Source organism: Deinococcus sonorensis KR-87, assembly GCF_040256395.1.
GTDB classification, from domain to species: Bacteria; Deinococcota; Deinococci; order Deinococcales; family Deinococcaceae; genus Deinococcus; species Deinococcus sonorensis.
The window spans coordinates 230,187-287,857 of the sequence record NZ_CP158297.1 but is presented as its reverse complement, the minus strand read 5'-3'; the positions used below and the strand labels follow the sequence as shown (position 1 = coordinate 287,857).

The following is a 57,671-nucleotide window of genomic DNA, read 5'->3' as shown; positions in this document are numbered from 1 at the left end:
GGTGCTCATTGAACACACTCCCCCGGCAGACGCGGCCGTGGAGGTCGAGCGCCTCCGCCGCGTGCTGGACCTGTCCAGGATCCTGACGCAGGCCAGGACGGCACTGGATGTCCAGGCCGTCATCCTGCAGCAGGTCGTGCCCAGCACGGCCGCCTCCGCAGGCCACCTGATGCTGCTGGCGGAAGACGGGACGCCGGACAGCGTGGGGTCCGTCGGGGAAGACCAGCGCCTCGAGGGGCTCTGGGCGCGAGCTGCTGCTGATGCCGGCACCCCGCTGGGCTCACCCTTCCGGGCGAACCGGGCCGTCTTCGCCACCCGCGGGGACCTGGAACGGGAGGACAGCGCGGCGCTGCCGCTGCTGCACGCCCGCACGCGCGCCTTTGCCGCGCTGCCGCTGGTCGCGGACGGGTGCGTGCTGGGCAGCCTGACCCTCGCCTTTGACGATGAGGGGGACGTCCGGCCAGACCGGCAGCCGCACCTGCTGGAGCTGGCGGAACTCAGTGCCCAGGCGCTGCAGCGCGCCCGGCAGCACGACGCCCTGCAGGCCGCCCACGCGCGGGCCAGCCTGCTGGCGGAGGCCGGCACGGCCCTGGCCGGGTCCCTGGACGTTCAGGCGACGCTGAACAGCATCACGACCCTGGCCATCCAGCACGTCGCCGACTGGGCGGCCGTGTACCTGCCGGACGACAGCGGCCGGATGGTGGCGGTGGCGGCCGCCCACCCGGACCCGGAGCAGGTGGCGCTGCTGCACCGGTTTCTCGGTCAGGCACCGCACGACCCGCGCGCCGTCGCTTCGCCCGCCTGGGTGCTGCAGACCGGACAGCCGGTGCTGGTGCCGGTGGTGCCGCCCGGCGTCGTCGATGACCTGCCCGAGCGGGACCTGCGAGAGGCGTTCTATGCCATGGGACTCCACTCGGTGATCAATGTGCCGCTGACCGTGCGCGGCCGGCACATCGGCGTGCTGGGCCTGGCCACCACCCAGCCGTCGCGGACGTACGGCGAGGCGGACCTCGAGCTGGCCCGCGCGCTCGCGGACCGGGCTGCCCTGGCCCTCGACAACGCCCAGCTGTACGAGGCGGCCCACCACAGCGAGCAGCGCTACCGCTCGCTGGTCGACGCGACGCGGCAGGTGGTGTGGACCAACAGCCCCAGCGGGGAAATGCTCGGCGACCAGCCGGGGTGGGCCGCGCTGACCGGCCAGGCCAGCGAGCGCTACCAGGGGTACGGCTGGTCCGACGCCCTGCACCCGGAGGACCGCGCCTCCACGCTGGCCGCGTGGCACCGCGCAGTGGCGACCCGCTCCGCTCTGGACGTCCTCCAGCGGGTCCGGGTGGCCGACGGCACCGTCCGTCACTTCCATGCGCGTGCCGTGCCCGTACTGAACGTGGACGGCCGCATCCGCGAGTGGGTGGGGGTGCACACTGACGTCACCCCGCAGGTCGAGGCCCAGCAAAGCCTGCAGGACCTCAACGCCCTGCTGGAGCAGCGGGTGCAGGAGCGCACCCGGGCGCTGGGGGAGAGTGAGCGGCGCTTCCGCAGCGTCTTCGACAGCCAGTTCCAGCTGATCGGCGTGCTGCATCCGGACGGCACCGTGATCGAAGCGAACCGCACCGCCCTGGAGTTCGCGGGGGTCACGCTCCAGGACGTCGCGGGGACGCCGCTGTGGGACACGCCCTGGTGGCGGGGCGAGGCAGACCGTCAGGAGGTGCGCGCCGCCGTACACCGCGCGGCCGCAGGGGAGACGGTGCGCTACGACGTGGACATTCTGGGCGCGGACGGCCAGACCGCCACCATCGACTTTTCCCTCAAACCGGTGCGTGATGAAGAGGGGCGGATCACGCTGCTGATTCCGGAGGGCCGCATCATCAGCGAGGAGCGACGACTGGCGGCGGTGCTGCAGGCGGTGGTGTCCAGCGCGCCGCTGATCCTGTTCGCACTGGACCGGCAGGGCCGCTACCTGCTGTCGGCTGGTGCCGCGCTCGCCGCGCTGGGCCAGACGCCCAACGCGCTGGTCGGCCAGCGTGCCGAGGCGCTCTACGGCGACGCGCCGGAGGTGCTGGAGCCGATGAAGCGCGCACTGGCGGGCGAGACCGTGCACCAGACCGGGACGTTCCAGGGCCTCTCGATGGAAGGCTGGTACCAGCCGCTCAAGGACCAGCGGGGTCAGGTGAACGGCATGGTGGGCGTGGCCATTGACGTGAGCGACCGGGCCCGCGCCGAACACGAACGCGAGGAGGCGCGCGGCCGGGCGGAAGTGCTGGCTGCGCTGGGCGACGCCCTGCAGGTCGTGTCGTCCCCGGACGACGTGGTGGCGCGGGCGCTGGAGACCGTGGGGCCCGCCCTGGACGTGACGTGCGTGATGGTGGTCCCGGTCGACCAGGCGCACCAACCTCCCGTGCACATCTGGGGGGAGGTGCCGCACGCGGTCCGCGCCACCCTGGCGCGCGAGCCGCTCACGCTGGCCGACACGCCGGTGCTCCGCCGGGTCGTGGCGTCCGGCCAGGCGGCGTACCTGGACAGCGACGCGCAGGCTCCGGACCACGTGCCCGGGCTGGACGCGGTGGCCTGTGCGGTTGAGCCGGTGGTGACCGCGGAGCATCAGGTGGTGAGCGCGTTGGTCGCCTGGCGGGCTGGTCCGGGCGCGTGGTCCGCGGGTCAACAGGACCTGCTGCGCCGCACCGCCGCAACGCTGGCCCTGGCGCTGGAGCGGGCGCAGGCCGCCACGAACCTGGAGGCGCAGCGGGACGCGCTGGCCACCGCCAACCGGGAACTTCAGCGCAGCAACGCCGAACTGGAGCGGTTCGCGTTCGTGGCCAGCCACGACCTGCAGGAGCCGCTGCGCACCATCGCCAGTTTCAGCGACCTGCTTACCCTGCGGTACGGCGAGGCCCTCGATGACCGCGGGCGACAGTACCTCTCGCGCGTGACCGCTGGCGCGACGCGCCTCAAGCGGCTGATCGACGACCTGCTGGTGTTCTCCCGCCTGAACGCCGAACGCGCCCCGCTGCGCGCCGTCCCCACCGAACAGCCCTTGCGTGAGGCCCTGAGCCGCCTGGAGGCCGCCATCGGGTCTACCGGCGCCGAGGTCAAGGTCGGCGCATGCCCGGCCGTGCTGGGCGACGGACGCGAACTCACGCAGCTGTTCCAGAACCTGATCGGGAACGCCGTGAAGTTCCGTCGGCCTGGCGTCACGCCCGAAGTTCAGGTCGATGCCCAGCGGGACGGCGCAATGTGGCATTTCCGGGTCCGGGACAACGGGATCGGCATTCCGGCGGAGTACCAGCAGCGCGTGTTCGGCATGTTCGAGCGGCTGCACACCCGAGAGCAGTACGACGGAACCGGGCTGGGCCTGGCCATCGTCCTGAAGATCGTGGAACGGCACGGCGGGACGGTGTGGCTGGAGTCCACGCCGGACGTCGGCACGACCGTGCATTTCACGCTCCGCTCCACCGACAGACCCCAAGCCTGAGGCGCTGCGGGACGCAAATGCGGGGCGGTCAGCACACGAATCAGAGGTGCGCGCGTCCTTCGGGAACGGGAGACGGTGGTCCGCTGGCCAGGCCCGATCAGGGTGATTCATCAGCTCTTTTTATTCAGGAATCCGGTTTCCTTCATTCGTTGAACTGTAATTCTTTATGTTTGGTAGCAGGTTTGCTTTCGAAAGACTTTTTCACCAAAGTTTGGCAGTAAAAAAATTCTGATCCTGAACACTCAGCTGTGACTCAGCAGTGCGAGCGGCAACCGCTCTGAGGTCGGCTGACCCGTCCTGCGCCTCACTTCTCAAGGAGCTTCCACATGACTGTATTGACCCCCTTGTCCGAGCTTGTTCGCGACCATAACTATGACCTGGGCCAGGCCCAGACCAGCCTGATCGGCCTGCCCGCGTACGGCGCCGGCGGTGAACAGGTCGGCTCCGTGCGGGATGCCATGACCGAAAATGGCGGCACCATCCGCTACCTGCTCGTCGAAGCCGGCAGCTGGTTCACCCGCAAAGAGGTGCTGGTGCCGGTCGGCCTCGCCCGCATCGAGGACGACGCGGTGTACTTCGACACCCTCACCAAGGACCAGGTCCGTGACCTCCAGGCCTACAGCGCTGGCGAGATGCACAGCGACGAGGCGCAGGTGTCGGACCTCCGCGTGCTGAAGGGCACGGACTATCAGGCACCGGCCACGACTGGCGTGGCGGCCCGCGCGGCCGACCACTACCAGGACCAGAGTCTGTTCCGGACCCCGGATCGTCTGCAGCTGCTGGAAGAGCGCTTACAGGTGAACAAGGACCGCTACCGGGCCGGTTCGGTTGAGGTGGGCAAGCACGTGGAGACCCGCACCGAGAATGTCAACGTGAACCTCTCGCACGACGAGGTGGTGATCGAGCGTCACCCGGTGAGCGACCCGCGTCCGGTGGACGGCAACGTGACGCTGGGCAGCGACAGCGAAACGATCCGGGTGGACCTGGAGGCCGAGCGCGCCAACGTGCAGAAGCAGGCCTACGTCACCGAGGAGGTGGAGGTCGGCAAGCGCACCGAAAGTGAGCAGCGCACCTTCACGGAGACTGTCGGCAAGGAAGTGCTCGACGTCAACAAGACCGGTGACGTCGACACCGACGACACTTCAGGCCGCCACTAACCACAGACTGAAGGCAGAGGGGACGACCAGCTGGTCGTCCCCTCTGCCTTCAGTCAGGGCCACGCGCAGCACGTCGCTGAAGATGACAGGTTGGTTCACACAAGCTGCGCTGCTGATGCCGGGCAGCGGGACCCTGCCCACCGAGCACCCCAGGACCATCCCTGCAGATGGGTTGACCGCCTGCTCCGCGTTGACCCTCGAAGTCACTTGCGGACGAGACCCAACGGACCTGGCACTAAGCCCGCCTGGCTTTCGCCTGTTCTGGCGATTCTGTTCCTGATCGTGTTGGCGCAGATCCTGGGTTCCTGCGATGAGACTCCTCTACATCTGCTCTGAGGTAGGGGAAGTGAGAACAGGGGAAGGTGTCGTCAGGGTTCATGGTCGAACGGAGCGATCGCAGGGCGCAGCCGTCTGCACCCGTCTGCCTGCGGGCAGAACACCTGGCATGGTGCGCGCTTCCAGGCCACGGTGGAAGGGAGCCCGCGTCCAGCAGCACCGGACGTTCCCTGGAGGCGATCCGCTGGTCGGGTCAGCGTGCTGCTCCGCCCCACCGCAGGCGCTACCGTAGAGGCATGCCTCTCCTGGATACGGTCCGTGCCCTGAGCTCCTACCTTCCATCGTGGTTGGACTACCAGCGGGACCTGGCGCGGGTCCCTGGCGTTCAGGTCGCGGTGCGGGTCGGAGATCAGCTGGCCGCATCGTTTGCGCTGGGCGTGGCGAACGAGGCCACCGGGCAGCCGCTCACCCCGCAGCACCTGTTTCGAATTGCCTCCCACTCCAAGAGTTTCACGGCGACGGCGATCTTTCAGCTCGCGGAGCGTGGCGTGCTGCGCCTGGACGACCCGGCTGGTCGCTGGCTGCCGGAGCTGGCCGGCTCGCCCGCTGCGGCGCTGACGCTGCGGGCCCTGCTGGGACACCAGTCCGGGATCAACCGCGACGGGGCGGACAGTGATTACTGGCAGCAGCTCCACGCCTTTCCCGACCGTGAGGCCCTGATTGCCCTGTGCCGCGCCGAGCTGGTATATCCGCCGGACCAGTACTTCAAGTACTCGAACATGGGGTATTCGCTGCTGGGGCTAGTGCTTGAGGCGGCCAGCGGCCAGTCGTACGCGGAGTACATGGCCTCGCACGTGATCGGGCCACTTGGGCTCACCCACCTGGGGCCGGAGTTGCCTGTGGAACGCGAGGCCGAGCTGGCCGCCGGGCACAGCGGTCGGTTGGCCGGCAATGATCCCCGTCGGGTGCTGCCGTCCTCGGATACCCGGGCGATGGCGGCAGCCACCGGCTTTTACGGCACGGCGGAAGACGTCACGGCCTTCTTCGCTGTGCATGTCCTCGGACGCGCCGAGCTGCTCACGGACGCCTCGCGGCGCCTGATGCAGCGCCGGGAATCCGAGATCACTCGCCCAGTGAAGCGCTGGTATGGGCTGGGCCTGATCGTGGAGGAGATCGGGGGCCGCACGGTGGTGGGCCACTCGGGCGGCTTCCCGGGGCACATCACGCAGACGTGGGTCGACCCGAACTCCGGCCTGACCGTGTCGGTCCTCACGAATTGCCTGGGCGGCCCCGCCACGGAATGGGCAACGAACATCATCAAGCTGATCGACCTGGCGATGAACCCGCCGATGAAGGAGGGTACTGACGCGCCTGGTGTTGACCTGGACCGGTTCACCGGGCGCTTTGCCACCGACTGGGGCGTGTTTGATGTAGTGAACCTGGAAGGCCGCCTGGTCTCCCTCACGCCCCAGGGCGACCCGACCCTGAGCGTCACGGAATGGACCGTGGTGGACACCGAAACGCTGATGCCGGTACCGGAAGCCGGGTTCGGTGCGGTCGGCGAGCCCCTTCAGTTCCAGCGCTCGGCATCCGGGGACATCGAGTGGGTGCGCCAGGGGGGTGGACGAGCGTGGCCCGTCGCCGCCTACCGGCAGCGGGTAGGCCTGGACTGAGCGTGGAGGAGAACCCACACCAACCAGCATGTTCCAACCACAGCCGTCGGCAGCAGGCCCGTCTTCCCAACCCTGTGACGCTTCGTCCTACACATGAAGGTAAGGGCAAGGCAAGGTGATCAGGAACACAAGCATCTGCGCGGCATCCGTTCGGGGGAAAGGTTAAGGTTGGCTTGGCCTGTTGCCCTCATCCGACGCCGCGCTGTCGGGCCAGGAGGAATTCATGAAGAAGCCTGCCCTGCTGGCCCTCTCCCTGCTGCTCGCTGCCTGCGGTCAGCAGGCCACCTCGCCCACCGACCCGTACGCCGCCGAGTACGCCGCCCACCCCTCCCAGCCGTGGACGTCCAGCGCCCTCTCGGCCCTCAGCCTGACGCCCGGCACCAATACCCTGGGCTACGAAAAGCCCACGTACGCCAGCAGCGGCTGGGGACCGATTGAAGTCAACCGCAGCAATGGCGGTCGGCAGCAGCTGGACGGGAATCCCCTGACCATTGGCGGGCAGGTCTATGCCAAAGGCTACGGCGTGCACTCCACCTCGGAACTCCGCTACAGCCTGGCCAGCGCAGGGGCGACCTGCACCAGCTTCACCGCGACGGTGGGCATTGACGACGAGGTTGGCACCAAGGGCTCGGTGGTGTTCGAGGTCTGGGCGGACGGGAAGAAGTTGACCGATAGTGGAGTGGTGCGCGGCAGCGACGGGCCGAAGACCCTCACGGCTGACCTGACCGGGAAGTCAAGCCTCAGCTTGCGTGTCACGGATGCCGGAGACGGGAACTTCTACGATCACGCCGACTGGGTGAACCCCACCATCTCCTGCCAGGCCACCACCCAACCGCACCTCACCCTCGACAGGGCCAGTCTGGAGCTGTATCACCTGCATGGAACAGCCCTGAAGGCCCATCTGACCGGTTTCCCTGCCGGCCCAGTGAATCTCCGGCTGGTGTACCACGCCTCCCCCACGTACCCGAATTTCACCGTGTCGCCGCTGGACCTGCAGACGCCTCTGGTGGCTGGCAACGGCGACGCCCAACTCCAGTTGTTCGCGAGTCGGCTCACGGCAGACGACCCATATCCCAATGAGCTGCTGCTGGAGCAGGATTACACCGTGGTGGCCAGTCAGAACGGGCGCGACCTTGCCAGCGCGCCGCTGCATGTCACCGAGAAACCGCTGAAGCTCACGGCGACGTTGCTTGGCGTGCCCGAGGTAGTGCCCAACGGCACCTGGGTGGATGCCGTGCTGTCCATGACCGTTGATCCACCCGTGCAGGCCCCGATCGCAGACCTGGGTCTGGCGGATGATGACCTGCATAATACGGTCGCCCAGAATCTGGGCGAAGCCTACGGGGATGGCCACGTCACGAAACGCCATGTGCGCTTCTACGCGCAGGCGCCGGGACCGGAGATGCCCGTCGCACAGGCTGCCTTCCGTATTCAGGGCTTCCTCCCTGGCGGCACAGATATCTATTACCGGTTTGGCACGTACTTCTCCAGAATTGGGGTCTCGATCAACGTGACCTTTTGAAGCCCCTCTGGGAGAACATGGGGTTCGTCCCCGGAATGTCGGTAGACAGCGGTGGATCAGAAGCGAGGTTTGCACCTGGGTGCTGAGGGCCGCACCCTGCGGCTGACCGTCCCGGTGGGTTTATGCCACGAATGGGGCTTCCGTATGCGGCTGCCTCGGTTGGAACCTGCTGGCCATCAGCACCGTGCGTTCGACTCAGACGGGCATGCCTGATGAACCGGGAGCCGCAGCGCACTGAGTGGCCTGTGATGACCAGGGCGCAGGTGTACGTGGACGAGTCATCCTGCTCCCGCAGGCTCAACGGAAGGATGGGGGCGGTGTGGAAGGCGCCTCCGGCTGCACATCAGCCGGTGAGGGCCGCTGGGCGCAGCGGCCCCGTCTCACGACGGGGCGACGGCAGCTTGCCCTAGACAGGTTGGATCACCTGCAGCGGCGCCTTCATTCGAGAGGGTGGTCACCCCTGTTCGGCGCTCCATTGCGACAGGCCACGGCGGCTTGCTAGAGCGTCGCGTCGATCGGGTGGACACCGGCCTCGTGAACCGCCGCAACAGGAATGAACTCGCACGGCCACTCGCCAGCATCCTGTCGCCCCGGCGCGAACTCGAGTGCTTCCGATGCGAACACCACATCCACGAAGTGTGGCGCCGGCCGACCCCAGGCGGGCCGTTGCTCATCGAGGTGCTGCGCGTGAATGAACCCGATGATGCTCAGCGGACGAGCATGCCAGCCACTCTCTTCCGCCACCTCACGAATCAGCGCCTCGTGCAACGTTTCTCCCGCTTCCGGCCGACCCCCCAGCGTCAGGATCGGCACCTCGGCATGGACCAGCAACACATCATCACCGCGCAGCACGAGGGTGCGGACCGACGCGATGAAGTCGCGAGGAGGCAACGCGTGCGTCAGGCCAACCCGAAAGGCCAGCGGAACGCTGTTCCACGATTCCTGCCAGCCGTCGAAGGTGCCATGACGCCTCAAGAACTGCAGGAGCGCACTCTCCCTGGCCGTCATGTCGACAGCATACGCAGCCTGCGGGACCTGGCCCTTGGAACGCATCGCCGCTGCCTGGCCAGCCGGGGACTCTGCGCTGTGTTCTGTCATCGCTCACCTAGAGATCAATGGGATCGTGCCCGCACCGATCTGCCTGCCGCCTGCGGTGCCCTCCTGTCCATCTGCCTTCGATGACCTCCACCTGGAGTTAACGCGCCCCGGATGACCCCGCGGTCTCCGTCCAGCTCAATGGCGTCACTCCAGAGCACCGGAAGTCAGCTCGGACGGTCACCGTCACGGGGGCGGTCGTCTGCAGACCCGTACAGTAGCCAATTGCCAAGTTGACGTCGGCCCCATCCATGACCGGACCGTTCGGGCGACGCCTGTCCATCCTGCCCACCGCGTCCGCTTCCGGGCAAACCGCCGTCTTCCGGTATGGTGGAGCGGTGTTTCCTGTCCGCGCTGACCAGCTCGTGGTGGTCTCGCCTCACGCGGCGAGGCGGCTGCTTGATCCCGTGGTCCGCGCGAGTCTCGCGCCATTCCTGGGCGCCAGCCGAACCGCGCAGGACGCCGCCCATGAGGTGGGGGTGCCGCTGACCACCATGACGTCACGCATCCGCCAGTTCGTTCACTTCGGTCTGCTTGTCCGGGTGGGCGAGCAGCCCAGGCGGGGCCGTCCGATGCCGCTGTACCGGGCGCCTGGGTCGCTGTTCATTCCCTTTGACGTCACGCCGCTCGAGTCTGATCAGCAGCTCGGGGACGTGCTGTTCCAGGGCGCGCAGCGGCGCCTGTCGCGCAGCATCGGCGCGGCCTGGGTGGAGGCGGCCGGGCGACGGGGTCGGCCGCTGGGCCTTCATGTGTACCGCGAGCCGGGCGGGCACGTGTCGGAGAACGTCGAGCCCCGTCCGGCGCCCGGGGAGCAGGAGAACGCGTTCTTCATGGACCTGCTGTCGGACGAGCAGCCGGCGGTGTGGGATTCCTGGGGCGTGCTGTACCTCGACCAGGCGCAGGCCAAGGCATTGCAGCGTGAGCTGTTCGCGCTGCGGCAGCGTTACGGCGGCGCACTGGCGAATGGTCGCCCGTACCTGCTGCGCCTCGCTGTCGCACCGCTGCAGGAGGAAGGGTAGGACGCTCAGCCTGGCAGGCGCTCCGTTGGCGCTCGGGGGACGTCGGCAGGCGGGACTTCGAGGACGCGCCGCCGCAGCGCGACGACCACGCCTGATGCGAGCAGCGTCACGGCGTGCACCGAGATGACCGGCAGGATCGCGTCCGGGGTTCGTGCGACGTTGGCGAGGCCGGTCCCGGCCAGGACGCTCAGCGCCGACACCTGCGCGGAAAGCCCAAAGGCCTGACCCCGCCGTTCGTCCGTGGTGATGCGCTGCATCAGGGTGGTCCAGCCCACACCGGCGGCGCTCGCGGGCAGTCCGGCGAGAACCATCAGCAGCAGCGCGGGCCACACGCCGGTCAGCACCAGCGGGGACGTGAAGATCAGGGCGTCGATCACGCCAAGGCCCACCGCGCCTGTGGCGGCGAGCGTTACGGGTGACCAGCGTCCGGCCAGCGGCGTCATCACCGCCGCACCGATCAGCCCGCCCACCGCCTGGGCACTGAGGATCAGTCCGTACGCGCCCTCGCCTCCATGCAGGACGCTGGTGACAAACGGGGCGAGCAGCACCGCGAACAGGCCCTCCCCAAGTCCACCGAGGGCCGTGGTGAACAGCAGCAGCCGCAATGCCGGCACCTGCCGGGCCAGACGCAGCCCCTCACCGGAGACGGTCACGAGCGCCCGCCCGGCCTGCCGGACCGCTGTGAAGTCGATCCGGACGGCCGGGCGGGAGGCGGGAGGCCGCATGAGCGGCCACAGCAGGGCGGCCGCGGCGAGGTAGGACGCGACGTCGAGCAGCACGACCGTAGGCAGCCCCACGCGGGCGAGCACCAGCCCCCCGAGTGCGGGCCCGAGCAGCCGCGCGACGTTGTTGTTCAGGGCGTTGAGGGCGTTGGCGCGGGGCAGGTGCGTGGACGGCACCAGCGTGGGCAGCAGGGCGTTCTCAGCCGGGCCGAGCGGCAGCGTCACGAGGGTCTCCAGCACACACACCAGCACCACCGGCCACATCAGGCCGGGCGCGGCCAGCAGGAGCGGCAGGACGCTCACGGCGGCGAGCAGATTGAGCCCGGTCATCAGCCTGACCCGGTCCACGCGGTCCGCAACGGCGCCCGCGAGTGAGCCGAGCAGCACGTGCGGCGCCACGGACGCGAAGAACAGCAGGCTGGAGGCGAGCACCGAGCCGGTGGCGAGGTACACGTACGCGGGAAGGGCGGCGGCGAGCATCCAGTTGCCGGTCATGCTGATCAGCCCGGCCCACCACACCCGCGCGAACGGTCCGTGAAGCAACGAGATGGACATGCCCGAGTGTGACGTGCCCCCTACAACGAGAACGACGTGCCCTTCGTCGTAGCACGTTCGACAAAGGCAAGGCGGAAGGGCCCTGCCCCCAGCGGAACGGGCTGGAACCTCCCCAGGGTGGAAGCAAGGCCCTGAACCTGACCGGTGGGCTGTGCTTACCCTCGCAGGTCCCGGGAGTTGAACTGGCGTGCGGCGATCCAGACCAGCGCACCGCCCAGCAGCAGGCAGACCAGCAGCGGGGTGGGACTCACCGCGTGTTCCAGCGGGAGATCGCTCAGGGCGTATTTCCAGGGATTGAGCCAGGCCAGATCCCGGAGCACTTGCACCTGCGAGGCCACGCCCTGCAGCACCACCAGCCCGATGCCCAGACCCGCGCCGATGCCGACGGCCAGCCCCGGGCGGCCCGTCGCCGCGCCGATCGCGAGCGCCAGGGCCCCGAACAGCCACGCGCCGAGGATGTGCAGCGCCACCGTCACCAGCAGCTGTCCAGCAGGCAGTGGCGCCTGGAACAGCTGCCCGGCCAGCAGGATGCTGAGGAACAGCACGGCGCCGAGGGCCAGCATCATGGTCAGCAGCCCCACGGTGCGGCCCAGCAGCAGGGCCGTGCGCGGCAGCGGCTGGGCCAGGGGGAACTCCAGCCACCCGCGCTCCTCCTGCCCCGCGATCAGCGCCGAGCCCTGCAGCACGGCAAACAGCGTCAGCAGCATCGGCATGGTGCTCAGCAGCTTGCCGCCCACATACCCGGCGGGCGTGCCGAGGTTGTCGCCGGCCAGGGCCCGCACCGATTCGGGCAGGCTCTTCATCAGGGCGTCGATGGCCGTGTTCCCCTTCAGGAGCGGGAAGAACGCCAGCAGCATCACCGTGTACAGGGCGAGGCCCACCGCCCACCACAGCAGGCTGCGGCGGCCATCCTGCATGGCCTGCCTCCAGACTTCACGCCACATGCTCCACCGTCCCCTGCACCGGCTTATTGCGGTACTCGTCCAGAAAGGCGGCCTCCAGGGTGGACGGCGTGAGGCTCAGCGAGGTCAGCGATTCACTCGCCAGCGCCTGGATCAGCCGGTCGGGACTGCCGCGCCACCAGCCCCGGAACGCCAGCCCCTCCGTCACGCCGGCACTCATGCCCTGCAGAGCCGCGAGATTGACCACGGGCGTCCGGGCGAACTGAAGCGTCACCTGTTGAGGGAGGCTGGCTTTCAGCGCCTGGACACCCTCCACCCGGATCAGTTCGCCGCGCCGGATGATGCCCACCCGCCCCGCGACCTGCTCGATCTCGCTCAGGACGTGGCTGGACAGGAACACGGCGCGGCCCTCGCTCCCCGCCTCGCGCAGCAGCTCCAGCACCGTCTCCTGGACCAGCGGGTCCAGACCGTCGGTCGGTTCGTCCAGCACCAGCAGTTCCGGGCGGTGCATCAGGGCGAGGGTCAGCCCTACCTTCTGCCGGTTGCCTTTACTGAGGGTCCTCAACCGGGCGTCCAGCCGGAGGTCCAGGCGCCGCGCCACCTCAAGACCGTACGCGATGCTGGCCCCGCCGCGCAGCGTGCAGCTGCGCTGCATCAGTTCACGGGCGGTGTGCTGATCCGGGAGGTGCACCTCGCCGGGGAGGTACCCCACTCGCGCGTGAACCTTGACCCGCTCCTGCCACACATCGTGTCCCAGGACGCGCCCGCTTCCCCCGCTGGGCCGCAGAAACCCCATCAGGGTGCGGATGGCGGTCGTCTTGCCCGCCCCATTTGGGCCGATAAAGCCGAAGATCTCACCCGCCGCCACCTGCAGGTTCAGCCGGTCGAGGCCCACGCCGGGGGCATACAGCTTGCTCAGGTCGCTCGTTTCGATGGCATTCATGACTGCTCCTCAGGGGGTGGAGGATGGGCGCCGCTGGACGCGGTGCCACTCGTCAAGCATCTTTGGAAACACCTGCAGGACATAGGCGTAGAACTGTTCCATCTCGCGCAGGGGCGTGGGGTCGCCTCCGGTCGGCAGCGCCCGCAGGCCCTCCTGCGCCAGCTCGTGCAGCGGCTGGATGCGCCGGTTGCCCTGCTCGGTCAGGATCGCCCACGCGTTGGGGCGCATCCGGAAGCGGTCGGCGCGCTCACCAGGATTCGGCGCCCGTTCGATCAGGCCCACCAGCGTCAGGTATTTGATCGCCCCACTCATGCTGGCGCGGCTGGACTGGAGCAAGGCGGCAAGCTCAGCGGGTGTCCGTCCGTGTGGCGGGGCCACCAGCAGCGCCCCCAGCACACGCCCTGCGGCGCGCGGCATGCCCACCATCTCGAACAGCAGGCCCGCCCGCTCCATGAACTGCTCGCTTTCTGACGTGGTCGTGGCGGGCGCTGGGGACTCATCCGACATGACAGAAGTGTACGACTTTTCAGTAAACTGTGAAATCTCCAGTGGAGTGGTGCGGGAAGGACGTTCAGTGAGCATGCCGCTCAGCCCAGACGGTCAGCGCTGGTGTGCAGTGGTCGGGTGCTGGTGCTACGGCACTCCACGACGCTGGGGCAGACCAGCGCAGGCCCCATGCCGGCAGGATGACCAGATTTCCTGGCATGGCATTCAACACGTTCCGGGTCATCCCCCTGCCGATGGGCGCAGGAGACGCGCGGCTCAGCGAGTGGACCGTCCGGCTCTTGTGTGCTGTGAGCCTGGGTGTCGCTGGCAGTGGACGCTTCCTCCAGCGGCTGGCGTTGCCTCTGGAACTGTGGGACGGTCGTCCCACAGAAGTTGACGGTGCAGGCAACCGGGGATGACGGCATCAGCGGAAGAAACCGCTCTTGGTGATTGCCTGGGCTGTCGAAGCCGATACTTCGGACGTGGCCATTTCCCTGGTATTTAAGACGCATTCCTGGAGCGAAGAGAACGACCGTGGGGTGGCGTCCGGGTGGCATCACAGCCGCCTCTCCGCCCGTGGACGCACGCTTGCCCACGAACTCGGCGAACGCCGGCGACATGATGACCTGGCCGTGGTGTTTGTCTCGGACCTCCGGCGGGCTGTGGAAACCGCCGACATTGCCATGAGCGGCAGCGGCCTGACGGTGGTGCACGACTGGCGGTTGCGGGAGTGCAACTACGGCGAGCTGAATGGACAGCCGGCGCAGACCGTCCTCCAGAACCGGCGACGGTACCAGGACGTGCCCTATCCGAACGGAGAAAGCTGGCGGCAGGCCGTGAACCGTGTGGGGCGGTTCCTTAAGGACCTCCGGGTGGGGTGGAGTGATCAGCGGGTTCTGGTGATCGGCCACGTCGCGACCCGCTGGGCGTTCGACCATCTGATTGACGGGGTGCCGCTCGAGGACCTGATCGCGCAGGACTTCCGTTGGCGAGAAGGGTGGGTGTATCACCTGTCTGGGGGTGAGCAGGCAACAACGGAGGCGTCCCGGTGCGGGCAGACGGGCCGAACGCGCTGAGCCTCGCCCGGGGGGGCGGCCCGAACATCGGGCACCGCCGTGCGTTCGCCGTCCAGACCGCGCCGGGACAATTCCCGATCTGCACCAGCGGTGTCGTTGGAATTCACGAACAGTGCTGGTCACCGATGATCGGGCCGCTGATGGCCGTCATGAACAGAAGTGAACGACAAGCGTCCCGCGGCCGTTCAGGAGGACACGGCTGGTGCTGCGCGGCCAGGGCAATGCTGGGCGGAACGCTTCACCCGTTCAGCATTGCCCTGGCCCCGTCGATGCGGGGTCTCAGGGGAAGTACCGGGTGATGGACGCGGTGCCCACGACCATCAGTTTGCCGTCCTTCTGCTGCAGCACCGACGTGTACTTCCCTGGATCGCCCTCATTCGTGGCGTCGCCCTCCACCACGCCACTTCCATCGGCCCCAAAGGTCTTGTCAAAATTCAGGCTGGGCGTGAAGCGCATCAGCAGCGGTTTGAAGTCAGGGAGCCCAGGGGCGGGGGCTTGGTAGTTGGCCGTCATCACCAGCCGGCCATCCGGCTGGGCCAGCACGTGGGTGAAGGCATCCTGGCAGTAGGCACGGCACGATGAACTGTAACTGTAGAGCAGCTGCCGGTCCTGACTGCCGTCCGGGTTGAGCCGAGCCAGAAGTGCGGTGGTCGTGAATCGGCCGGTCGCGCCCACAGCGACGATATGTCCGTCCGGCTGCACGGCCACATCGGAGAACTCGGAATAAGCGGCCCGGATGATGCCCTGATGGTTCTGATCCTTGAGGAACGCCGTGTCGAGACTGCCGGTGCTGGTAAACCGCACCACCGTGCTGTCCACCTCACTGTCGTGATATCTCACCCCACCGATCACGACCTTTCCGTCCGGCTGGAGCGCCACCGCCCTGGCGTGTTCGGTGAACCGCGTGGCCGGGTCCTGCGGAAGGCTGAAGCCAGAATTGACCACCCCGCCCGTCCCGAAGCTCGGGTCGAGTTGACCACTGCTGGTGTAGCGGGCCAGCGCATAATTCCCCCCGTCGACCCAGGTGATCGACGGTTGACTGGGCGAGGGGTAGTACAGGCCGGGTGCGGAACCCACCGCGATCAGCCGGCCATCCGGCTGCAGCACCAGCGCATTGATGCCCGCGTCGTACGTATACCCGTCCTGCGTGATGGCGAGGTTCGTGATGACGCTGCCGCCCTTCCCGTACGTGGCATCGACCGTCAGGTCCGGGTTGTAGCGGGTGATGGCGAACGTATGGTTCAGCTGTCCACCCACCAGGATCTTGTGGTCCGGTTGCACCACCACTGCGCGCGCTGCCAGCTGGAGCTGCACCTGAGACTGCTGCCCGTTTTCCTGCACCCGCACCAGGGTGTTGGACGTGCCGTTCTGTTGCAGCAGCAGCACCGTATTGTCCGGGTCGAGCGCGGCTGCCACGCCTCCGACGCTGGTGGCGCCTCCCCCCTGGTACGAGCGGTCCACGGTGCCCGCCTGACCATACTGCGGTGGACAGGAGATGGTGGGGTTGATCCAGTCGGCGTGGTCATAGCTGGAGCCGTCTCCCGCGTTCGTCACCACGAAACGCAAGTCGTGCTTCCCGCCAATCGGCACGTACACCTGCTGGCCCGCGCTGGTCCCGGTCATCACCCCGGAGTCGTACAGCCGCTGCCCGTCAGCATAGACCTGGAAGACCACCGACCCGTTGCTGTTGACCTCGTCGTCGACCCCCACCCGGGCCTGGAAGACACTGCATGCCGGCAGGGTGAAGCCGCTGCCGGTGATGTGGATCTCGCTCCCCGCATGCACCCCCAGCCCCCGGGTGTAGATGTTCTCATTCAGCGTCAACGTGTTGCCGTCGCCGGCGTTGCGCCCACCATTGCTGGTGTTGAATTCGATCGGACCGTAGCCGTTGGTTGCCGTCAAGGTCAGCGAGAGGTCCTGGGTCCGAATGCCGGGAAAGAACACGGGCATCAGGCGCGCGACATCCTCGGGGCCGGCTGTCCAGGTGAACGCCTCGCTGTCCTCAGCCGTGGGGTCAGCAGGTGGAGTGGGCTGCCCGCACGCGAGCAATACCAGGGGCAACGTCAGGGCCAGCAACGAACGAGAAGAACGTGAACGCTTCACCATGCATCTCCTTGATCAAGGTCGCCGAGCTGTCTCTGAACTTCAAAAAGGAATGGGCAATGGCAGCATCACATCTTTTGAGCTCCCGAACCCGTCTATTTGGTCTACGACCGACAAAGCCATCCCCAACGACCCTTCATTGCCTTCTTAACTCAATCAGTGCGGCTGCTTCGGACGTTGGGCTTCTCCACAGGAGCAGGTCGAGGTGTCAAGAAGGGTTTCGGCCAGCGCGGCTGGGGTGTCTGCCGACGCGGCGACATCGTGCAGCACGGCTGCACGCGGCCTTCAGCCCGGTCGCCATCTGGTCACGAAGCGAGCCAGCGGGTCGGCTGGGACCGCGCGCATGGACAGCCCTTGACGTCGCCGGTGTCCGGAGCCGCGCCTGATCCGCGGAACCTTTGGACCACCGTTCAGGCTGCAGCGGTCGCTTGAGGCGGTGGAACGTGTGGCCCTCCGGGCTCTCACCTCCCTGGGGTCCTGCCCGGTGCCGTCGGATAACGCGTGCGGCGCGCCGGTGTTTCCGGGGCTGCAGGAGGCCCCACGTCCAGCACCACCGGCACCGCCGCTTTCCCCTTCCGGACCGGGGTCGATCAGCCAGCCGGCCTGCCGGATCACGATCGGGTGAGCCTCATTCGGGACCACCATGTTCCCGGCGTCCACGAAGCAGCCGATGAGCTCCACACGGTGAGGGCATGCCTTCCATGGCACCTCAGTCCGCGAGCACCACGCCCGGGCCACTGCAGTTTGGGCCTCTGCCCCACGTTGATCCTGAACAGCGAGGCGTTCGCACCGTTCGTCTTGTCCCACGCTGTGCGAAGCTGGTCGGCAGGGCGAGGCTGATGGTCCTGGAGGACGACGCGCCTGGTGCTGCCTGTGCTGGAGCGGACGGGGAGGGTCCTTCCAGGCATCCCGGGGTGCTGGTGCCGATGAAGGGTGTCACGCTCCGGTCATCCTCAATGCGCCATCGTCAGGTCATGAACCGCCTGTGCCCGCGGCCGGCCTCCCCTGCGCCGGCGGGACCTTCCCCTGAACCTGCCGGTGCCTCACGCCCTGCGCCACGGATGCAGCCGACATGGACTCCGTTGCGGAAAGCGTCCCAGACGCCTGGGACCAGGACCCCAGCCGCTCAGGCCGTTCGCGTACGCCGCTCAGCCGTTTCCCTTCACCCCTCACCCTGATCAGGAGCCTCTGATGAACACCCAGGACCGCGTACGGATAGAGAATGTGGAAGTGCTCTCAGACGACTGGTACGTGCTCCGGAAGGTCACCTTCGACTTCCTGCGGCACAATGGCGCGTGGCAGCGACAGAGTCGCGAGGCGTACGACCGGGGCAATGGGGCCACCATCCTGCTGTACCACCCGGAACGCCGGACCGTGATCCTGACCCGCCAGTTCCGCCTGCCCGCCTATCTCAACGGGCATGATGGACTGCTGATCGAAACGCCCGCCGGGCTGCTTGACCTGGCCAGCCCGGAAGAGCGCATCCGGGCGGAAACGGAAGAGGAGACCGGGTACCGGGTGCAGCACGTCCGCAAGGTGTTCGAGGCTTTCATGAGTCCGGGTTCCGTGACGGAAAAGCTGTACTTCTTCGTGGCGGAATACGACTCCGCCTCAAGAGCGGGCGCTGGTGGGGGGGTGGCTGAAGAGGGCGAGGACATCGAGGTGCTGGAACTGACCCTTGACCAGGCCCTGCAGATGATCCGCACCGGCGAGATCATGGACGGAAAGACCATCATGCTGCTCCAGTACGCCGGGTTGCACCTTTTTACCTGACCGGGGGGTGCAGATGCCCGGCGCCTGGGTTGGCGGCCCGCACCGCTCGGGCGTGCATGGTCATGTTGGATGACCACAGCACGGACGCCTGCTCCCGACCAGCACGGATCACGGCCTGCCGTCACGGTGCCGGGCGCTGCCCCGCAGCGTCGCGGGCGAGCTGCAGCAGTGCGCTGGCCTGCACCTCGTCGCCGGCGTCCTGATGTGCCTGCGCCGCCGCGCGGTACAGGTCCGCCGCTTCCTGAACACGGAGGGTGGCCCGCGCGGCCTGCGCGGCCCGCGCGAACCACTCCGCGGCGTGGGCAGGTTCCCCGGCCGCATGCCAATGACTGGCAATCACCGCCGGTGGGGCCGCGTGGAGGGCCAGCAGGCGCGCCGCGCTGCGGTGCAGGATCTGCCGGACCGGTGCGGGCGTGGTCATCAGGACGTTCTCCTGGACCAGGTCGTGGCTGAAGCGTTCGCCGGTGAGCACCTGCGCCACCTCAAGTTCCTCCCAGGCGGCGGCGGTGGTGAGCAGGGAGGCGTTCAGCAGTTCAGCCACCCGCTCAATGGAGATGTCGGTGCGCAGGACGGCCGCGGCACGAGCCACCTGAACGGCCGTGGGGGAGAGCCGCTGGAGCCGCTGGTGAATGATGGTGGCCATGCTGGCCGGCAGGTCACGGGGGCCATCCAGCGTGAAGCTGCCCGTCTCATACAGGTGCTTGACGGCCTCGAGGACGTACTGCACGTTGCCCCCGGTGCTGTGCGTGATCAACCCGGACACCTGAGGGGCGTCCGGGACGGCGAGGCTGCTGAGGAGGTCGGTGACCGCCGCTTCAGGGAGCGGCTCCACGTCGATGCGGACCGCGCTGCCGGAGTTGACGTGCCGCTCGACGGTGCGCTGCGATTCCGGTGGGAATTCATCGCGGCGATAGACAATCAGATGCCGGGGCACGTCTCCATGGCCCCCGAGCGTGGCGCCCTGCGACAGAAAAAACACACCCAGGTCCATGGTCGCCTGGTCGTAGTACTGAATGTCGTCGGTGATGGTGGCCACGTACCCGCCGCTGGTCAGGCGCACCATTTCCAGGTGCGCCTGAAAGAACTGCAGCCGTTCCTGCTCGTCGAGCAGCGGCTCGGGCGTCTCGCCCTGCCGAAATTCAGGCAGGACGCGGGCAAGTTCATCCCTGACCCATTCGGGCAGCTGCACGTGAGGTGCGGCGGCCAGCCGGGCCCGGGCGTTGCGCACCGCGCCGGAGAACGGCACGTCCTGCTCGCCCGGTCGGCCTTGCAGATACAGCGCGGGTCCCTTGCTGCGGGCAAAGTCCTGAGCGAGCCGCGTTTTGCCGACGCCCGGCGCGCCCGCGAGGTAGATGGTCTTTCCAGCGGCCCACGCCTCTTCCATCCGCGCCCAGGCATCTTCACGGCCGATCAGATGCGGCGGTCGCAGCACCGCCATGGGAATGCGCGGCTGCTCCGGAGCGCGCGGCAGGCGGCCGGCATCGATGTCCCGGGCGAGCTGCACGATGTCCGGGTGAGGCTCGGCGCCGAGCTCCCGGGCCAGCCGCGTCTTGTATCGGCGGTAGACCCTCAGCGCCGAAGGCCGGTCGCCGTCCAGGGTGTGCAGACGCATCAGCACCCGGTGTCCGAGTTCCGAGAGCGGATCGAGGTCCAGCAGGTGGCGCGCCAGGACCAGCGCGCCCGCCACGTCACCGCGCGCGACCGCTTCGTCCACCGCGCGCTGCGCGTCGCGTTCGCGCACCTGACCCAGCCGCGCTCGCGTGGCCATCAGCCATTCGGTGAAGTCGGGCGCGTCATCGAGTTCCAGGCCCTCGAGGCCCCCGGTGCCGCTCACAGCCGTGACGGTGCCGTCTAACAGTTCCTTGAGGTCAACGGCGACGTCAGGAGCCAGGGCGAGGAGCGGCGCGCGGGTGATCAGGACCGAGCGGGTGTGCTTCTCCAGCCGCCGGAGCGCCTGAATCAGATTGTTGCGGGCCATGGTGTCGGGAATCCCCGGCCAGAGCATCCGCGCGATGGCGTGACGATGCGTGGGACCTTCCACCGCCAGGTACGTCATCAGACCGGCCGTGCGGCGATCACACGCGAGCAGCGTTCCGTCCGGCCGGATCAGGGCCGGCGGACCCAGCACGTGCAGGCGCCATGGAGTGGGCACGCTGAGAGCATAGCAAGCAGTGGGCGGCGCATCCGGACCCTGGGCCGCTCGGCAGGTTTGCTACCTTACGGTGAATGGAACCGCCGCGGACCGGATGGCAGCTGAACCTGCTGGGCCCCGGGCGCCTCGTGGCCGCGTCGGGACAGGCGCTGCAGGTCGGACCGAAACTGATGGTGGCCATGGCCTACCTGGCGCTGGAAGGCCCCACGCTCCGCATGCGCCTGGCGGACCTGCTCTGGCCGGACGTTCCCGAGATGACCGCCCGCAACAACCTCGTGCAGCTGCTGCGGCGCGCGCGGCAGCAGCTGGGGGTCGAGCTGATCTCCGGCACGGACCCCGTGGTGCTGGACCCGGACCTGCAGGTCGACACACGGGCACTGGCGCGGCATTCCCTGCACGGGGGCATCGACGACCGGCTGGTGCATGACGAGGGGCTGCTGAGCAGCCTGGAGGTCGAGCCCGGGTCAGACCTCGCCGACTGGCTGTCCGCGCAGCGCGAACGCCTCGACGAGCAGCGGCTGGTGATGCTTCGGCGTGAAGCGGAACGCCTGGAGGACGCAGGGGCGTACGCCCAGGCGGCGCTGCGGGTCGAGCAGCGCCTGCGCCTGGACCCGCTCTCGGAGGAGGCCCACCGGCGCCTGATGCGCCTGCGGCACCTGATGGGCGACCGCGAGGGCGCGCTGCAGGCGTTCGCGGCCTGCCGGGCGATCCTCGCGAAGAACCTGCGAACCGAGCCGCTCCCGGAGACGCTGGCCCTGGCCACAGAGATCGCGCGGGGCGGACAGCTCCCGGAGGTCCGCGCGCGGGCGCCAGGGGGGCCGCGCCTCGCACGCGTCCCGGGTGTGGTCGGGCGCACGGAGGCGTGGGCGCAGCTGGAGGCCGGCTGGCAGGCCGGCCAGCTGCTGCTCATCACCGGCCCCCCCGGCATCGGGAAAACGCGCCTGGCCCTGGAGTTCGCGGCGAGCAAGGGGCGCGTACTGCGCGTGGATGCCCGCCCGGGTGACGCCGGCACGCCGTTCGCGACGAACACGCGCCTGGCTCGCGCGCACCTCGCGCTGATGCCGGACGTGCCGTTGCCGGTGTGGGTGCGTGACACGCTCTCGCGGTACCTGCCGGAATTGCGCGGCCCGGCGCCACCGGCACCGGTGCGCAGCCCCGAAGCATTCCAGCGGGCCTTCGACGCCCAGTTTGAGCTGGTGCAGGCCACCAGCGCGGGCCTCGCGGCGATTGTGGTGGACGACCTGCAGTATTTCGACAGCGCCAGCCTGGCGGTGGGGAACGCGCTGATCTCCAGGGCCGTTCCCTTTCACGCCGGCCCCATCCCGCCGCACATCGCGGTGTACCGGGCGGGTGAGCTGACCCCCGAGCAGGCCGCCGTGCTCGACCGGCTGGTTCAGGAGGGCGTGGCGGCGCGGGTGGACGTCGGCCCACTGGACACCCGCGCGGTCGAAGACCTGCTGCGCGGCATGGGCCTGCCGGACACCGCGCGCCTGGCGCCGCGCCTGCAGCGGTTCACCGGCGGCAACCCTCAGCTCATTTACGAAACCCTGCAGCATCTGCTGGACCTCGGGGCGCTGCACGATCCTCCGGAGCACCTGCCGCTCCCGCCAGCCGTTCACGACGTGCTGAACCGGCGCCTCGACCGCCTGTCGAACAGCGCCCTGCAGGTGGTGCGGGCCGCCGCGGTGTTGCAGAGTGACTTCACCCCGGAGTTGGTGGCCGACATGCTGGGCGCGCCGCTGTTTGACACGATTCACGCGTGGGAGGAACTGGAACGTGCGGAGGTGCTCCTCGGCACGCAGTTCGCGCATGACCTGATGCTGGAAGCGGTGCGCGCCAGCATTCCGGAAGGCGTGTCCCGGCTGCTGTGCCGCAGCGCCGCGCGGCTGCTGGAGCGCCACGACGGGCAGGCCTCCAGCATCGCACGCTTCTGGATGGACGGCGGCGACCCCCGCGAGGCAACGACGTGGTTCATGCGTGCCGGCGAAGCGGCGGCCGCGCAGTTCCTGCTGCGTGAAGCGGCCGCGTTCTACGCGCTGGCGGCCGACGCGTGCGACGCGGCAGGCGGTGCAGACCGCGTCGCGGCCTCCAGGGCTCCGACCTGACCCGCGGTGGCCAGCTCAGGGCTGCGCACCGTGGCGGCAGGGTGGCTGGAGGGGTCTGGCCCCTCTCCGGGGCACGGCCTGGGAGTTGGGCCGCGTGTCCCACCGAAAGCCGAAGAACGCGCGACCCTGAGGCCCCCGGACGTGCCGGCTCGTGTGCTGCGGTCAGGACGCCTGGTGGGTGGGCCGGCGGACGGGAAGCCGGCCTGCCCCTGGACGGCCGCCCGGCAGGGTTCATCGCTGGGATAAGCGGTTGCCGTGGGGCCGGTGAGCCCCATCCGGGCACAGGCGAAGGGCAGAGACCCCATGCACGACACAGACGACGGGCGGCGGCCTGTCCAGGCCGCCGCCGGGGTGGAAGCACCCTTAGGCGCTCAGGGCGGAGCGTGTGTTCTGGAGCTTCTCAGCGGATGCGGCGCTCAGCAGCGTGATGCCGAGCAGGCTCCAGGCCAGGACGGTGTGCGCGTCGAACAGGTAGGGGAGGTCCAGCCCCAGTGCGCCCTGAACCACCATGATGGGAATGAACGCGCCCATGAACAGGGGCACCAACCGTGTCCAGCCGGGAAGCTGACGGGCAAAGACGGCGGCGATGCCGACGATGAGCGTCAGGAGCATGCTCAGCGGCCAGGCGAGGTCGGTGACCATGTAGATGGGATGCCCGGTCGGCACCTTCAGCAGGTCCATGATCGATTGCAGGACGGCCAGGGTCACGGTGATGGCGAGGACATTGAGGAGCCAGCGGGCGGCCTTGCCGGTGCCCGTGGCCCGCAGGTACCGCAACCCGAGCACCCCGCACAGCCAGCCGACCGAGAACAGGCCATAGAGCAGTGCGCCGACCGGGTCGGTGTTCTCATTGGCGACCTTGTGGAACCCGTGCCGGGCCGCTTCAAGGGTCATGGCGGGTGACGTGAGCAGCGTGATGAAACCGAGCGTCTTGAGGGTGGAAGCATTCATAGGAGTCCTCCTGGGCGGGCTTGTTGCTCGCCGCTTTGAGCTGCACCCACCGTAGGTGGCGTCAAGTGATCGGGCGATGACAGCTCGCGCGAACGCTCGTTTCGTTTGCCAACGTGGACCTGGAGCAGCTCTTCCACCAGGTCATGGCACGCTCCCGGCACCGTCGAAGGACCGAAAAGGGGCCAACGTGAGTCGGACCGCGACCGAAGCGGCGTCCCTGTGACTCGTCCTGCGGGCAGTGCACGCCCAGAGGTTCTGAGGCGCATGGGTCTGCTCTGGGGAACCTCTGTGTGTCGCGGTCCGACGTTCAGGTGCTTGAGCTCTGGACTCCGTGTTGGACCTCAGGTGCCCCAGGCGAACACCTCCGACATCCAGAAATCACGTTCGGAGTCCGAATGCAGCCCAGGGAAGGTTTACATGACCTGATCCCTGGCAGCCGTATCAGCTGGGCACCGGGCCGGTCACCTGCGTGGACGAATTCTGCTGGCCCCGCGCATCTGATTCAAGAAAATCTGCTGCATCACGGCTTTGGTCAGCGCTCGGTCGTCCGGTGGGATGGGAGAATTTCGTGTCGTTGCGGGGTCGTATCATCGTTAGGCGCACCCACGATTCAGCCAGGAAGCTCAGCTACTGGACGCGACCGGACTGCCCCCATCGCGTGTTGAGCCCCGGGCACCGGGACGGGTCAGGCGTTGGGCTGGACGCTGCCTCGCAGGCCACGGCGTTCCGGCGGCCTATTCGAAGTCCGCCCAGCGAAGTCAACCGGACCGGTGGTGTCAGGAGGCCAGGTCGGCGCCTGGCTCGGTCCTCTTGATCTTCAATGCGCTGTATGGCGCCGGTACGCACGTGCGGCGGAGGAGTGAGGTGACGGCTGCACATGTGTGGTGAGCGGCTGTGGTCGGAAGCGGTGTTCCGGGAGGTGGCGCCGTCCTGCCGCCCCTTGTTCACGGCGCCCTTCAGAAGCTGTGGCGCTGATCGGGATCGACAGGGAGCGGTGGGCGGGTGGAGATCAAGGCGAGGTGCTGGCGGACGGCGGGTGGGCAGCGCCGTATCGCAGCCCGTCCATCAGCAGGTCGAGCAGCCGTTCGGCCTGACCGCGCCATTCGCGTTCCGCGCTGACCAGCCACACGCCGCTCATGGCCTGCATCACGTCCGGGGCGTTGGCGTCTGGACGGATCAGCCCTGCCTGGATGGCGTGGTGCAGCAGCTGCGCCAGGGCAGCGTGGATCTGCGTCCGCAGGTCCGTGAAGTACTGGTCGTCTGGGGACAGGACCGTGCGGAGGATGGGCGCCATGCCGCGTTTGGCGGCGACGTACCCGACAAAGCGGCCCATCCATTCCCGGAGCGCCTGGTCGGGAGGCAGGGCGGCGTGCAGTTCCGCTGCTTTTTCGCACAGCTGCTCGACTTCGTGCTGGTAGGCGGCGATGGCCAGTGTTTCGCGGGTGGGGAAGTGGCGGTACAGGGTGCCGATCCCGACGCCGGCCTGCCGGGCGATCGCTTCGAGGGAGGCGTCCAGGCCGGTCTGGGAAAAGGCGTCGACAGCGGCGGCCAGGATGGTGTCGCGGTTTCGCTGGGCGTCCTGTCGTTTGGTGCGGGGTGGGCGCGTCTCGGTCATGGCAGGCTGGTCCCCTTGAATAACGGAGGTGCCTCCGTTATTCTAATATCAGAGCGGAGATGCCTCCGCTTAGCAGAGTGTAGCAAAGGAGCCGTCCATGAAACGCATCCGTTCCCCCTACGGCGTTCACAGCACCACCGACGACGTGCTGCAGGGCGTTGACCTCAGCGCGAGGCGTGCCATCGTCACCGGCGCCGCCTCCGGCATCGGCATTGAAACGGCGCGTGCCCTGGCCAGCGTCGGCGCCGACGTGACCCTCGCCGTCCGCAACACGGCTGCCGGTCAGGCCGTCGCCGATCGCATCATCGCCACCACCAGCAATCCCCACGTGCACGTGGCCCCGCTCGACCTGGCCAGCCCGGCGTCCATCCACGCCTTCACAGCGGCCTGGACCGGCCCGCTGCACATCCTGGTGAATAACGCCGGCATCATGGCCCTCCCCGAACTCGAGCGGAGTCCTGAAGGCTGGGAACTGCAGTTCGCCACCAACTACCTCGGGCACTTCGCCCTGACCCTGGGCCTGCATGACCGGCTCGCCGCCGCAGACGGCGCGCGCATCGTCTCTGTGGCCTCCAGTGGGCACCTGTTCTCACCGGTGGTGTTCGACGATCTGCACTACCACTTCCGCCCCTACGATCCCTGGACCGCGTACGGACAGTCCAAGACGGCCGACATCCTGCTCGCGGTCGAAGCGACCCGACGCTGGGCGGATGACGGCATCACCGCCAACGCGCTGAATCCCGGCGCAATCGCCACCAACCTGCAGCGGCACACCGGGGGGCTCAGGACGCCCATAGAACGGCAGAAGACGGTGGAGCAGGGCGCGGCCACCACGGTCCTGCTGGCCGCCTCACCGCTGCTGGACGGCGTGGGCGGACGATACTTCGAGGACCTCAACGAAGCCGAGGTGGTGAAGGCGCGTCCAGCCGACTACACCGGCGTCGCCCCGTACGCGCTGGACGCCGAGAACGCCCGCCGCCTCTGGGACGTCGCCACCCACCTCCTCCGCCCCTCGCGCTGAGCCCACGCGTGGTGATGTCCTCCCTGTCCAGCAGGTGGGGCACCGGACGGCCCCGGTGCCCCACGTCAGAACTGAGCGTCGTTTCGCCTGCGAGCCAACCCGTCCGGTGTGGCAGGGGCCCTCGCAGCCCCTCCGGATCTGCCAAGCCCCTGTGAAGGAACGCGTATCGCTGGGATGATCGCGGACCCAAGGGCCGGCAGCCCCGGCTGGATCAACGTGGCGCACGCCAGCGCCGATCCAGCCGGGCGGTATGTCTGGCCGCGGTTCACGGTGCCCCCAGCTCCATGCGGTGAACACGGGGATGGGTGACCGTACCTCCGGGGCCAACCATCACCCACCACACCGACGAACACGGGCGGACCGCCGAGGCTGGCCCTGGCAGCAACCGGCGCACGATGGACCCAGCGTGCTCACCGGCGCGGCAGTTCTTTATTCTGCGGAGGGCAGGACATCGATGTTCGACCAGAACTCCTCGGCACAGGTGAGGAACCCTCCATCAAAGGCGATCACGTTGGTGCGCCGGTACGGGCTGTCGTTGTCGTTCTGCACGACCGCAGGTCGGTCGATGCCGTCCGCTCCGGCGATCGTCACCCTCACCGAGTACTTCCCGAGGGGGATGTCGCGGATCAGAAAGCTGGAAGTTCCGTATTGACCGATGTTCACCAGGCCCTTGAACGTCAGCGGCTGACCGGTGCTTCCATCCATCAGGGGACCTTGCGGCTCCAGCACGAACGTGGCCGTGTATTGACCTGGCGCGTACCCCCTGGCCGTGATGTCCAGCTTCCCGCCGTACGGGCTGCCGTCATCACGGACATTCGGTCCCTGGATGGCCAGCGCGAGGTTCCGGATGGCACCCTCCTCGGCCGAGAATCCTTTAAAGTTGTCCGGCTTCAGGGACAGGCAGTAGGTTCTGCCGTCGTACTGGACATCGTGATACCCGTACACGATCCACGAGCCGGGCGGAACCTTCATGGCGTAGTGACCGGTGTCATCGGTTCGGACCTTGTAGGTAGAACCGTACGCGTAACTGCGCACCTCCACCGTCGCTCCCTGAACGGGGCTGCCGAGAGCGTCCAGCGCCTGGCCCGTCACGGAGTACGGTTGCGGCTTCCCGCCGGGTCCGCCACCGACCGTTCCGCCGCCGGGCGTCCCTCCTGAGGCCGACGTCCCACAGGCGCTCAACACCGACGAAATCAGCAGGAAGCTTGCACATGCTTTTGTGGTTCTCATGATGAATCCTTTCCAGGAGCTTTCTGGCTGCTGGGATGCTTCGCCCCACTGGCTGATGCATCCGCCGCTGACGACACGCTAGAGAGCAGATGGTGACCGGCCCATGACGCCCGGTGGGTCTGCCGGGACGAACGCTGTACCAAGCGGAACGAAGAATCGATCCCCCTGCCCGACGTTCGCCCAACTGCCGAGGGCCAGCTCACCACCGGAGCCATTGAACGAGCGCCACCGGCTGGACGCTGGACCAGCTCAACACCTCCACCGCCCAGGACGCGGCACGCGGCCCCCGCACGGGATGGGGATGCCCGGGCGGCGTGGGTTGTCGTGGGCCATATCCGATCGTGATCACCGGATGACCGCAGCACGTGGGTCCAGCTCCCTGGCCGCCGTGGTGCGGCGCGACAACGCGCGCACCATGACGGACGCTCTGCTCAATGGATCAACCGTGAGCAGGAAGCCGTCCAGGCGCGAGCGTTCCATGATCCACCGGACGCTGGCTGAACCCACCTGATGTGGTGACAGAGGCCCGCGCATCAGGGGTCACCAGACCAGGTGAAACAGGAGCCGCGCGATGATCAGCTGCAGGGCCGCACGTGACCGCCTGGGAGCGGTCGACAGTCCGCCTCTTTCGAGAGCCCCTGGTGCCCGGTCCGCCGGACCCGGCAGAAAGGACGAGGACACAGCGAGGCGCCGCACCGGACACGCTGGCGGCTGCCCGTGGCTCGCCTGCGACTGCCTGTTCTTCTGAGCTGAAGACGCACAGCATGCACCAGGGGAGGTGCTCGCCTGCGGCCGGCACCTTCGCCATGTGCACCGCCGTACTGCCCTGGCTCCAGTGACCCGAGCACGAAGCGCTGCGATTCGCGAGCCGGAGCAGCTTTCCTCGCCAGCGGCTCGGGTGAGGGCGTGCAAGGCACTCAGCTGGGCAGGCTTGGGCCCTGGTCCCGGGCTCTGCCCGCCACCCTGTGCGCCCAGTGCGTCGCGGACGCCCCACTGCAGGTCATGGTGCGTCTACCGTCCTGGAAGCTCAATGGAAAGGACCCGCTGCTGGATCACTCCCAATCGCCCGGTTGCGACAGGTCCACTGGGCTGGATTCAGACGGTTCGCTCGCGCCCTTGGGGTCGGCGAAACGAATGATGACCAGCGAAACCCCAACAATGAACGCGGTTGTGGCGAGAGCGATCCACACGTACATCATCCGTCAAGGGTAACACCGGGCCACGCGCTTCAAGACGGGAACCCGCGCGGCCGGCAGGTACCGCAGCGCACCCGGAAGTCCCGGCAGTCCGCGGCCGTGGCCGATCAGCTCCAGGGCCCCACGCCTGGGCGTCCTTCGGGCCAGGACCGCCCGCACGGCCGTGGCTCCACCACGCTTGGTCCACCCGGGACCAGGGACCGGATGTGGGTTCGTGCAGTTTGACGGCCTGTTGCCCGCTTCGTGCTGTCCACGTGCAGGCTGGGCAGGGGTGTGGTACCCCTCGCATCCGTCCTGACCAGAGTGCCCCGGTCGCTGCCGGAGCTTGAAACAGCACGAATCATCGGGCGGCCGCCGTCCAGACGTGCCAGAGCAAAGCGCGGAGCGAGCGGTTCGCACGTGCGTGTGTCGCCGTTGGCGACAGCTTTGGAGGCACCGTCGGACGCTGGGCCGCTCGCGGCCAAGGCCCGTCCAGATTCCCGCTGACCTGCGTCGCCGTGTGGGTGTCATCCCCAGGTCACCCGGTCATCCGTACCTTCGGGGCACTTCGCCTTTCGGAGGGAAGCATGCATAAACAACCCTGGACCGCCCTCGGCCTCCTCATCCTCACGGCCTCCCTGGCCAGCTGCTCCATCGGGTCCATTGACCCGCCCGGCGGCGACCCCGACTTCACGCTCACGGCTCAACCCGACGCGCTGAGCATCGCGCCGGGCCAGAGCGGCACCACCAGCGTCCGCATTGCCCGGCCCAGCCGTCCTGGCGGCACGGTCAACCTCACCCTGGAGGGGAGCATGGCCGGCGCGACCGCCGACACGATCAGCGGGGTGTTCGGCGCGCAGAGCAGTGGGGCGAGCAGCCTGAAGCTGACCGTTGGGACCAACGTGCCGGCCGGCACCTACCCGCTGAGCGTCCGTGGGACCAACGGCGCCATCACCAAGACCATCGGGGTCCAGGTCAAGGTCGAAAAGTGGCTGCTGGTGGATGCGGACCGCAGCGCCAACAACTGGGCCGTCACCGCCGACCATCGCCCTGACCCCAACGTGCCGGCCTCGGAACTCGACGTTCTGATGAAGTCCGCGTTGGACGGCAAGGGGTTCGATGTGTACGCCGTCAAGAACGCGGACATGAGCAACACGGCGGCGATCGCCGGCCCCAGCGCGGACGTGTTGAAGCGGTACTCCGGCGTGGTGTGGTACACCGGCGACCAGAGTTACCAGCATCCCATCGTCAGTGACCTCGACAACATCCGCGCGTACCTCGACGAGGGCGGCCGGAAAATGATTCTGCTCTCTCCGGCACTGGTGCTGAACCTGCCGGGCGCAGCGAACGTCTTCCAGACCACGGAGGATCAGCCGAACGACGACGCGTCCCTGCAGAAGCACAAGGCGTTCCTGCGTGACCTGTTCGGCGCGGGCGGATACAACGGCGCTTACGCGCGGGACGCGTACACCGCCACACCGCTCCCTGGCAAGGCTCAACAGGTGGGCGCGCTGAGCATCACCGGTGGGCAAAGCCAGCGGGCGGCGTTCTCACCGCAGCAAGGGGAACTGATCACCGGGCTGTACACCGCCCCTGTTCAGAACACCAGAAATGAGGTGTCCACAGGCACCGTGGTGATCGGCCGGTCTGGCCTGGGCGCGCATCACAACGCGAGCGCCGTGTTTTCAGGCATCTCGCCGGATGTCATCGCCTCCGCCAACAAACTCGACTTCCTCAGGCTTCTGCTGCAGGACTGAATCCAGCGGTCAGCGCCGTGGTGGGCGGTGGGAAGCGGGGGTTGAGCCAGTTCACGACGTCGTCTTCCCGGGTGCCCTGCGGTTCCGCCGCACCACTCGCCGGGCCACGCGGGGTGTCCGCCCGCCGATCAACATCACAAGCGTGAAGCTGGGGCGCCGCCCCGGCTTCACGCTTCTGCTCAATGGTCGCGTTTCAGACCTGGGTGGGACCAGCGGGTCATATTCAAGGGCGAGGCAGCAGATGCCGCCAGGCGATCCGGACGCAGGACCGATCAAGGTAGGGAATGCCCGGTGCAGGCCTGTGCAGCGCGGCATGAACGGCTTAACACGGGTGGACTGCGGACCTTCGGCCCCGTGCAGCAGCCGGACCCTGCGTTCCTCCAGGAGGCTTCTGGATCTGCCGTGTCATGCCCGGGTCACAGGCAAACCCCCACCGTGCCGTCATGCGTTCACTCAAGCTTCCCGTGTTCGTCGGCCTTCTCCTCTCAGCATGTGCGAGCCAGCCCGCCCCCGGCCAGGACCGTGTGGAACTCTGGCAGGGAGCCCTTGTCCCCCGGGATGCCGCACCCCCGCACTCGTGGCGCCTGAAGATGCGTGAATCCTCTGACGGTTCCTTCGGCCAGGCGTACGAGCTCAACCGAACCGACGTCACGCTGGTCGGCCCGGTGCTGTTCCACGCGTATGACGGAAAAATTCTCGCCACCGTGAATCTGGAGAGTGGGCAGCACCGCATGCTGCTGTCACGTGACGGCAAAGTCCTGGCCGGTTCCTGGGAGCAAATTGGAACCGACGGGTCCACCGAGGCGGCAGGACAAGCGCACTTCGAACTTGTCGACGTGAACTGATGAGGCGGCCGACCGCACCTGATTCAGCGCACGCGAGGGGTGGTGGTCGACGTCCACCCGTCCCGGAAGCTCCTGAAGTGCGGAGTGGACCGAAGTTCGCTGGGGTGACGCCGCCGGGCGCCGGATTGCACCGCTCCACCTGGGCGGCCCTCCCTGGACTCAGTTGTGCGTCATCCAGGCGGACCGCGCGGCGCGAATGGTCGCCGCCACCTGGGCTGCGCTGGTGGTCAGGGGCGCGGCGGCGCTGCCGAACTGCAGCCGGCCGGGCGCGGCCGTGCTGGCCAGCGGCCGCTGCGCCGAGAAATGAATTTCCGGGAGTGGCACCTGCCGCAGCAGTTCGCTCACCGAGTCGGGACGGATGCGCCCGCACCCGAGGACGGTGATGCGCCCGGCCGCCTGCTGCAGCAGGGCGCGGAGCACCGGCACGCCCTCAATCGCCGTCTCTTCCTGCCCGCTGGTCAACACCCGCTGGACGCCGCAGCGGATCAGTTCCTCCAGCGCCTGCCGGGGGTCGACCGTCACATCGAAGGCGCGGTGGAAGGTGACGCTCAGCGGGCCCGCCTGGGCGACCAGGGCCCGCGTGCGCGGCCCGTCGATCCGCGCGTCTGCCGTCAGACAGCCGATCACCACCCCCTGAACGCCCGCTTCTTTCAGCACCTGCACGTCCTCGAGCATCGAGCGGAATTCCGCGTCGCTGTACACGAAGTCGCCGCCGCGCGGCCGGACGATCACGTGCACCGGCACGCGCGCCACCGCGAGCGCGCCGCGCACCGTGCCCAGGCTGGGCGTCAGGCCGCCCTCCGAGAGCGCGGCACACAGCTCGACCCGGTCAGCTCCGCCGTCCTGAGCGGCCTGCACGGCGTCGATGCCCTCCACGCACACCTCGGTCACGGGACCGGGCGCCGTCACGGCTGGCGGTCCATCCGCGCCGAGGGTCGGGGCGCCGGCGCCCACTCGAAGTCCGCGTTGAACGGAAAGGTGGGCCGCTGCGTCTGCGTTCTCTTCAGGCGGGGGATGTCCTGATCCACCACGCCGGGGGAGAGGGCCAGCAGGCTGGGGTTGGCGAGCGGGGCGAGCTCCGGGGACAGGTAGCCGGACTTCACCACGATGACCCGCGCGTCCTCAGGCTGCAGCTGCAGCCGCTGAAAGTCGCTCAGGTTGTGGTACGGGCGTCGGCGGGCGGCCAGGGCCAGCTGCACCCCCGCGCCCTGCACCACCGCCTCCCGGTCCGGTCCCACGCCGCACAGGTGCTGCACGGTGCCGTGAACGTCCACCGGGACGCTGCTGGGGTCCAGGGTTCCGCCGACCCTGAGGGTCACTTCGGCGCCGACCCCCGCCGCGAAGCAGCGGTCCACGGCCGCCTCGTCGGTGATGGCCGCCACCACGACGCCCGTGAGGCCCTGCGCCAGCACCTCGCGCAGCACGTCGGCCCGGTCGCCCACGCCGCCGCCGGTGGGGTTGTCGCCGGAGTCGGCGAGAATGACCGGCTGGGTGCGGCTCTCGGCGGCCCAGCGCACACACTCGGTGATGCTGCCTGACTGCGATCCGAAGCTGAAGTCGTTCCGGGCGTCCCAGTAGCGCTGCGCCACCTGACTGGCCAGCCGCTCCATCTCGCCGCGGTCCATGCCGGTGACCACCACGCTGGCGGTCGCGCGCGGCTCGTCGGCCCAGACGTACCCGACCAGCAGCGAGACGTCCAGCACGCCGGGCTGGGCGCTCAGCGCGTCCAGATCGGCGTACAGCCCGGCGGCCGGCTGGTCCTCGGTGCTGGTCCGCTCGCCGGGCAGCAGCACCGGCACCGGCACCCACACCACGCCGGGACGCCGCTGCTGCTGCAGGCTCCCGACCAGCAGCTCGAAGGCCCGCCGCTGCGTCTCGATCACGTCGATGTGCGGCGCGGTGCGGTAGGCGGTGAACAGGTCGAGCTGATCAACGATCCGCTGGCTGACGTTGCCGTGCAGGTCGTAACTCGCGGAGATCAGGCAGTCCTCGCCCACCACGGCCCGCGTGGCGGAGATCCAGTCGCCCTCCGCGTCGAGCAGCCCGTCCACGAACAGCGCGCCGTGCATCGCGAGATACACGCCGTCCAGCGGCAGGGCCGCGCGCAGCCCGTCCAGAAACTCCGCCTTGAACGCCTGATAGGTGGCGTGCTCGACCGGGCCGCCGGGAATGGCGCGGGCGTGCAGCACCGGCCGCACCTCCCCCGGGAAGGCCTGCAGGAACTGGAAGTTCGGGTGCGCCAGCAGTTCACTGCCCCGCACGACCGTGAACTGGTCGGCTCCGGCGAGGACCGGGTTGTAGGTGCTGCACTCGGTGTGAATCCCGCCGACGGCAATCCGCATGGTTAGTCTCCCTCTCCGGCAGGCCGGGTGTGGTCAGGCGCGTAGCTGCTGAGAAACTGGTGGGTGGCGATGCTGGCCGCGCCCCGGGCCCAGAATCCGTCCGGGACGGCGTGCACTTCGATCCGGGTGGTTCTCAGGAAGCGCGGCAGGATGTTGTTTTCGATGGTGTGGCGCAGGGTGGTCAGGAACAGGCCCTGCCCGAAGCCGGACGGGTCGGCGATCAGCACCAGTTCCGGTTCGTTGCTCTGGACGATGTTGGCGATCACCAGCCCCAGCACCTGACCGCCGCGGCGCAGGATGGCCTGGGCCCGGGCGTCCCCGTGGCTCGCGGCCCGTTCCAGCTCCCCGACGGACCCGACCTGCAGGCCGGCCTCGGCCGCGGCTTCCAGCAGCGCGGCCCGGGACGCCACGGTGTCCAGGCAGCCGCGCTTGCCGCACAGGCACACCTGCCCGCCCAGGTCGACGGTGCTGTGCGCGATCTCGCCGGCCCCGCCGTGGCTGCCGCGGTACAGCTGCCCGCCGACGTAGTGCGCGCAGCCGATGCTGGCGCCCAGCGTGATCAGCGTGAAGTTCTGCGTGTCGCGCGCCAGCCCGAAGAGCTTCTCGCTGGTGGCCGCGGCGTTCGCGTCGTTCTCCAGGACGGTCGGCAGGCCGGTCGCCTGCGTGATCAGCTGCGCGATCGGGACGTCGTGCCAGCCGAGGTTGGCCGAGTGCAGGCACACGCCGCGGTCCCGGTCGACGAAGCCGGACAGGGCCAGCCCGATGCTCAGCAGGCGCTGACGCGGCACGCCCGCGGTGTCCAGCAGCCGGGTGCTGCTGCGCTGCACGATGTCCACCAGCGCCTGCGGTTCCACGGCACTCGGCACCGTCTGCTCCGCCTGCACCGCGCCGCTCAGGTCGGTGAGCAGCAGGTGCACGCGGCTGTCCGTCACGCTGATGCCCAGACACGCGCCGTAGCGGGCGTCGACCGCCAGGTGAACGAACGGCCGGCCTTTGCCCTGGCGGCGCTGCGGAGCGGTCTGGGTTTCCACGATCAGCCCCGCGTCCAGCAGCTCGCGGCTGACGTCCGTGACGTCGGGCGCGGCTGACGTGCAGCGTGTCGGCCAGGGCCGAGCGGCTCTGCGGCCCCTGGGAGATCAGCAGGCCGAGCAGTTCCTGGGTGGTGGTGCGCGCGCCCGGGAACGCCGCGGTCGGGGCGCCGGCCTCCGTGCCGGGAGGGGCGCCGTTCACCCGGGTTGACATTGTGCCTCCATGTACCTAACATAATTCACTAAGTTAACTGTATACGTCAAGTCGGCTTGAGGACGGTCCCTCGAGCGCCGTTGCGCCGATCCGATAAAGTTCACCGGCCCGCATCAACTGCCGGGCACAAGGAGAGATCATGACCGACCCACGCCGCCCGACCGCCGTCCTGACCGCCCTGCTCAGCCTGAGCCTGACGGCCGCGGCCTTCGCCCAGGGGAACGCCGACCAGCTGACCATCATGCAGTCCGAGCCGCCCCGCAGCATGGACCCGGCCGACCAGACCGCGACCTTCACCGGGAACGTCCTCGCGCCGATGTACGAGGGCCTGACGCACTTCAATAAGGCGCTGGAGATCGAACCGCTGCTCGCCACCAAGTGGAGCGTCAACACCGCCGGCACCGAGTGGACCTTCACGCTGCGCTCCGGCGTGCAGTTCCAGGACGGCACGCCGTTCAACGCGGCGGCGGTGGTCGCGTCCTTCCAGCGGCAGCTCGACGAGAAGCGCGGCCTGGCTGCCAGCGGCCGGTTCCGCAGCGTGATCGACAAGGTCACGGCCGTGAACCCGACCACCGTGCGCTTCACGCTCAAGAAGCCGTACCCGGCCTTCCCGCGGCTGCTGGCCGGCGACGCGGCGTTCATCGTCAGTCCCGCGGCGGACAAGAAAGGCACGCTGGGCCGGCAGCCGGTCGGCACCGGGCCGTACAGCTTCGTGGAGTGGAAGAGCGGCGAGTACGTGCTGGAAAAAGCCAACCCCAAGTACTGGGGCAAACGGCCGGCCATCGGGGCGCTGAAATGGACCTGGACCAGCGAGCCGTCGGTCATGAACCTCGCCATCCAGTCGGGACAGGCCGACCTGGTGAATCCGCTGCCGCCGATCTTCACCCAGGTGCTCAAGAACAACCCCAAGGTCACACTGCTGCAGGGCAAGGGTGCGTCGGTGTTCTGGCTGTCCCTCAACACCAAGCTCAAGCCGCTGACCGACGTGCGGGTGCGTCAGGCACTCAACTACGCGACCGACCAGAAGGCCCTGGTCGCCACCCTGCTGCGCGGGTACGGCGCGCCCGCCAACTCCCCGCTGGCCCCCGCCGACTTCGGCTACGACCCCAGCGCGCCCGGCTACCCCTACGACGTCGCCAAGGCCAAGAAGCTGCTGAGTGACGCCGGGTACAAGGACGGCGTGACCATCACGGTCGCGTCGCAGGAACCGGACTCCAGCATCGTGCAGGCGCTGCAGGGCATGTGGGCCAAGGCGGGCATCACCCTCAAGATCATGCAGATGGAAAGCGGCGTGTGGAGCCAGGCGGCGTTCGGCACGCCGGCGGAGAAGGCCAAGGCGGGCATCAACAGCTCGTTCGCGTCGTGGTCCGCCGGCACGCTCGACGCCGACGGGCAGCTCTCGCCGCTGTACGCCACCAGCAGCGCGTCGCCCGCCGGCGCCAACCTGGGCTTCTACAGCAACCCCAAGCTCGACGCGCTGCTGGCGCAGGGCAGCTCGGAAACCGACAGCGCCAAGCGCAAAACCATCTACGCGCAGGCGCAGCGGATCATCTCCCAGGACGCCGCCCACGTGCTGCTGTACTACCCGAACGACATCGCGGCCGTGCAGTCGAACGTCAAGGGCGTGTGGATCTTCCCCGGCGGCGGCATCCAGCTGGAGGACGCCACCAAGAGCAAGTAAGCGCGCCGCGCCGCCTAAGCCCAGTCCCGAGGTGCCCGGCTGATGACCACGTATCTGTTCCGCAAGGTGGCGATGCTGCCGATCATGCTGCTGGCCGTGTCGCTGCTGATCTTCAGCGCGGTGCGGCTGCTGCCCGGCGACCCGGCCCGCGTGATGGCCGGGCCGCAGGCCACCCAGGAAGCCGTCAACGACATGCACGAACGCCTGGGCCTCGGCCGGCCGTTCCTCGTGCAGTACCAGGTGTTCCTCAGCGGCGCGCTGCGCGGCGATCTGGGCGAGTCGCTGCACTCGAAGCTGCCGGTCACGCAGGACATCGCCGAGCGCCTGCCGTACACCGCGGCCCTGGCGCTCACCAGTTACCTCTTCGCGATGCTGGTGGGCCTGTCCACCGGCATCTTCGCCGCCATCTACCGCGGCAGCCTGTTCGATCACCTGGCGATGATCCTCGCGATCATCGGCGCGTCGATCGCCAACTTCTGGCTGGCGCTGATGGCCCTGACGCTCTTCTCCGTGGACCTGGGGTGGCTCCCGCTGCTCGGCGCCGAGAGCTGGAAGAGCTACATCCTGCCGAGCGTGACGCTGGGGGTGCTGCCGGCCGCGCTGATCGCCCGCATGACCCGCGCCAGCATGCTGGAGAACATCCACCAGGACTTCGTGCGGACCGCCCGCGCCAAGGGCCTGGGCAGCCGCGCGGTGTACCTGCGCCACACCCTGCGCAACGCCCTGATTCCCATCGTCACCATCGTGGGCCTGAACTTCGGCGGGCTGCTGGGCGGGGCGGTCATCACCGAGACGGTCTTCAACTGGCCGGGGATCGGCCGGCTGCTGGTGGACGCGGTGCGCTTCCGCGACTACGCCGTGATTCAGGGCGTGACCCTGCTCACGGTGGTGATCGTGGTCAGCATCAACGTGCTGGTGGACCTGCTGCTCAGCGCCATCGATCCACGGATTCGCTTCAGCTAAGGAGGAGACCACACCCATGACACGCGCTGCTACGAGAGCGTCGCCGCCCCGCCGGCTGAGGCTGCTGCGGTACCCGAACCTGGCGATCGGGGCCGTGATGACCCTGGTGGTCCTGCTGCTGGGCCTCGCCGCGCCGCTGCTGACCCCCTACGATCCGTACCTGCAGAACCTGGGCGACGCCCTGCAGCTGCCGTCCGCCGCGCACCTGTTCGGCACCGACGAGTTCGGCCGCGACCTGCTGACCCGGGTGGTGTACGGCGCCCGCATCTCGCTGCTGGAAGTGGCGCTGAGCGTCAGCCTGGCGCTGGCGATCGGCCTGCCGCTGGGGGTGGTGGCCGGGTACTTCGGGGGCGCGGTGGATCAGGCGATCACGTGGTGCGCCGACGTGCTGTACGCCTTCCCGGGCATTGTGCTGGCGATCCTGATCGTCAGCCTGCTGGGGCCCAGCCTGATCAACATGCTGATCGCCATCTCGGTGTTCGCGATTCCCGGCTATATCCGGCTAACCCGCAGCCTGACCCTGTCGTTGAAGGAACTGCAGTACACCGAAGCGGCCCTCTCGCTCGGCGCCAGCGTCCCGCGGATCATGTTCGCGCACATCCTGCGCAACGCCCTGGCCCCGATCCTGGTGCAGGCGACGCTGACGGCCGGCGAGGTGATCCTGTCCGCCGCCGGCCTGAGCTTCCTGGGCCTGGGCGTCCAGCCACCGGCGGCCGAATGGGGCGCCATGATGAGTGAGGGCCGCAATTACCTCGGCGTGGCGACGCACCTGTCGCTGTTCCCCGGGCTGGCCATCACCTTCGCGGTGCTGGGCCTCAACCTGCTGGGCGACGGCCTGCGTGACCGTCTGGACCCGCGGTTCCGGGGGCGGCTGTGAGCCCAGGGAGCGCCCGGTGAGGTGGGGCTTCCTGGGGGCGTCCCAGATCGGCCGGACCCTGGCGCCCGCCATGCGCGCCGCCGGGGAAACGCTGCGCGCCGTGGCGGCCCGCGACACCGAGCGGGCCGCAGTCTACGCGCACGCCGAAGGCTTCGACCGGACCGAACCGGACTACCAGGCGCTGGTGGACGCGCCGGACATCGACGTGGTGTACGTCGCGCTGACCACCGACGCGCACGTGCCGTGGAGCATCCGGGCGCTCGAAGCGGGAAAACACGTGCTGTGCGAGAAGCCGCTCGCGATGAACGCGCAGGAGGTGGCCCAGCTGCTGGCTGTTCAGCAGCGCACGCAGCGCCAGGTCATGGAGGCGTTCATCCACCCGTTTCACCCGCAGTTCGATTACGTCCGGGACGTCGTGACGTCCGGACAGCTGGGCGATCTGCGGGCCGCCAGCGCCGTGTTCCTGTCCACCTTCGCCAAGGACGACGACTTCCGCTGGAGCCGCGCGCACGGCGGCGGGGCGCTCTTCGACCTGGGGTGCTACGCAGTCAGCGCCCTGCTGCTCCTGCTCGACCGACCGGCCGTGTGGGCGGACGCCCAGCAGACGCGCCTCGGTGAGGTAGACGTCACCACGACCGGCCTGCTGGGCCTGCAGGGCGACGTGGCCGCCACCCTCACCTGCAGCCTGAAGGCCGCCCCGTTCCAGCAGCTGAGCGTCACCGGCAGCGCGGCCCGCGTGGTCATGGCCCGCCCGTTCTCCAGCATCAACAGCCCGACCACCGTGACGGTCGGCGACCATCTCGAACACTTCGCCGCGGTCAACCCGTACGAGCGGATGGTGCGTCATTTCGCCGCCGCCGCGCAGGGCGAGGCGCCCCTGGCCCTGACCCTGACGCACTCGCTGCGACAGGCCCAGGTGCTGGACGCGCTGTTCCGTTCCGCCGCGGACCAGCAGCGGATGCATCTGGACCCCCACCACGGGACCGGTCATGACGCGTAGCCCGCACCGGACCACCGCCGCGGCAGCAGGCACCCGTGCCCAGGCGCGGCCGAGCCGGGAGGACGCCGGTGGCCCAGGCGCGCCGCCTCCACGCGGCCTGCCCTCCCACTCCGCCGGAGGTCGCTCATGAACGTCGGCGTCGACCTGGGTGGCACGAAACTGGCAGTGGGCACGGCCGAGTCGCTGCAGGTCGTGACGACGCCCGCCACCAGCGAGGGGATCATCGCCGCCATCGAAGCGCTCGCGGGCGATGCCGACGGCATCGGGATCTGCGTGGCGGGCCGGGTGGACCTGCAGCGCGGCTCCACCTTCGCCGCCCAGCTGCCGCAGCTACAGGACGTGCCGCTGGTCGACCGGCTGCGCCGACCCGGTCGGCGCGTCACCCTGCTCAACGACGCGGACGCGGCCGCGCTGGCCGAACACCAGTTCGGCGCGGCGCGCGGCACGCACACTAGCCTGTACGTGACTGTCAGCACCGGCATCGGCTCGGGGCTGGTCAGCCAGCAGCGCCTGTACCAGGGCTACCGCGGCCAGTCGGTGGAACTCGGCCACGCCGGCGGCTCAGGTCACCAGCGCTGCCCGTGTGGCCGGGTCGGGTGCATCGACATGACCGCCTCCGGCACGGCGATCACCCGCGCGGCCCGCGCGCTGTTGGGCGATCCGGACCTGCCGATCGAAACACTGGCCCAGCTGGCGGCGGACGGCCATCCGGGCCTGGTGCGGATCGTGCGGCAGGCGGCCGAGGACCTCGCCCCCCTGCTGGGCAATGCCTGCGTGCTGTTCGACCCGCAGGTCATCGTCATGGGCGGCGGTGTGGTGCTGGGCTACGGCGACCTGTACCTGGACACGCTGCGCCGCGCCCTGGCCGACAGCCTGGGGGCATGGCACGTCCCGGAACTCCGGGTGGCCGAACTCGGACAGCAGGCCGGCATCCTGGGCGCCCTTCAGTCGCTGGCGTGAGGCGGCGCGGCTCCACTGAACAACAAAGGCACACGGTCTGGCGGAACCTGGGGTCGCTGAGGTGCGGCGAGCGGCGCCAGCACACGGCGGACCAGCGGACGCCTCAGGAAGGGCCGGGGTCTGGACCGAGCGCAGGAGAAGAGGCGTCCAGGCACGCCGTGTCCAGCGGTCCGCGGCCGGGCGTCACAGGCAACGAGGCCGCACACGCACGAAGGGAGGACAGAAGCGATGGATCTTGGCATGAACGGCAACATTGCGGTGATCACCGGGGCGAGCGCCGGCATCGGGCTGGCGGTCGCCCACGGTCTGGCCGCGGAGGGGTGCGACCTGCTGCTGTGCGCCCGCGATTCGCAGCGGCTGGAGCAGGCCGCTGAGGCCGTCCGTCAGCGACACGGGGTGCGCGTGGTGGCCGTCCCGGCGGACGTGGGCACCCGGAGCGACGTTGACCGCGTCGTGGAGGCGATCTCCAGGAACTACGGCGGCGCGGACATCCTCATCAACAATGCCGGCACCGGCAGCGAGGAGACGATTCTGGACGCCTCCGACGAGCGGTGGCAGCACTACTGGGACCTGCATGTGATGGCGGCCGTCCGGCTCTCCCGGGCGCTGGCCCCCATGATGCGCGAGCGGGGCGGCGGCGTGATCCTCAACAACGCCTCCATCTGCGCGACACAGCCGCTGGGCCACGAACCGATCTACAACGTGACCAAAGCCGCGCTGGTCATGTTCTCCAAATGTCTGGCCAACGAACTGATTCCCTTCGGGATCCGGGTCAATGCCCTGAACGCCGGGCTGGTGCGGACCCAGAGCTGGGAAGACGCGGCGAAACGGCAGACCGGGGACGCCGGGTGGGAATCGTGGCTCGACACCATCGCCCGCGAACAGGCCCCCATCGGCCGGTTTGCGTCGCCCGAGGAAATCGCGGATTTCATGGTGTTTCTCTGCTCCGCGCGGGCGAGCTACTGTGTCGGCTCCAGCTACTACGTGGACGGCGGGTGGCTCAACGTGGTGACCTGAACCGGGCCGCCCGCGGCTCGAACCCGGGGGTCCGTCTCCACGGTGCGGGCACGGCCCCAGGGGCGTCGGGTGGTTCAGGAGCGGCGCGGCGCCTTGCGAGTGCAGGATCCTGAGCGTTCCGGGCGACCGGCAGATGACATGAGCCACCAGGACAGGCGTGCGTTGCGCTGGACAACGTGCCTCATTCTGGCCGGGTCTCTGGACTACTCGCCTTCTGGGGTCAGCACCCAGAGCAGGAGGTACGCCAGAAGGCCGGGGAAAACGGTCATCACACTGACGATCACCACGAGCGCCCGGAACACGCTCAAAGGCAGCGGCACGCGGTAATGCTGGTGCAGCCCGGCGAGCACGCCGGCCACCAGGCGATGGGAGCGGGAGCGGGTCAGGGTGGGCTGCGGCGAGAACATCGGGGCCGGGAAGGGTTGGTCACTCATGGGCTCAGGATGCCAGGGCCGAGCCCGGGCGTCGTCCTCCTAAAGGTGGAGCCGGCCCGCCCCATGCCCAGGACGCCTTTCGCGTGCCCCGCTCAGGCGAACTGCAGGTGCAGCTCGGCCTCCACCGACCCCACCTCACGCCCCGCCCAGTTGCGCAGCGTGCCCGGCGCGAGGTCCTGCATGGCTGGGGTCACCGGCACCCCCAGCGCCTCCAGAACCGCCAGCGCCACGTACGGCCGGGGGCGCTCCGCGCCGTCCATCACCTTGATTGCTACCCCGAGCGGCCCGTGCGGCGTGTCACGCACGGCCAGGCCGTAGAAGCCCTCGGCGCCCATCTTGGTGACCAGGCCGTCTACCTGCGGCATCAGGGTCGTGTCGAGCCGCCCCGGGCCCGCCACCAGAAACGGGTGCGCCGCCATCGCCCGGAACACCCGCTGCAGCGCCTGGGCGTGCTCGCCCTGCGGCGCCGCGAGGCGCGCGAAGAGCCGCGCGGCGGCGGTCAGGGACAGCGCGAACGCGGGCACGCTGCACCCGTCGGTCCCGACCCGCACCGCCTCCAGCGGGACGCCCGCCTCGCGCGCGTGCGCTTCCCGGATGACCACCTGCAGCGGGTGGTCCGGCGAGGTGTACCCTTCGCGGGACCACCCGTGCTGAACGCAGGCAAGCAGCATCCCGGCGTGCTTGCCGCTGCAGTTGTGGTGCAGCGCGGTCGGTGCCTCCCCGCGGCAAATCAGCTCGGCCGCCGCGTCCGCGTCGAAGGGCGGGTGCGCTCCGCACTGCAGGTCCGACGCGGTGCTGCCGGAGCGGGCCAGCAGGCGCTGCACCACGGCGAGGTGTGCGGGCGTGCCCGCGTGACTGGCGCACGCCACGGCCAGCTCGTCGTCCGGCAGGTCCGGCACGGCGAGCGCCAGCGGCAGCGCCTGAATCGGTTTGCTGCTGGACCGGGGGAAGGTGACGAGGTCCGCCTGACCGCACGACGCGACAAGCTGACCGTCCACCCCCACAACGGCAACGTGAATGTCGTGGTGGCTCTCCGGCAGTCCCCCGCGCGTGAAGGTGACGCGGCCCGCTTCGTGCGTGCTCATGCCGGCCAGCCTAACACCATCCGGGTCGCGTGGAGACCGTTCCATGCGACTGGACCAGCCCTGCCAGGGAAATGCTCGGGAATGACATCAACCTCCCAACACGAGATGCCAGAGCGCGCAGCCGGGGACAGGGGCCACGGCCACCTTCACCACCTGGAGGCGCTCAGTCGCCGGGGGGCCCAGGCGCGTCCCACCCGGTCAGGGCGTCGCCCACCTGGATCACTTCAGTGCGGTCGCTGTCCACCACGCGAAACGACAGCAGCCACTGTTCACCGTGAATCAGGTCGCGCACCGGCCACACCTCCTGCACCCGCCCCTGCGCGAGGGACTCGCGGCACAGCAGCTCCGGCACGATGCTCAGCCCGTAGCCCAGCTCCACCGCCCGCAGGACCGACCGCAGATCCGGCACCACGACCGACAGCCGGGCCTCGAAGCGGGCCCGCAGATGTTGCTGCCAGAAGCGCCGGGTGTTCGGCAGTTCCTGGCTGTAACTGACCCAGGGCTGCGCGTTCAGCCAGGCGGCCAGGTCAGCGAGGGGCAGGGTGATGGGTGGGGGCGACAAGTTGGGGGGACCGATCAGGGCGAAGTGCTTGTGCGCGAGCGGCCGGTGCTGCAGCGTCTTCGCGGTGGGCTTGAGGGTGGTGACCGCAACGTCCAGCGCCCCGACCTCCAGCATGGACAGCAGCTCGCGGTCCTCACCGAAGTGCACGATCAACTTGAAGTCCGCGCCCCCGAGGCGTTCCAGCGCGAAGGCGTGAAAATACTCTGGCGGAGCCCCGAGCCGTACCGTGGGCGAGCTGCCCGGCGCGGGCCGCCCACGCAGCCCCCGCGAGACCCGCTCCAGCTGATCCAGCGCGTCAAAGACCTGGTGATACAGCGCCTGTCCGCGCGCGGTGGGCTGCACCCCCCGGGGCGTCCGCACGAACAGCGGCACGCCCACCACGTCCTCCAGGGCAGCGAGTTGCTGGCTCACCGCGGGTTGCGTCAGGTGCCGCATCTTGGCGGCGCCAGAGACGCTGCCTGCCCGGTACACCGCGACGAAGTTGCGATACCATTCCAGCTGCGACATAAGCCAGGGTAATACAAGACATCCAGAACAGCTATTTGCTTATCTAGGGACTGACGCTGAAAATGCTGTCATGAACGGCAGAACAAGAGGATTGATGGGAAGGCGGAGGGTCAGCCCAGATCCATTCGGGCCACACGCGCTCCCGCGGGAGCATGGACCGCGATCCGCCCGGACCCGACTTCCACGGGCCTGCTTCAGGACCCGCTGAATCCGCCCGTCCCACCGGTTGCGCGGATCCGTGTGACCAAGTTGCAGAACGCAGCCTCCACCCTCACTCGTTGCGGTTTCATGTCCGCCGAAATGGCCCTTCCAGGGACATCCAGCCGCCGGCCCGAAGACCTTGACGCCCGACCGGGCGGATGACAGGAAGGATCCACCCATGACCAGATCCAGCCAGGCGCAGTTCGATGCCCACGCCGAGAAGTACGCCGCGAGTGCTGTCCACCGGTTCGGCCCCAGCCTGCCGGTGCTGCTGAAGGTCGCCGACCTGAAGCCGGACGACCTGGTCCTCGATGTCGCCACCGGCACCGGGAACACCGCCCTGGTCGTGGCCCCGCACGTGGCCCACGCCACCGGCATTGATGTGTCCCCGAAGATGCTCGACCAGGCGCGGCTGCGCGCTGCGCAGGAGGGCGTGACCAACGTGTCCTTCCAGGCGGGCTCGGCGGAACAGCTGCCCTTCGCCGACGGGAGCTTCACGCTGGTGACGTCACGCCACGCCCCGCACCACTTCCGCGACGTGCCGGCCTTCCTGCAGGAGGTTCACCGGGTGCTGCGGCCAGGCGGACGCTTCGTCCTGGCCGATCAGATCACCCCCCGCGCCGAACTGCAGGACTGGGTCGATTTCTGGCAACGCACCCGCGATCCGTCGCACGCCCGGCAGCGCACCGTCGACGAGTGGCGGGCGCTCACGGCCGCGGCAGGGTTTCGCCCGGCGGGGGAGCAGATCGTGCCGTACCGTCTGGAGTTCGGCTGGTGGACGCAGCAGTCCGGGTGCAGCGCGGACGTGGTCGAGGCGCTTCAGGCCCACGCCCGGAATGCAGACGCTGCCGTGCGGGAGGCGATGCAGCTGGAATTCGATGCCCAGGGGCAGATTCAGGCGCACCATGACCCGATGCTGGTCGCCCGCTGGGACCGCTGAGGCCAGGACAGGGAACGCGTGGGTCCGCATTCTGACGATGCGGACCTCCAGAACCGCGGACCGCGCCGCACAAGGGATGTGGAGCACCGTTCAGCCGCGTTGGAACGGCGGTGGGGCGTCCAGACCCACCCATGAGACGGAGCCCTGGGGATGAACGGTAAGGCGCTGTGGCGCTCGGAGGAGAGCGGACCGGGCGGCGGGCGTGCCCGACGGACGCTGCTGGGCCGACGATCCGGACCGGCGCGCTGGGGAACAGCAGCGTCGGTGACCGTGCTGCCGGATGCCCATGTCGGGCACCGCCCGCTGGAGACGCTCCCGGCGCGGACGGGCTGAGGCGAACGCCGATCACTGGCGTGCCGGCACGCGCCTGGAACGGGTTGCGGAAACCGGTCCGGACGCGCGGGCATCTCGGCACTCCGCTGTCACACCGGGGTGGGCACGGTGAGGGCGTCGGCCCGGCACCCTCACGCAGCGTCAATGGCGCCCTGTGGGCATCTGACAGCGTGGCGGCTGCTCGCCCAGCGGCACGGTGACCCGCAGCCACGGGCGGCCGGGCGACCCGGCCTCCCCCGGCTCCACATCGATGTGCAGGCCATCCGGCAGGCGCAGGAGCGGCCCGGAGGTCGGCAGCGGCCGGTTCAGCCGGCCACGCAACACATCGGTCAGCACCGGCACCTCCCGGCCCAGACAGGCGGTGGCCAGCGTGCGGGTCACCTGATCCAGGGCACGCACCTGGCCGAGCGTGAGTCCCTGGGCGGCCGGCACCTGAAGGGCCACGGTGATCTGGCGGACACGCTGGGCCTGGGCCGCCGTGACCGCCTCGTTCGAGAACGTGAGGTCCACCAGTGCCGCGGGCGCATTCCACTGGACACGCCAGCGCTGGGCCGTGGCGTGGGTTCCCTGCACTTCCAGCTGCGTGACCCGGCTGTCGCGGCGCAACAGGGCCAGGGGGTCCAGCGGACCTCCGCCGCCCCCGGCGAGCGCGCCGGTCTGCAGCGCCGCCATCAACCCCAGAACGATCCGTTTTCTTCGTGACATGTCGTTGCCTCCTGTGGTGGCGAGTGTGCGTCGCCGTGTCCCTGCTGCCATCCTGACGTCTTCGAACGGGTCCCAGACCTTGGCCCTGGCCTTCATCATGATCCTGCTGCACTCCGCGGCCCTGCACGCCCCGTTCTGCCGGGATCACCGGCTGGGGCCTCCGTCGGGTTGCCGGAGGGGAGGTGATGACCTGGCCGGGCCGCAGCCGGGTCCAGGGTTCGGCGACGCCCTGAACACCGGCTGACCCTGCCTGAACCGGAGCGGGTCTGCCCGGCGCGCTCCTGCCGGTTCCCCCTGCGGCGGCGTGGCTGGACCCGGCCGTGCCCGTGATGGTGGATTCGGCGGCACCGCGTCGGGCGGCCGCTGCGCGTTTCATTTCACCCGGGCAACTGAACCGGGGTGGACCACCAGTGGGCTGGTCGTCCGGGCCCGCTCACGGCACGGTGATCCGCTGGACCTGCCAGGTGACTGTGCGGGTGGTGGGCAGGCCGTCCACCTGCAGGGTCAGGGTCTTGCTGCCCGCCAGGCTGGTCACGCCGTTTTCCGTGTGGGCCTGGCCCTCCACGTCAAATCCACCCCAGGCGTGGGTGCGTTCGTTGGGCATGTCGTGGGACGTGTTCGTGTCGGCGTAGGGATTGCAGCCGCCCTTGAAGTAGGCGGTGCTGTGGATGTGGCCGGGGACGGCTTCGGTTTTGGCCCCGTACATGTATGACAGGCTGAGCGTGTACGGCCCGTCCGGCGGCAGGCTCAGGCTGAGGGTGCCTTCGCTGGAGGTCTGGGCGCTGGACTCCTCGTCGACGGTGTTCTTCTCCACGTTGGTGCGGTGGGTCTTCTCGTCCGCACACACCACGTCGTAGGTGGCGTCGTACTTCAGGTGGTGCGCGTAATGGCTTTGAAAGGTGCCCTGGGTGCGCAGCACCGCCGTGTGGCTGTGGGCTCCGGGCCCCGAGCCCGAGGTGATGGTGTAAACCGCGCTGGTGTCGGCCCGGGTCACCTCCAGACCAGCCGGCTGCTTGTTCGGGTCGCGCAGTTCCAGCTGTTCCAGTCGGTGGTCCTCCACCGTGACGGTGCCGAGCCAGCAGGTGTCGCCCTGCACGTTCGCGCAGGTGGGTGCCCAGTCACGCACCTGGAGCGCCAGCGTGGACGACAGCGGCCACATGCGGTACATCAGCTCGGCGGGCATGCCCAGGAGCCCGCCGACACCGCCCAGGCCCGAACCGATGGCGTCGACCAGGTCGCTCGCGATGGACGCCGTCTTGATGGACGTGACGGCGCTCACCTCCCCGCGCTTCATAACGGCGGTGGGCGCGGGTCCCAGGTCTGCGCTCTGTTTCAGCCCCTCCAGGTGCACCTCGGCCACACCTGCACCGTCGGTCTTATCGTGCATCACCTCCTCGCCGGCGCGCGCGGCGATTACGCTGAGGTGCTGATCCGCGTACGACCCGTCGCCCTGCGCGGCGAAGATGCGCCAGCGCACGTCCGCCCCCTCCACCACTCCGGCGTTGGGCGAGCTGAAATCCAGACCGGCGGCGTTGAAGGCCAGACGGAAACAGTTGGCGTACTGCCAGCTGGCCCCGAGGTCGTAGGACACCTTGGCCCGCGCCGTCACGACCCCCTCGCCATTGTGCGTGGTGCTGCGGGTGCGTTCTACGGTGTCGGTGTCGCTGCTGAGATCCAGCCGGAAGCTGGCGAGGGTCAGCGTGAACTTCAGGTAACTGAGGATCAGGTTGGTCTTGCTCAGCAGGCCCGACGCCGCGTCCGCCGCGCTTTCGCCGGGCAGGGCGCTCACCGAATCCAGGTACCCCAGCAGCTCCCCGACGCCGGTGGTGATGGCGGTGGCCGCGCCGTCCATGATGGTGCCCTCGGTGCCGCCAAAGGTGCACGGCGCGGCCGCGCTGAGCGCCCGGACGCCGGCAGCCGGTTGCGTCGGCACCGCCGCGCCTCTGGACTGGGCGAGTCGTGCGGTGCCGCCGGCCAGGCGCAGCAGCAACAGGCTCTGCTGGGCTGCGTTGATCGTGACCTCCCCCGGCGCAGCGCTGGTCAACAGCGTGGCCCCGGCGGGCGTACTGGCGCCGAGCGCCACCACGAGGCGGGACCAGAAGCGCACGGTGGGCACGGTGCTCTCCACGCCCGCCCGCAGATCCGACTGAATCAGGGCCGGCAACCGGGCAGCGTCCGCCTGGGGCCACACCACCTTGAGGGTGTCGGCCAGGTCCTGCAGAGTGATGGTTCCGCCCCGGGCCTGCAGGTGGGCGAGGGCCTCAGGGTCGTGGTCTGCCAACGCCAGACCCAGGGCGGGCTGCGCCGGCGGCGCGATCATTTCGCCGGACACCCGGCGCACCGCGATGCCGGACGCCTTCAGGGCCTGGTCCAGCGCGTTCACGTTGCCACCGGCAACCTGAAGCGCCAGCGCGGTGGCCTGCCGATCCAGGGCAGCCAGGGCCTCCGCATCGGGACCACCCGGTGAACCGCCGGATCCGGGCGGCGTGGTGCCGGGCGGATGAACCGGTGACGAGCAGGACGGGAGCAGCAGGATGGACAGCAGCAGGACGCGGCGGAGCACGGGGTAACGCATGGGGTCTCCTCAGGGGTGAAGGCATGGACGGGTGAAGCGGAGCGTCAAGTGCGCGGGCTCCTCCCACGAAGCGCCGTGCGGCCGTGATCAGCGCCTGGTCGTCGGCGGTGCCGCGTGGCCGGCGTGCCGCTGTCCCTCACCGCCACAGTTCAAGCGTCAGGGACACGTTGGTCATGGGCGGCGTCAGCGTCAGGCCGTCGGCCCCCCTGGCCGACGCGGTATCCACCCAGTCGCCCTGGTCGGGGGTGCCGTTGCCGTTGGTGTCTTCCCAGGCCAGGAGTTCGTAGGGCGTGGCGTCCAGGTGATCGAGGGTGAACGGCTGCGCGCCCGCGCCAGACAGCAGGACGAAGCGGACGCTGCCGTCCTCTGCGCCGCAGCCCCGGTCGACCCGGCAGGCGATCACCGCCGCGCCGTTCAGGCGGTGATTCTGCGGCGCCCGGAGCATGCCGCTGACACGGCGGTCCGGCGGTGTGGCGGGACTGGCCGACAGGGAGCGCGGGCGGTTGTAGCGGCTGTCCAGCGTTTTGCCGGTGGGGTCGCCCAGCACCAGCACGTCCCCGGTCAGTTTCCACGTGAAGGTGGAGGGGATCAGGGCGCGCGTTTCGTAGCTCTTGCTGGGCGAGCAGGTGTAGCCTTTGTTGTACGCGCTCGTCGGCGTCAGCGTCAGGAGATTGCCGTCCAGCGTGACCTTGCCCTTGCTGCTGGTCAGCAGTTTGGACGTGCAGCCGTACGTCGTCACCACGATGATGCCGTTGCGTTCGTAGCTGCCGTCGGCCTTGATGCGGATGATCTCGCTGGTGCCGCTGCTCTCCGCGTATTTGCCCGTGGTGGTGTCGTAATACTCGATCGGTGAGACCGAGCCGTATTCCCATTGACCCTGGAGCGCTTCGGGGACGCTGGCGGCGGAAGCCACGCCAGCGCAGAGCACCGAGAGCGTCAGGAGGCGTCGTGTGATGTTCATGTCAGGCTCCTTGGGCCGGATCCCCGGCCGCTGGCGGTCACCCTAAACGGCAGGCGGTGACACCCCCATGACGTGTAGGGGACAGGCCAGCGTTGCAGGGTGAGCGGGTCAAGCCTGCGTCCGGCCCGGGCGGCCCACCTGCGGACCGGTACGGCAGGGCGAACCGACGTTCCTGCCGGGCCGGTCCTCGCGGTGTTCGCGGCCAGCCCCCATTCGCCGGACTTCCTGCGTCCGGTTCCGAACGGGGACGGTGCCGAACGAACAGGCCAGGCCGCACCTCGCCGATCCGCAGCGCCGGGCAGGAACGTCGGGTGGCGCCTGTCCCTCCTGCCCGGTTCGCCCTGCCTCTCGCGGGACGGCGCTGCTGATCAACGCCGGACTGGCGGTGTCATCAGGCCGTCATCGTGAGGTGCATAGGGTGCCAACAGAGACAGCTTCGAGGAGACCCCCATGCACCAGATGTCCATTGCAAACCTGTTGAGCGTCACGGCGGCCCTGTGCCTTTCGGTCACGGCGGCCGCGGCCGCACCGGAGGTCACGCTGACCGCCCCCAAAACCGCCTGGACCCTGGGCACCGCACAAAGCGCAGAGACCACCGTGCGCGCCGCTGGTCTGCCAGCTTCAGGACCGGTGCGTTTTGCCCTGGAAGGGGCGGGTGCCGGCACCGGCGCCACAAAGATCAGCGCTGTTTTTGGCGGGTTCAAGGCGGGCAGCAGCACCTTGAAACTCAATGTGGGTGCGGAGGTCCCGGTCGGGACGTACCCACTGGTGGTCCGGGCAACGAGCGGATCGCTGACCACAACGCTGGCCCTGCAGGTTAACGTGGAGCGCTGGCTCCTGGTTGACGCGGACCGCAGCGAGAACAATGCCGTGGTGACGGCAGCCCACCGGCCGGATCCCAAGGCGAAGGAATCCGCGCTGGATACCCTGATGAAACAGACGCTGGCGGGCCGCGCCTTTGACATCTACGCCGTGAAGCGGGGTTCGATGACGTCGGACCTGCCCACCATTGGCGGTCCGGGCATCGCGACCCTGCGCAAGTATTCAGGCGTGCTGTGGTACACAGGAAATCAGGACTATCAGATCCCGTTGGAGCAGGACCTGATCAACCTCAGGACCTTTCTCGACGACGACGCCCGGAAGCTGATCCTGAGCGCGCCAGCGCTGGTGGTGAACATGGCTGGCGCAGCAAATGTCTTCCAGACGACCGAGCCGGACGCGAATGATCTGCCGGCCCAGCGCGAGCAGCGGGCGTTTCTCAAAGCGGTGTTCGGGGCAGCGGGGTACCACGGCGCGTATGCCCGCGATGCGTACCAGGTCACGCCCGTCGCCGGTTCGCCTCTGGGCGCGTTCGGCAGCCTGGACGTCTCGGGCGGAAACAGTCTCCGTGTGGGGTTTTATCCTCTGGACGAGCCGTCGGTCCAGCGGCTCGTCACCGGACCACTGCTGAACCAACAGAACATCAAGTCCGTGGGCGCCGTCGCGCTCGGACGTCATGGGCTCGGACCGAGCCACACCTCCAGCGGGGTGTTCCTGGGTATTTCACCGGACGTCATCAAATCGCCTCGGGTGCGGGCCATCCTGCAGGCCCTCCTGGCGTTTTGATTGACCAGCGGGCTGCTCCACTCCAGCCGGGCACAGCGCGTCACCCAGCGGTTCCGGCGGTGGGATCTCTGAAGCAGGGAGGTTTCGGCACGGTCCAGCACCGGGCAGGGGATTACTCTGGCCGTGGGTCTCGCGTGGCCGGCCGCTCGGGCGGGGGTGAGCAGCACGGCGCGCGCCAGATTGCCCTGGGGGGCGGTTGCGCTTCAGGTGAGCTCACGTCGGGACCCACATTGGCGCGTGCTGGAGGCGCGTCGGGCGCCCGACGCGGGCCTGGGCGCCCGCCATGTCTGTCCGCCGAGGACCGTGCGTCCCAGGGAACGGCCGCAGCGCTTCGTCATGGACTCGGCTGGGGCAAGGTTGGCCAAACGGCAGCTTTCCTGATGGCGTGATCCACCGTGCCGACGGGGTTGGTAAATGCTCCCTGTGGCCCACCGGGTTTCCTGCTCTGCCATTCGGACACACCGCAACCTTCAGCCGGGCGTGATGGAGCACGCCCGGCCAGGGCCGGACCCCGTGCCCGACCCGTCACCCATCGGCTGTCCCTCTCGCGCCTCGAGGATGCTCCTCTTTATGTGTACCACCGGTGGTGTTCATTCGATAAAATCAAATGATGCGGCGGCATACCAACCTCGACATGGACGTGATCCGGACCCTTGTGTATGGCGTTGATCTGGGCAGCTTCAGCCAGGCGGCGATCAAGCTGTCGCGCTCCCCCTCTGCCGTCAGCACCCAACTGAAGAAGCTTGAGGCTCAGCTGGGCACAGAACTGCTGCGCAAGTCAGGTCGTGGCTTGGTCCTGACGGACGCGGGAGAGGCGTTTCTGGTGTATGCCCGCCGGCTGCTTGAACTGAATGATGACGCGGTGGCCGCGGTGCGTGGGAATGAGATGGCCGGGACGGTTCGCCTGGGTGTGCAGGAGGACTTTGGGGAATCGCTGCTGCCTCAGGTGCTCGGCGCCTTCGCCCGCACCCATCCCCGGATCAGTATTCAGGTGCGCATCACGCGCAACGCGGATCTGCTCGCCGGCGTCAACAACGGTGACCTTGATCTCGCGCTGGCGTGGGGCGAGACGAGAACAGCCTACGTGGACTCCCTGGCGACCTTGCCGATCCGGTGGTTTGGTCCTCCAGACCCGTCGCACGTGCTGCACCCTCCACTCCCACTGGCCGTGTTCGAGAGCCCCTGCCTGTTTCGGACCTTGGCCATGGCCCGCCTGGACTCCGCGGGAATTCCCTGGCGTGTGACGTTCACCAGCCCCAGCCTTGCGGGGCTGTGGGCCGCGCTCGCGGCAGGCCTCGGCGTGACGCCCCGCACCGCCCTGAGCGTGCCGAAAGGTGTGCGGCCGCTGGACCATCCAGACTTACCGGACCTTCCCAGCATCACGTTGAGCCTGCACCGCTCAGAAGCCACGGCGTCGCCAGTGGTGGAGCGCCTCAGCGACCTGGTGAAGCACACGGTGCTGGACGTCATGGAACAGCGCTCCATCTAGGCACCGCCTGACCAGCACATCGGCCACTTCCCCGGACGAAGCGGCGCGAAGGGCGGTGCTGAGGCTGAGGCGCCACCGAAGGTTTCCTTCCGGCGGAACCAACCGGCACGGGTGCTTCCTGGAGGTCGGCTACACCCCATCTCCCCGATGCAGCCCTTCCGGGTGGGGGCAGCCGCGCGCCGGCGGGCTTGAATCCAGCGCGCTCACTCAGGCGACCTGACGCGCGTCGCGGCGTGGCGACCGCACGTCCGTGAGCGGTGACCGGTGGGGAGCGCCGTCCCGAGCCGGCCAGTGCTCGACCAGCGGGTGACTCGCTCGTCGCCCAAGCTCCTGGTGGAGGGCTGTGGCCGCCACGGAAGCGGACGGGGTCCTGGGGATGGCAGCGCGATCCAGGACCGCGCCGGTGCCCCCCCTGTCCCCCGTCCGTGTCACTCCTCGGTGATCTCTTCCATCACGAAGTGGACCGACGTTCCAGCGGCGGGGTTCGTGATGACCCCGTTACCGGAGGCGAAGGCCTTGTCGAACCAGTCGCCTACCGAGAATTCCTTGTTATGGTCCACATCCTGCCAGGCGTAGACCAGGTACGGTTCGTCCGTCATGCCTTTGATTTCCCAGGTGGTGGCATTGAGTTCTGAGCCGGTCTTGAACCATTTGGTCTTGTCGCCTCCATGCTCGCAGCCGGTCGCTTTCGGGCAGACGATCACCGCCGTGCCGTAGAGCGAATGGCCACTCGGGGCCGTCAAGGTGCCGGACAGCGTGTAGGTCTTGCCCGGTTGCGGATCTCCTGGAGCAGTGACGACCCGCGGGCGGTTCCAGCGGCCGGTGGCGCCCTGATCATCGGTGATGGTCAGCACCGCCGCGTCCCCTTCCCCCTCTACCTTCCAGGTGCTGGTTTTGTTGGTCAGCGTCCCGCCGGTGGTCACCTTGCCGGAGCAGGTTTCCAACATCGAAAATTTGACGTGCTTATCGATCTTGGTCATGGACTGCCCGTTGAACTTGAGCAGGCCATCACTGATCACCAGGAGTTTGGTGCTGCAGGCGCCCACGGTGATCACCGAGATGCTGGACCCGGTGAAGGTGCCGTCCGGATTCAGGTGCAGAATGGCGCTGGTCCCGCTGGCCTCAGCGTACTTGCCGGTGGTCGGGTCGTAATACTCGATGGGGGAGACGTAGCCGAAGTGCCACTCGCCCTGCAGGGCCGCCGGCGGCGGATCGCCGTGCTCCACGGTCCCGCCTCCGCCGTTCCCACCACCGGGGTTGCCCGTCCCGGGCCCACTCCCTCCTGGGAGACTCGGCGGCGTCCCACAGGCGGAGAGCAGGGCAGCGGTCATCAAACCAAGCATCAGTGTTCGCATGTATGTCTCCTTGACGCTGTGCAGCGTGCCGGCACTGTAGACAGCGCCGGGTGACACTTGAATGATGGACATCACCGGCCAGGCGGAGTCATCCGCAGGGTTCAGCAGAACATCGTGTGGGAGGGAACGCGCAGCCCCTGGCGTGCCCTCAGCGCGGCCGCCGGGCAGGGAGCGAGGCTGGCGACCATGCCATTGTCCATGCGCCCGTCTCTGCGGGTGATCCAGGGCCCTTGACGACGGACCGGCCACGCCACCAGGCTGGTTGGTCCCTCACACCTGCGCCTCAGCGTCGTTCCGGGGCCAGAGCCTCGACGCCCCAGGGACGGAGGTCCCCTGAACGCGCCGAAGTTTGGCCTGTGAGGCATGGCAGGCGCACTTCAGACGGCGGGCGCAGCCGGACTCCGCAATGAAGACGCGTCAGCGCCAATGCCCGTAGGAGAGCCCACATCCGCGCGACGCTGAATGCCCGTGGGAGCTCCGTGCCGGCCATCCACGCGCTGCCCACTGACGTGATTCCTGAGCTCACGGGCGACGGCAGGGCCCCCACAGAGCCGCAGGCTCATGCAGGTCCACCAGCGTTCGGTCCTCGCCTGTTCGCGCAACATGCCGCCAGGCGGCCCCCAGACGCGACCGTGCATGGCTGTGCGCCCCGCCGACCTGGGCAGGATGACCGGCCCCGTCGTGAGGGTGATGGCGCGCCGCATTTGGCCGAGCCTGAAGCCTGCTCCTGAGATTTATTCCCGGCGGTGGAAGCCCAGCAACGTCGTCCGGCGGGGCGTGTGTGGGCGGACGCGTTGATGACCAGGAGCCAGCTTCAGCCGCTCGCGGAGCCACCGTGAAGGTCGGCCGGACAACCGCGGGCCGGCCACGCCGCTCCCTGCGTGTGGGATGGGACGCCCTTCCGCACGCGCCTTGACCCTGAACCAGCTTCAAGGCGCCCTGAGTGCAGTCCAAAGCACGCCACGGCGGGACGACACTGCAGTGTCGTCCCGCCGTGGCGTGCTGTAGGTGCCGTACGCGTGGGTCATCGGGAAGGCAACCCACCCCGTTGGGCCGTGGGCGTTCGCTACCTCGCCTCGGAACGGTGCGGGTCGTGCTGGGGGCCACTCTGGTTCCGTGCCGTGTCGGCTGATCCAGCGGCTGCGGTCTGTCGGTCGCGTGACACCACGACCACGGCCGCCACAAGCAACGCGGCGCTGATCACTGCCGTCAGGGCCGGACGGCCGGCCGGTTGCTGAAACCATCCGGTGCTCCCGATGACCATCGCGCCCAGCATCTGCCCGAGCGTGACTGCGACAGTGCTGACCGCGACCCCCAGGCGGGCTGCGCCCATCAGACTCAGGGTGACGTAGGCGGCGCCGAGCAGCCCACCCATGAGCATCCACGGAGCGGGCCAGGCCGTCGGGCGAGCACCGTCAAGGCCCACAACCCAGAGGGAGACGAGCAGCGCGGCGCCCACCAGAAAGTTCACCAGGGTGGCGGCGAGCGGGGTTCCCAACGCGTTCGCCAGCCTCAGGTTGAAGGCCAGGCCGGCAGACAAGCCCAGGCCGGCGCCCAGCGTGCCGAGCATCAACAGCACACTCATGTCGTTCCCCACCACCGAACGGCCAGGGCCATCAGGGCCAGCGTGATGGCGAGCAGCCGGGCCCTGTTGATCCGCCGCCTGGGCAGCCCGAGCGCGCCGTGGTGATCGAGCAGAATGGCGGTCAGCAGCTGCGCGGTGATCACCAGGGTGGTGGCCAGTGGCGCGCCAAGCGCGCGGGTCAGCACCATGCTGCCCACCACGTAGGCGCTCCCCACCACGCCGCCGAGCCAAGCCCAGCGGGGCGCCTGGCCTGCGTTCGCCCAGGCTGGGGCGTGCCGCTGCAGGCGCAGCAGTGCGAACAGAGCAGCGCTGCCCACCCCGTAGGACACTGCGCCGGCCAGGGTGACCGAACCCAACGCCTGCGCGAGGGCACTGTTCGTCGCGAACTGGACGGGAAGGAGGCTGCCCCCGAGCGTGGTCAGGGCCAGGGTGAGCAACAGGAACGACGGTTTTGACAGCATCAACGATTCCTCCGACCGCACACGAGCTGAGGGTTCCAGGATGAAGGGCCGCACGCCAGAGCGACCTTCAGGCGATGAGGGGGCGCCGGATCGCTGGGATGTGGCCTGGGAACGCCCTCGGGAGGGCCCGCTGGACCACCCCGGTCCGCCCGGAGCAACGCGCGATCGATGGGTCGGCGCGTGTCCGGATGAAGCCCGGTCTGGGTTCCCGATCACCTGCGGCGCGGGAGCAGGCGAGGGCCTCATCGCCAGCCTCACCGCACTGCAGCGCAGCCCGGGACGTCCTCAAGGCGGTAATAGACGGGAATGCCCCTCGCCTCGGCCCGCCGCACATCCTGATCTGCGCCTGTCGAGGCGCCTTCGATCCGGAGGACGGCATGACACAGGTCGAGCAGCCGGTGGGCGGTGGGGTACAGCACCTGCTGATACAGCGCGTCGCCGGTGTGCCGCCCGCCCGCCGCCCTCCAGATCGGCAGGGCGGCCCATTCCCCGATCATGGGAAGATGTCCAGCCTGGAACAACGGCCACGACACCTGTTCGAGGCGTCGGAGATTGGCCGCCATTTTCTCCGGGTCGTCACCGGTGCCACTTCGGTACGGGCCGGCGATCAGAATCATCATGGGCTGCGTCTGGGTCATCTCTGGAGCGCTCCTTCTGGTTCAACGCGACGAGGGCGGGTTCGGCGACTCACGGCCGTGACGCTTCCGAACTTCAGGGTCGACCGATCGAATCGGGTGCTCCGCCGGGTGGCTTCGGGAGTCGGCCGTGTAGGTGAGTCAACCCCACCGGCTGGCACGCCGGGACCTTCCGCATGGGGCGCCCTCCACCTCGTGCAGGTCCGTGTGGCTCCGCTCGAGCCGGCGGGCAGCCGTTCGAAGGGACGAGGGGACGTCGCAACCACGGTCCCGGCGTGGCGAGCAGGACCATCCGGGTTGAAGGCTGTGCGTTCCCGGCGCTTGCGGGGAGTGCAGGCGCCGCTTGAGGGATCACGGTCGGCAGGGGAGCCTCCCGCCTCCTCTCTGTTCCCAGGCGAACGTTGAGGTTCAGGTGCAGCGTCAGCGCGGGCAGGACACTCAAGAAGGGCAACCGTCAAAGGCAACGGGTGGGCGGTCAATCGAGCACACATGCAGGACCCCTTTGGCCGGATGGGCACGGTTGAACCGACAGTA

General features: G+C 68.8%; 45 protein-coding genes (1 of these 45 only partly in view). 21 read left to right on the top strand and 24 right to left on the bottom strand.

Annotated elements, in window-relative coordinates; all coding sequences use genetic code 11:
* The 4 genes from ABOD76_RS02470 to ABOD76_RS02455 form a co-directional block, all read left to right on the top strand.
* Positions 1-3,469: the 3' portion of a PAS domain-containing protein gene (locus ABOD76_RS02470; protein ID WP_350241141.1), read on the top strand. The gene continues 356 nt to the left of window position 1, outside the view; 3,469 of the gene's 3,825 nt are visible here — the last part of the coding sequence; the start codon falls outside the window, past its left edge; it ends in the stop codon at positions 3,467-3,469.
* A gap of 326 nt (positions 3,470-3,795) precedes the next feature.
* Positions 3,796-4,626: a PRC and DUF2382 domain-containing protein gene (locus tag ABOD76_RS02465; RefSeq protein ID WP_350241139.1), complete on the top strand. Its 831-nt coding sequence runs from the start codon at positions 3,796-3,798 to the stop codon at positions 4,624-4,626.
* Between the two features lie 572 nt (positions 4,627-5,198).
* Entirely contained in the window at positions 5,199-6,575 is a 1,377-nt protein-coding gene (locus tag ABOD76_RS02460; RefSeq protein WP_350241137.1) for a serine hydrolase domain-containing protein, read from the top strand.
* A 223-nt stretch (positions 6,576-6,798) separates the two neighbouring features.
* A complete protein-coding gene (locus ABOD76_RS02455; RefSeq protein ID WP_350241136.1) occupies positions 6,799-8,097 on the top strand; it encodes an NPCBM/NEW2 domain-containing protein in 1,299 nt (432 codons plus the stop codon).
* Positions 8,098-8,595: 498 nt separating this feature from the next.
* Here the strand turns inward: ABOD76_RS02455 and ABOD76_RS02450 are convergent, their stop codons facing one another.
* On the bottom strand, positions 8,596-9,105 hold the full coding sequence (locus ABOD76_RS02450; protein ID WP_350241134.1) for an NUDIX hydrolase: 510 nt from the start codon (positions 9,103-9,105) through the stop codon (positions 8,596-8,598).
* A gap of 494 nt (positions 9,106-9,599) precedes the next feature.
* On the opposite strand from ABOD76_RS02450, the gene ABOD76_RS02445 reads away from it, so the two are divergent.
* Positions 9,600-10,211 carry a hypothetical protein gene (locus ABOD76_RS02445; protein ID WP_350241133.1) on the top strand — a complete coding sequence of 204 codons (612 nt, stop codon included), beginning with the start codon at positions 9,600-9,602 and terminating at the stop codon, positions 10,209-10,211.
* A 5-nt stretch (positions 10,212-10,216) separates the two neighbouring features.
* Here the strand turns inward: ABOD76_RS02445 and ABOD76_RS02440 are convergent, their stop codons facing one another.
* The 4 genes from ABOD76_RS02440 to ABOD76_RS02425 all read right to left on the bottom strand — a co-directional run bounded on the left by ABOD76_RS02440 (position 10,217) and on the right by ABOD76_RS02425 (position 13,840).
* Entirely contained in the window at positions 10,217-11,488 is a 1,272-nt protein-coding gene (locus tag ABOD76_RS02440) for an MFS transporter (protein ID WP_350241131.1), read from the bottom strand.
* Positions 11,489-11,643: 155 nt separating this feature from the next.
* On the bottom strand, positions 11,644-12,432 hold the full coding sequence (locus ABOD76_RS02435) for an ABC transporter permease subunit (protein ID WP_350241130.1): 789 nt from the start codon (positions 12,430-12,432) through the stop codon (positions 11,644-11,646).
* Positions 12,422-13,333, bottom strand: a complete 912-nt coding sequence (locus ABOD76_RS02430; RefSeq protein ID WP_350241128.1) for an ABC transporter ATP-binding protein — start codon at positions 13,331-13,333, stop codon at positions 12,422-12,424. Before ABOD76_RS02430 ends, ABOD76_RS02435 begins: the two co-directional genes overlap by 11 nt.
* A 9-nt stretch (positions 13,334-13,342) precedes the next feature.
* The gene (locus ABOD76_RS02425) at positions 13,343-13,840 is read right to left on the bottom strand and encodes a GbsR/MarR family transcriptional regulator (RefSeq protein WP_350241126.1); all 498 of its coding nucleotides are present in this window, start codon (positions 13,838-13,840) and stop codon (positions 13,343-13,345) included.
* A 425-nt stretch (positions 13,841-14,265) separates the two neighbouring features.
* On the opposite strand from ABOD76_RS02425, the gene ABOD76_RS02420 reads away from it, so the two are divergent.
* Positions 14,266-14,895, top strand: a complete 630-nt coding sequence (locus ABOD76_RS02420) for a histidine phosphatase family protein (protein ID WP_350241756.1) — start codon at positions 14,266-14,268, stop codon at positions 14,893-14,895.
* A gap of 279 nt (positions 14,896-15,174) precedes the next feature.
* On the opposite strand, the gene ABOD76_RS02415 is transcribed toward ABOD76_RS02420, so the two are convergent.
* Entirely contained in the window at positions 15,175-16,845 is a 1,671-nt protein-coding gene (locus ABOD76_RS02415; protein ID WP_350241124.1) for an NPCBM/NEW2 domain-containing protein, read from the bottom strand.
* Between the two features lie 1,344 nt (positions 16,846-18,189).
* Here ABOD76_RS02415 and ABOD76_RS02410 point away from each other — a divergent pair.
* Positions 18,190-18,771, top strand: coding sequence for an NUDIX domain-containing protein (locus ABOD76_RS02410; protein ID WP_350241123.1), 582 nt, complete (start codon positions 18,190-18,192; stop codon positions 18,769-18,771).
* A 121-nt stretch (positions 18,772-18,892) separates the two neighbouring features.
* On the opposite strand, the gene ABOD76_RS02405 is transcribed toward ABOD76_RS02410, so the two are convergent.
* Positions 18,893-20,923: a BTAD domain-containing putative transcriptional regulator gene (locus tag ABOD76_RS02405; protein ID WP_350241121.1), complete on the bottom strand. Its 2,031-nt coding sequence runs from the start codon at positions 20,921-20,923 to the stop codon at positions 18,893-18,895.
* Between the two features lie 74 nt (positions 20,924-20,997).
* Here ABOD76_RS02405 and ABOD76_RS02400 point away from each other — a divergent pair, with 74 nt between their 5' ends.
* Positions 20,998-23,028 carry a BTAD domain-containing putative transcriptional regulator gene (locus ABOD76_RS02400; RefSeq protein ID WP_350241119.1) on the top strand — a complete coding sequence of 677 codons (2,031 nt, stop codon included), beginning with the start codon at positions 20,998-21,000 and terminating at the stop codon, positions 23,026-23,028.
* A 363-nt stretch (positions 23,029-23,391) separates the two neighbouring features.
* Here the strand turns inward: ABOD76_RS02400 and ABOD76_RS02395 are convergent, their stop codons facing one another.
* Together ABOD76_RS02395 and ABOD76_RS02390 are read right to left on the bottom strand one after the other, a co-directional pair.
* A complete protein-coding gene (locus ABOD76_RS02395; RefSeq protein WP_350241117.1) occupies positions 23,392-23,979 on the bottom strand; it encodes a hypothetical protein in 588 nt (195 codons plus the stop codon).
* 1,009 nt (positions 23,980-24,988) lie between these two features.
* Positions 24,989-25,594 (bottom strand): TetR/AcrR family transcriptional regulator, encoded by a 606-nt coding sequence (locus ABOD76_RS02390; RefSeq protein ID WP_350241116.1) that lies wholly within the window; start codon positions 25,592-25,594, stop codon positions 24,989-24,991.
* A 97-nt stretch (positions 25,595-25,691) separates the two neighbouring features.
* Here ABOD76_RS02390 and ABOD76_RS02385 point away from each other — a divergent pair, with 97 nt between their 5' ends.
* Positions 25,692-26,615, top strand: a complete 924-nt coding sequence (locus tag ABOD76_RS02385; protein WP_350241114.1) for an SDR family NAD(P)-dependent oxidoreductase — start codon at positions 25,692-25,694, stop codon at positions 26,613-26,615.
* Positions 26,616-27,044: 429 nt separating this feature from the next.
* On the opposite strand, the gene ABOD76_RS02380 is transcribed toward ABOD76_RS02385, so the two are convergent.
* Both ABOD76_RS02380 and ABOD76_RS02375 read right to left on the bottom strand, forming a co-directional pair.
* The gene (locus tag ABOD76_RS02380; RefSeq protein WP_350241112.1) at positions 27,045-27,707 is read right to left on the bottom strand and encodes a carboxypeptidase-like regulatory domain-containing protein; all 663 of its coding nucleotides are present in this window, start codon (positions 27,705-27,707) and stop codon (positions 27,045-27,047) included.
* 1,190 nt (positions 27,708-28,897) lie between these two features.
* Positions 28,898-29,044 (bottom strand): hypothetical protein, encoded by a 147-nt coding sequence (locus ABOD76_RS02375; RefSeq protein ID WP_350241111.1) that lies wholly within the window; start codon positions 29,042-29,044, stop codon positions 28,898-28,900.
* A gap of 563 nt (positions 29,045-29,607) precedes the next feature.
* On the opposite strand from ABOD76_RS02375, the gene ABOD76_RS02370 reads away from it, so the two are divergent.
* Both ABOD76_RS02370 and ABOD76_RS02365 read left to right on the top strand, forming a co-directional pair.
* Positions 29,608-30,777: a hypothetical protein gene (locus tag ABOD76_RS02370; protein WP_350241109.1), complete on the top strand. Its 1,170-nt coding sequence runs from the start codon at positions 29,608-29,610 to the stop codon at positions 30,775-30,777.
* A 443-nt stretch (positions 30,778-31,220) separates the two neighbouring features.
* The gene (locus tag ABOD76_RS02365; protein WP_350241108.1) at positions 31,221-31,622 is read left to right on the top strand and encodes a hypothetical protein; all 402 of its coding nucleotides are present in this window, start codon (positions 31,221-31,223) and stop codon (positions 31,620-31,622) included.
* Between the two features lie 159 nt (positions 31,623-31,781).
* Here the strand turns inward: ABOD76_RS02365 and ABOD76_RS02360 are convergent, their stop codons facing one another.
* From ABOD76_RS02360 to ABOD76_RS02350, 3 genes are read right to left on the bottom strand one after another with little or no spacing between them, the layout of a single operon-like run.
* A complete protein-coding gene (locus ABOD76_RS02360; RefSeq protein WP_350241107.1) occupies positions 31,782-32,531 on the bottom strand; it encodes a copper homeostasis protein CutC in 750 nt (249 codons plus the stop codon).
* Entirely contained in the window at positions 32,528-33,964 is a 1,437-nt protein-coding gene (locus ABOD76_RS02355; protein ID WP_350241106.1) for a M81 family metallopeptidase, read from the bottom strand. The genes ABOD76_RS02360 and ABOD76_RS02355 overlap by 4 nt, the downstream gene beginning before the upstream one ends.
* A gap of 2 nt (positions 33,965-33,966) precedes the next feature.
* Positions 33,967-34,995, bottom strand: a complete 1,029-nt coding sequence (locus ABOD76_RS02350) for an ROK family protein (protein ID WP_350241104.1) — start codon at positions 34,993-34,995, stop codon at positions 33,967-33,969.
* A 350-nt stretch (positions 34,996-35,345) separates the two neighbouring features.
* Here ABOD76_RS02350 and ABOD76_RS02345 point away from each other — a divergent pair, with 350 nt between their 5' ends.
* From ABOD76_RS02345 to ABOD76_RS02320, 6 genes are all read left to right on the top strand, one after another.
* Entirely contained in the window at positions 35,346-36,887 is a 1,542-nt protein-coding gene (locus tag ABOD76_RS02345) for an ABC transporter substrate-binding protein (protein ID WP_350241103.1), read from the top strand.
* Between the two features lie 42 nt (positions 36,888-36,929).
* Complete coding sequence (locus ABOD76_RS02340; RefSeq protein WP_350241101.1) at positions 36,930-37,850, top strand: ABC transporter permease; 921 nt, start codon at positions 36,930-36,932, stop codon at positions 37,848-37,850.
* Between the two features lie 16 nt (positions 37,851-37,866).
* On the top strand, positions 37,867-38,727 hold the full coding sequence (locus ABOD76_RS02335) for an ABC transporter permease (protein ID WP_350241100.1): 861 nt from the start codon (positions 37,867-37,869) through the stop codon (positions 38,725-38,727).
* A 16-nt stretch (positions 38,728-38,743) separates the two neighbouring features.
* Positions 38,744-39,727 carry a Gfo/Idh/MocA family protein gene (locus tag ABOD76_RS02330; protein WP_350241099.1) on the top strand — a complete coding sequence of 328 codons (984 nt, stop codon included), beginning with the start codon at positions 38,744-38,746 and terminating at the stop codon, positions 39,725-39,727.
* Positions 39,728-39,853: 126 nt separating this feature from the next.
* On the top strand, positions 39,854-40,687 hold the full coding sequence (locus tag ABOD76_RS02325) for an ROK family protein (RefSeq protein WP_350241098.1): 834 nt from the start codon (positions 39,854-39,856) through the stop codon (positions 40,685-40,687).
* Positions 40,688-40,915: 228 nt separating this feature from the next.
* Positions 40,916-41,704, top strand: coding sequence for an SDR family NAD(P)-dependent oxidoreductase (locus ABOD76_RS02320; RefSeq protein WP_350241096.1), 789 nt, complete (start codon positions 40,916-40,918; stop codon positions 41,702-41,704).
* 203 nt (positions 41,705-41,907) lie between these two features.
* On the opposite strand, the gene ABOD76_RS02315 is transcribed toward ABOD76_RS02320, so the two are convergent.
* The 3 genes from ABOD76_RS02315 to ABOD76_RS02305 all read right to left on the bottom strand — a co-directional run bounded on the left by ABOD76_RS02315 (position 41,908) and on the right by ABOD76_RS02305 (position 44,292).
* Entirely contained in the window at positions 41,908-42,138 is a 231-nt protein-coding gene (locus tag ABOD76_RS02315) for a PspC domain-containing protein (protein ID WP_350241095.1), read from the bottom strand.
* A 92-nt stretch (positions 42,139-42,230) separates the two neighbouring features.
* A complete protein-coding gene (locus ABOD76_RS02310; RefSeq protein ID WP_350241093.1) occupies positions 42,231-43,223 on the bottom strand; it encodes an asparaginase in 993 nt (330 codons plus the stop codon).
* A gap of 163 nt (positions 43,224-43,386) precedes the next feature.
* A complete protein-coding gene (locus ABOD76_RS02305) occupies positions 43,387-44,292 on the bottom strand; it encodes a LysR family transcriptional regulator (RefSeq protein ID WP_350241091.1) in 906 nt (301 codons plus the stop codon).
* Positions 44,293-44,671: 379 nt separating this feature from the next.
* Here ABOD76_RS02305 and ABOD76_RS02300 point away from each other — a divergent pair, with 379 nt between their 5' ends.
* Both ABOD76_RS02300 and ABOD76_RS02295 read left to right on the top strand, forming a co-directional pair.
* Positions 44,672-45,433: a class I SAM-dependent methyltransferase gene (locus ABOD76_RS02300; protein WP_350241734.1), complete on the top strand. Its 762-nt coding sequence runs from the start codon at positions 44,672-44,674 to the stop codon at positions 45,431-45,433.
* Positions 45,434-45,583: 150 nt separating this feature from the next.
* Positions 45,584-45,766 (top strand): hypothetical protein, encoded by a 183-nt coding sequence (locus ABOD76_RS02295; protein ID WP_350241732.1) that lies wholly within the window; start codon positions 45,584-45,586, stop codon positions 45,764-45,766.
* Between the two features lie 141 nt (positions 45,767-45,907).
* Here the strand turns inward: ABOD76_RS02295 and ABOD76_RS02290 are convergent, their stop codons facing one another.
* From ABOD76_RS02290 to ABOD76_RS02280, 3 genes are all read right to left on the bottom strand, one after another.
* Positions 45,908-46,471, bottom strand: a complete 564-nt coding sequence (locus ABOD76_RS02290; protein ID WP_350241730.1) for a hypothetical protein — start codon at positions 46,469-46,471, stop codon at positions 45,908-45,910.
* Positions 46,472-46,904: 433 nt separating this feature from the next.
* Positions 46,905-49,046 carry a hypothetical protein gene (locus ABOD76_RS02285; protein WP_350241728.1) on the bottom strand — a complete coding sequence of 714 codons (2,142 nt, stop codon included), beginning with the start codon at positions 49,044-49,046 and terminating at the stop codon, positions 46,905-46,907.
* Positions 49,047-49,182: 136 nt separating this feature from the next.
* Positions 49,183-50,007, bottom strand: a complete 825-nt coding sequence (locus ABOD76_RS02280; RefSeq protein ID WP_350241726.1) for a hypothetical protein — start codon at positions 50,005-50,007, stop codon at positions 49,183-49,185.
* A gap of 450 nt (positions 50,008-50,457) precedes the next feature.
* Between ABOD76_RS02280 and ABOD76_RS02275 the strand changes: the two genes are divergently transcribed.
* On the top strand, positions 50,458-51,612 hold the full coding sequence (locus ABOD76_RS02275; protein ID WP_350241724.1) for a hypothetical protein: 1,155 nt from the start codon (positions 50,458-50,460) through the stop codon (positions 51,610-51,612).
* A gap of 634 nt (positions 51,613-52,246) precedes the next feature.
* Positions 52,247-53,101, top strand: a complete 855-nt coding sequence (locus ABOD76_RS02270) for a LysR substrate-binding domain-containing protein (protein WP_350241723.1) — start codon at positions 52,247-52,249, stop codon at positions 53,099-53,101.
* 428 nt (positions 53,102-53,529) lie between these two features.
* On the opposite strand, the gene ABOD76_RS02265 is transcribed toward ABOD76_RS02270, so the two are convergent.
* The 4 genes from ABOD76_RS02265 to ABOD76_RS02250 all read right to left on the bottom strand — a co-directional run bounded on the left by ABOD76_RS02265 (position 53,530) and on the right by ABOD76_RS02250 (position 57,122).
* Positions 53,530-54,327: a hypothetical protein gene (locus ABOD76_RS02265; protein ID WP_350241721.1), complete on the bottom strand. Its 798-nt coding sequence runs from the start codon at positions 54,325-54,327 to the stop codon at positions 53,530-53,532.
* Between the two features lie 1,195 nt (positions 54,328-55,522).
* Entirely contained in the window at positions 55,523-56,041 is a 519-nt protein-coding gene (locus ABOD76_RS02260; RefSeq protein WP_350241719.1) for a DMT family transporter, read from the bottom strand.
* On the bottom strand, positions 56,038-56,502 hold the full coding sequence (locus tag ABOD76_RS02255) for a DMT family transporter (protein ID WP_350241718.1): 465 nt from the start codon (positions 56,500-56,502) through the stop codon (positions 56,038-56,040). Before ABOD76_RS02255 ends, ABOD76_RS02260 begins: the two co-directional genes overlap by 4 nt.
* A gap of 254 nt (positions 56,503-56,756) precedes the next feature.
* A complete protein-coding gene (locus ABOD76_RS02250; protein WP_350241754.1) occupies positions 56,757-57,122 on the bottom strand; it encodes a hypothetical protein in 366 nt (121 codons plus the stop codon).
* Positions 57,123-57,671 lie beyond the last annotated feature (549 nt).

What these genes read in the sequence shown, in the direction of transcription:
- ABOD76_RS02335 (WP_350241100.1), top strand. Translation starts at nt 37,867, where the DNA reads ATGACACGCGCTGCTACGAGAGCGTCGCCGCCCCGCCGGCTGAGGCTG.
- ABOD76_RS02260 (WP_350241719.1), bottom strand. Translation starts at nt 56,041, where the DNA reads ATGAGTGTGCTGTTGATGCTCGGCACGCTGGGCGCCGGCCTGGGCTTG.
- ABOD76_RS02385 (WP_350241114.1), top strand. Translation starts at nt 25,692, where the DNA reads ATGAAACGCATCCGTTCCCCCTACGGCGTTCACAGCACCACCGACGAC.
- ABOD76_RS02410 (WP_350241123.1), top strand. Translation starts at nt 18,190, where the DNA reads ATGAACACCCAGGACCGCGTACGGATAGAGAATGTGGAAGTGCTCTCA.
- ABOD76_RS02320 (WP_350241096.1), top strand. Translation starts at nt 40,916, where the DNA reads ATGGATCTTGGCATGAACGGCAACATTGCGGTGATCACCGGGGCGAGC.
- ABOD76_RS02465 (WP_350241139.1), top strand. Translation starts at nt 3,796, where the DNA reads ATGACTGTATTGACCCCCTTGTCCGAGCTTGTTCGCGACCATAACTAT.
- ABOD76_RS02300 (WP_350241734.1), top strand. Translation starts at nt 44,672, where the DNA reads ATGACCAGATCCAGCCAGGCGCAGTTCGATGCCCACGCCGAGAAGTAC.
- ABOD76_RS02390 (WP_350241116.1), bottom strand. Translation starts at nt 25,594, where the DNA reads ATGACCGAGACGCGCCCACCCCGCACCAAACGACAGGACGCCCAGCGA.
- ABOD76_RS02340 (WP_350241101.1), top strand. Translation starts at nt 36,930, where the DNA reads ATGACCACGTATCTGTTCCGCAAGGTGGCGATGCTGCCGATCATGCTG.
- ABOD76_RS02280 (WP_350241726.1), bottom strand. Translation starts at nt 50,007, where the DNA reads ATGAACATCACACGACGCCTCCTGACGCTCTCGGTGCTCTGCGCTGGC.
- ABOD76_RS02255 (WP_350241718.1), bottom strand. Translation starts at nt 56,502, where the DNA reads ATGCTGTCAAAACCGTCGTTCCTGTTGCTCACCCTGGCCCTGACCACG.
- ABOD76_RS02375 (WP_350241111.1), bottom strand. Translation starts at nt 29,044, where the DNA reads ATGATGTACGTGTGGATCGCTCTCGCCACAACCGCGTTCATTGTTGGG.
- ABOD76_RS02310 (WP_350241093.1), bottom strand. Translation starts at nt 43,223, where the DNA reads ATGAGCACGCACGAAGCGGGCCGCGTCACCTTCACGCGCGGGGGACTG.
- ABOD76_RS02290 (WP_350241730.1), bottom strand. Translation starts at nt 46,471, where the DNA reads ATGTCACGAAGAAAACGGATCGTTCTGGGGTTGATGGCGGCGCTGCAG.
- ABOD76_RS02415 (WP_350241124.1), bottom strand. Translation starts at nt 16,845, where the DNA reads ATGCCCGTGTTCTTTCCCGGCATTCGGACCCAGGACCTCTCGCTGACC.
- ABOD76_RS02250 (WP_350241754.1), bottom strand. Translation starts at nt 57,122, where the DNA reads ATGATGATTCTGATCGCCGGCCCGTACCGAAGTGGCACCGGTGACGAC.
- ABOD76_RS02355 (WP_350241106.1), bottom strand. Translation starts at nt 33,964, where the DNA reads ATGCGGATTGCCGTCGGCGGGATTCACACCGAGTGCAGCACCTACAAC.
- ABOD76_RS02425 (WP_350241126.1), bottom strand. Translation starts at nt 13,840, where the DNA reads ATGTCGGATGAGTCCCCAGCGCCCGCCACGACCACGTCAGAAAGCGAG.
- ABOD76_RS02295 (WP_350241732.1), top strand. Translation starts at nt 45,584, where the DNA reads ATGAACGGTAAGGCGCTGTGGCGCTCGGAGGAGAGCGGACCGGGCGGC.
- ABOD76_RS02370 (WP_350241109.1), top strand. Translation starts at nt 29,608, where the DNA reads ATGCATAAACAACCCTGGACCGCCCTCGGCCTCCTCATCCTCACGGCC.
- ABOD76_RS02400 (WP_350241119.1), top strand. Translation starts at nt 20,998, where the DNA reads ATGGAACCGCCGCGGACCGGATGGCAGCTGAACCTGCTGGGCCCCGGG.
- ABOD76_RS02285 (WP_350241728.1), bottom strand. Translation starts at nt 49,046, where the DNA reads ATGCGTTACCCCGTGCTCCGCCGCGTCCTGCTGCTGTCCATCCTGCTG.
- ABOD76_RS02315 (WP_350241095.1), bottom strand. Translation starts at nt 42,138, where the DNA reads ATGAGTGACCAACCCTTCCCGGCCCCGATGTTCTCGCCGCAGCCCACC.
- ABOD76_RS02395 (WP_350241117.1), bottom strand. Translation starts at nt 23,979, where the DNA reads ATGAATGCTTCCACCCTCAAGACGCTCGGTTTCATCACGCTGCTCACG.
- ABOD76_RS02440 (WP_350241131.1), bottom strand. Translation starts at nt 11,488, where the DNA reads ATGTCCATCTCGTTGCTTCACGGACCGTTCGCGCGGGTGTGGTGGGCC.
- ABOD76_RS02275 (WP_350241724.1), top strand. Translation starts at nt 50,458, where the DNA reads ATGCACCAGATGTCCATTGCAAACCTGTTGAGCGTCACGGCGGCCCTG.
- ABOD76_RS02365 (WP_350241108.1), top strand. Translation starts at nt 31,221, where the DNA reads ATGCGTTCACTCAAGCTTCCCGTGTTCGTCGGCCTTCTCCTCTCAGCA.
- ABOD76_RS02270 (WP_350241723.1), top strand. Translation starts at nt 52,247, where the DNA reads ATGGACGTGATCCGGACCCTTGTGTATGGCGTTGATCTGGGCAGCTTC.
- ABOD76_RS02455 (WP_350241136.1), top strand. Translation starts at nt 6,799, where the DNA reads ATGAAGAAGCCTGCCCTGCTGGCCCTCTCCCTGCTGCTCGCTGCCTGC.
- ABOD76_RS02450 (WP_350241134.1), bottom strand. Translation starts at nt 9,105, where the DNA reads ATGACGGCCAGGGAGAGTGCGCTCCTGCAGTTCTTGAGGCGTCATGGC.
- ABOD76_RS02325 (WP_350241098.1), top strand. Translation starts at nt 39,854, where the DNA reads ATGAACGTCGGCGTCGACCTGGGTGGCACGAAACTGGCAGTGGGCACG.
- ABOD76_RS02305 (WP_350241091.1), bottom strand. Translation starts at nt 44,292, where the DNA reads ATGTCGCAGCTGGAATGGTATCGCAACTTCGTCGCGGTGTACCGGGCA.
- ABOD76_RS02430 (WP_350241128.1), bottom strand. Translation starts at nt 13,333, where the DNA reads ATGAATGCCATCGAAACGAGCGACCTGAGCAAGCTGTATGCCCCCGGC.
- ABOD76_RS02460 (WP_350241137.1), top strand. Translation starts at nt 5,199, where the DNA reads ATGCCTCTCCTGGATACGGTCCGTGCCCTGAGCTCCTACCTTCCATCG.
- ABOD76_RS02345 (WP_350241103.1), top strand. Translation starts at nt 35,346, where the DNA reads ATGACCGACCCACGCCGCCCGACCGCCGTCCTGACCGCCCTGCTCAGC.
- ABOD76_RS02435 (WP_350241130.1), bottom strand. Translation starts at nt 12,432, where the DNA reads ATGTGGCGTGAAGTCTGGAGGCAGGCCATGCAGGATGGCCGCCGCAGC.